Here is a 57009-nt window from a genome sequence, read left to right as displayed (position 1 = left end):
CCATCAGCGGCTCGAACTTGCTGTCCTCCTGCACGACCAGCATGCGTTTCTTGATCGCGCGGATGGAATCGAGATCGGCGGAGATACAGCGACGATTGTGCTCGCAATCCATCCATTGGCCGTCGCGGTCGATGAGTTGTCCGGCGATCACGCCCGCAGCACCCCGGTCGCCCATCGCATGCATGTCGTCAGCTGATAGCGCACCGCACTTGACGAGGTGGCTGTCGTCCTCGATGCCGCCGACGGAATAGAGCGCGAGCGCACAGTCGGAGATGGTGGCGAGCTGCTCCTTGATGACAGGCTCGCCACGCAATTCCTCGGCAAGCCGCTCGGAGGACAGCACCAGAGGCGCGTAAAAGTTTATGCCTTCCGCATTGAGGCGACGGGCGATTTCCGTGGTGCACTGGTCAGGGCGATAGGAATAGGGAGCGCCGAGGTTCCCGCAAAGCTGGACGACCGTGACGCCGCGCAAATCCGCAAAAGGCATGACGTCAGCGATGTGATATACGGTGCGGCCCCAGGCAACACCGATACGGTCGCCCTTGTTAATGAGTTCAAGAAAGACGGAAGCCGCGACAACAGGCATTTCGGCGGCCGGGTCCATCGCCTGCCGATCTTCCGGCACGAGCCAACAGCTCGTCAGCCCCGTCGCATCCTCCAGCTCGCGCGCAAGCACATCGCTTGAGAACAGTTCGGTCGACGTGGTGATCGTGACGATGCCCATCTCGCGCGCCTTGCGCAGATACATGGCGATCGATGCGCGGGAGATTTCCAGCCGCTGGGCAACTTCGTCCTGGCGCAATCCATGCGCATAATAGAGCCAGGCGGCTTTGTGGATAATCTGCTCGTTGGCGCGAATGGGCATTGGTGGTCTTTCACAAGAGATGATCTGACATAATTCATCAATGCTGACAAAAGTCAACGCACCTTGCCAGCCATCGGCATCTTACCCGCCAACGCGGCCGCCTGCCCACTGAAAGAACGATCGGCAGCGGCCTGTTCCATGCGCAGGCCAGCGCATCTCAAGACAGCGCATCCGAACCGCACCGGATGTACCTCACATGCCGCAGGGCATGCTCTGCCGCGACGACAGCGGCCGCGGATCGGACTGGGCAACGGCTTCGCCCATCAGCGAAAGGCGATCGCGCGCCAGTTGACGGTTGCAAACGTAATCCATATGTGAACATACTATTTATATAAGAGCTGCTTGATGCCGAAGGTCTCGGAAACAGCAGGCAGCTTGCGATTGCCGACCTTCTGCACAGGTGCTGATCATGGACGACTTCACTCCCACCGTCGGGGTTTCCTCGACACAGCCCACGGATATGCCGCAGGACCATGCTGCCTTGCCGGTTTGGAATGCGGAGAACTGGTTTTACGAGGACTGGCCCGTTGGCCAGCGCATCCGGTCCCTGCGGCGGACGATCTCGGAGAGCGACAGCCACCTGTTCAACACGCTGGTGGTCGACATCCATCCTTACGTGCAGGACCAGATGTTCGCCGAGCGGGAAGGCATCTTCGGCAAGCGTCTCGTTGCCGGCGCCTTCGTGTTCTCCGCCGGTCTCGGGCTCGTCGCCACCAACTGCGTCAACGCCTTTTCCTACGGCTACGACAAGCTGCGTTTCATCAAGCCGGTCTTCATCGGCGATACCATCTACACGATCCGCACCAACATGGACAAAACGCCCCGCTACCAGGAGCTCGGGCTTATTCGCGCTAGCTATCAGGTCTTCAAGGGTGAAGGCGAACTGGTGCTCTACTGCGAGCACCTGCAGACCGTGAAATACAAGAACCCCGCCGACTTCGTCGGCAAGACCGAGAAGTAATGCGCCGATGACCGTAGAAAACGAACTGCCGCTCTCAGGCCTTGTCGTCGTCGACATGAGCCAGTTTCTCTCGGGGCCCTATTGCTCGCTGCGCCTCATGGATCTCGGCGCACGTGTCATCAAGATCGAGCGCCCTGACGGCGGCGACCTGTCGCGCCGGCTCTATCTCAGCGACACCGAGATCGGCGGCGACTCGACGATCTTCCATGCTATCAACCGCGCCAAGGAAAGTCTGGCGATCAACCTCAAGAACGAGGCTGATCTTGCGGCCCTGAAGACGTTGCTCGCCAAGGCCGACGTCCTCATCCAGAATTTCCGTCCCGGCGTCATCCAGCGCCTCGGGCTCGACTACGAAGCGGTCAAGGCGATCAATCCGAAGATTGTCTATGCCTCGATCAGCGGCTACGGCGAGGAGGGGCCTTGGGTGAAGCGGCCGGGGCAGGACCTGCTCGCCCAATCACGCTCGGGCGTGATGTGGCTGAACGGCGACGAGGGGCAGGGGCCGGTGCCCTTTGGCCTGGCGATCGGCGACATGCTCGCCGGAGCAGCTGCCGCGCAAGGGATCCTCGCAGCGCTCGTTCGCCGCGGCATTTCCGGCAAGGGCAGCCTGATCGAAACCAGCCTGCTCGAAGCGCTCGTCGACTTCCAGTTCGAAGTGCTGACGACACATTTGAACGACGGCCGCCGGCTGCCGGCACGCTCCGGTTTCCGCAGCGCCCATGCGTACCTGTCGGCGCCTTACGGCGTCTATCCGGCCAAGGACGGCTATCTCGCCATCGCCATGACGCCGATCCCGAAGCTTGCCGACCTCCTGGAGATGCCCGAACTGGACACCTATCGCGATGATCCGGCCTCCTGGTTCTCCGAGCGTGACAAGATCAAGGCGCTGATTGCCAGGCGGATCGCCGAAAACAACATCGACCATTGGCTAAGCGTGCTTGAACCCGCCGACATCTGGTGCGCGCGTGTCCTCAACTGGAACGAGTTGCTCGAAAGCGACGGCTTCCGCGTCCTCGACATGCTGCAAACGGTCGTGCGTGAGGACGATGTCTCCATCCTGACCACGCGCTCGCCGCTCCGGGTCAATGGCAAGCGCGCCCAGGTGGATCGCGCCGCGCCACGCATCGGCGAGCACAGTGTTGCGATCCGCAAGGAGTTCGGCCTGTGAGCGTCACGTTGAAAGGCATGACCTGGAGCCACCCGCGCGGCCACGATCCGATGATCGCCTGTTCGCGGCTCTGGCAGGAGCGAACCGGTGTCACGGTCGAATGGGACAAGCGGTCGCTGCAGGATTTCGAAACCTATCCCGTCGAAGAGCTGGCGCGGGCCTATGACCTCATCGTCATTGACCATCCGCATGTCGGCCAGATCACCAAGGAAAAGTGCCTGACGCCGCTCGATATCGAAGGCCGTGAAGCGGAGCGCAAGGCGCTTGCCGATGCGAGTTTGGGACGTTCCTATCCGAGCTACAACTGGCAGGGCCGGCAATGGGCGTTTCCGATCGACGCGGCGACGCAAGTCCAGGCCTGGCGCCCGGACCAAGCTGAGCGCGCCGCGGACTGGTCTGAGATGCTGGTTTTGGCGCGCCAGGGAAAGGTCGCTCTGCCGATGCGCCCGCCGCATTCGCTGATGTGCTTCTACACGCTCTCAGCCAATCTCGGTCATGCCTGCCGTAGCGACGGGGCGGGGCAACTGATCGAGGCCGACGCAGGCATCGAAGCGTTCGAACGCCTGCGTGAGCTGACGGACCTGATCGACCCCAGGTGCTTCTCGATGGATCCGATCGCCGTGCTCGAGACGATGAGCGAGCCTCACTCGAAAATCGTCTGCGCGCCGCTGATCTACGGCTATGTCAGCTACGCGATGGCGGGTTTCCGGCCAACGCTGGTAAAGTTCGGCGATATCCCGGTGACCGGGCGCAATGGAGCTTCTGGTTCGGCGCTCGGCGGAACGGGGATCGCGGTCTCGGCGTTCTCCAGCGCGGTCGCCGCTGCGATCGATTTCGCCTATTTTGTCGCGAGCGGCGAAGTCCAGCGCGGTCCCTATGCCGCCGGTGGCGGACAGCCCGGCCATGCGGCCGCCTGGGACGATGACGGCGTCAATGCCGCAAGCTTGGACTTCTACCGCGCTACGCGAAAGACGCTGGAGACGGCCTGGGTTCGCCCAAGGCACGATGGCTACATGGCCTTCCAGCAGGTGGGCTCGGACAGGATCAATGACGGCCTTCTGCGCAAGGACGCCGCGCGCAAGGTTGTCGACGACCTCAATCGTCTGTTTGCGGAGAGCTTTGCCGCCGCCTGATCCTTGTCTCCGGGACGCCTTGGCGTCCCGGACTTTCCCCAAGCGTTTCCGCTTGAGAGCGGAGCTTTACGCGAGCTTCCAGATCCGGCGCGCATTGCCGGAGAGAAGCTTGCATTTTTCATCGGCGCTACAGCCCTTCAGAAGGGCATGGGTTGCTCCGACCCAGGTCGAAAGGTTGCCGCCGAGGGTGCAGACCGGCCAGTCACTTCCCCAGACCGCCCGGTCCCAGCCGAAGACGCCGATCGTGTGCTCGACATAGGGGCGCAGCGTCTCGACCTGCCAGGCCTCGTCCGCATAGGCGATGACGCCGGAGATCTTTGCCGTGACATTCGGGCGCCGGGCGATCTCGCTCATGTGCTCGCGCCAGGGGTGCTCGGCACCGGCACGAATGTCGGGGACGCCGCAATGGTCCAGGATGAATTGAAGGTCGGGCGCAAGATCGACAAGCGCGATCGCCGTCGGAATCTGGTGCGGCAGGACGCAGAGGTCGAAGGTGAAGCGGCGCCCATTCAACCTTCGAACGTTGTCGCGAAAGGTCTGCTGCTCGGACAGGTCGTCCGGCATCACATGCAGCACCCGGCGGAAACCCTTGACGAAGCCGTTCGTCTCCTGGCGTTCGAGATAGGCAGCAAAGCCATCCTCTTCGGGTCGGCAAGCGGCAATGGCGCCTTTGAGCAGGCTATCCGGCTCCTGCGCGAGCCGTTCGATCTCAGCCGTCTCCTGCTCGATCTCCGAAGGGTCGACATCCACCTCCATGTGCAGCGACGCCTCGATGCCAAGCCGACGGGCCTCGCGCGCGTAAGTCGTATAGAGAAAGTCCTGATCGAGTGCCGGCACGTCCGCAAGCCACGGATAGGCGAGCTTCGACCTGTCGATGAGGTGAAGATGGGTGTCGATGATCAAGGCGCCTCTCCTCCGAACGACGGCTCACATAAGAATGAACTGTTCAAATAAGAAGTAAGGCCATCACCAGCTGGCGTCAATCGGCTGCGGGCGCCACGTCCGAGCCAGCAAGCGTCGACAATTGCTCGGCGGTCTTCAGCAAAAGAGCGATCGTTTCGGTGATATCCGGCGCCGAGGGCGCATTGACCAGTGCGATATAGGGCACGGTGAGCGCCGCGATACCGCGGCCATCGGGGCCGAGGATCGGAGCCGAGAGATTATAAACGCCTGCCGTCTGCGCACTTGCCATCATTTCGTAGCCGCGCTCGCGGATCTGGTCGAGCCGCGCGTAGAATTCCGGTCCGCGCACCACCTCGTCTTTGCTCCTGGCATGTTCCGCGATCATCATTTCGCGCTCTTCCGATGAGCGGAAGGCAAGCAGGATGTGGCCCGACCCGGTATCGAACAGGCTGATATGCGATCCGACCCGGATCGAAATGCCCCAGTAATCCGGCGCCTCCTGCTGGGCAATGACCACGGCCGAGCCGCGATCGAACACTGCGAGGTGGTTTGCCTGCTTCGAACGCTGCGCCAGATCGCGCATCAAAGGCGTCGCATAGGAGGCAAGCCGGCGCACCGGTGCGTGCAGTTGCGAAAGCCCGAACAGCTTCAGCGTCAGCGAATAGCGGTCACCGTCGATGCGGGTGACATATCCCCGTCGCACCAGCCGGTCGAGCATCCGGTAGAACTCGTTCGGGCTTCGGTTCAGGCGCTTCGAAATCTCTGCCTGCGTCAGTCCACCGTCGACGCTGGCGAGCAACTCGAGAATGTCGAGTCCCTTATCGAGGGCGGGTGCGCGATAGCGATCAGACTCTTCGGTGTCCATGAAGCCTCCTTGGTGAATATTGATATCCATATACGCAGAAGAAGGCGCCGACAAAAGAAAGTTCTCCCTTGACGCCCTATAAATTTGTTGTTTGTATATGAATTAGTTTCTCACACATGAGAGCATCGCGCCAGGAAGAGGGCGTGAACCTGGGAGGAGTGGATATGGAAAGGCTGCTTGCCGGTGTCTCTGCCGGCGTTGTCATGCTTGCCTGTGCGATGGGGGCGGCCAGTGCCGCGGACCTGCCCGGCAAGTTCGAAGGCGTCACGATCGACGCCAAGCTGATCGGCGGACAGCAATACGAGAAGCTCTATGAGCGGATCGGCGAGTGGGAGAAGGCCACCGGCGCCAAGGTCAACATCCTGTCGAAGAAGAACCACTTCGAACTCGACAAGGAGATCAAGTCGGATATCGCGACCGGCGGCGTCAGCTGGTGCGTCGGCTCCAACCATTCCTCCTTTGCCCCGCAATACCCCGATATCTATACCGACCTGCTGGCGCTGCTGCCGCCGGAAGAGATCGCCAAGTTCGTGCCCGCGCTGATCGATGCCTCGACGCTCGAAGGCAAGCTGGTGATGCTGCCGCGCGCCCAGTTCGACGTGTCGGCGCTCTACTACCAGAAGAGCCTCTACCAGGACGAAGCGAAAAAGACCGCCTTCAAGGCGAAATACGGCTACGAGCTCGCACCGCCGGACACCTGGGCCCAGGTCAGCGACCAGGCCGAATTCTTCGCGGCACCGCCGAATTTCTACGGCACACAGTTCGCCGGCAAGGAAGAGGCCATCAACGGTCGCTTCTATGAAATGCTGGTCGCCGAAGGTGGCGAGTATCTCGACAAGGATGGTCGCCCGGCCTTCAATTCCGAAGCCGGCGTGCGGGCGCTCGACTGGTTCGTCAAGCTCTACAAGGACAAGGCGGTGCCGCCGGGCACCACCAACTACCTCTGGGACGACCTCGGCCAGGGCTTTGCCTCGGGCTCGATCGCCGTCAACCTCGATTGGCCTGGCTGGGCGAGCTTCTTCAACGATCCGAAGTCGTCCAAGGTCGCCGGCAATGTCGGCGTGAAGGTGCAGCCAGCCGGTTCTTCCGGCAAGCGCACGGGCTGGTCGGGCCATCACGGCTTCTCGGTGACGGAGGATTGCGCCAACAAGGAAGCAGCCGCATCACTCGTCTGGTGGCTGACCAACGAGGACAGCCAGAAGCTGGAATCGGCTGCCGGTCCGCTGCCAACCCGCACCGCCGTGTGGGAATACAACATCAAGGAAGCTGCCGGCGACGCCTACAAGACCGAGGTTCTGCAGGCTTTCCAGGAAGCCGCCAAGCATGCCTTCCCGGTTCCGAAGACCGCCGAGTGGATCGAGATCTCCAACGCCGTCTATCCGGAACTGCAGGCCGCCATCCTCGGCGACAAGACGTCGAAGGAAGCACTTGATGCCGCCGCCGAAAAGGCGACCGGAATTCTGGAAGACGCGGGCAAACTCTGAATGTGACCGAAGAGGCGGCGCCGATGCCTTGAGGGCGCCGGCGCCGCCTCGACCATTTCATGCAATCCTCAGGACTGCCCGATGAAGCTCAAGACATTGTCAGCACCGGCCCTGCTTCTGCTTCCGGCCTTTGTCGTGCTCGCGGCGGTGATCGTATTGCCGCTCATCTTTTCCTTCTATTCGAGCTTCACGCCGTTCCGCCTCACCAAGCCTGAGACGCTCTGTGTCTTCGTCGGTCTGCGCAACTACGCGACCGTTCTCGGCAACGCCGAGTTCTGGGTCGCCTTCGGCCGGACCGTACTGTTGCTGACGGTGGCCCTGAACGCCGAGATGCTGCTCGGTCTCGGCCTGGCGCTGCTCGTCAACAAGGCGACCCATGGCCAGCGCCTGCTGCGCACGGCCATGATGTTCCCGATGATGTTCTCGCCGGTGCTGGTCGGCTTCCAGTTCAAGTTCCTGTTCAACGACAACATCGGCTTCGTCAACAATGCGCTGCAGTCGCTGGGGCTGACGAACCAGGCGATCCCGTGGCTGATCGACGGCAATCTGGCGCTGCTGTCGATCATCATCGCCGAAGTCTGGTCCTCGACCGCAGTGTTTGCGATCCTGATCCTTGCCGGCCTGCTCGCCATGCCGAAGGATCCGGTCGAAGCCGCCCATGTCGACGGCTGCACGCCCTGGCAGACCTTCCGCTATGTCACCTGGCCCTATCTCATGCCCTTTGCCTTCATCGCCATGACGATCCGTTCGCTGGACGTGGCGCGGGCCTATGACATCGTCAAGATCATGACCGATGGCGGCCCTGCCAAGCGCACCGAACTGCTTTGGACGCTCGTCGGCCGCACGGCTTACGCCGATGCCCGCATGGGGCTCGCCAACGCCATGGCCTATGTCGCCATCCTCTTGTCGATCGTCTTCACCGTCTATTTCTTCCGCAAGCTCGCCGCGGCGCGCCAGCAGATCGGAGCCGAGTGGTAATGGATATCAACGCCTCGCACCGCCTGCGCCGTCGCGTCCTGAAGGTCGCGCACTTGATCGGCCTGTTTCTCGCAATGGCCGTGATCTGCCTGCCAGGCCTCTGGATCGTGCTGTCGTCGCTGCGCCCGACCGTCGAGATCATGGCCAAGCCGCCGGTCTGGATCCCGGAGAGCGTATCGCTCGATGCCTATCGCGCCATGTTTTCGGGCGCGGGGCAGGGGGGTGTTCCCGTCTGGGACTATTTCCGCAATTCGCTGATCATCTCGGTGACATCGACGGTGATCGCGCTCGCGATCGGCATGGCCGGCGGCTATGCCTTTGCCCGCTACCGTTTCAAGGCGAAGTCGGCGATCTTCCTCGGCTTCATGCTGACGCGGGCGGTGCCCGGCATCGCCTTGTCGCTGCCGCTCTTCATGCTCTATGCCCGCACCGGCATCATCGACACCCACTTCTCGCTGATCCTGACCTATGTCGCGCTCAACGTGCCCTTCACCATCTGGCTGATCGACGGCTTTTTCCGCCAGGTGCCGAAGGATCTCGCGGAGGCCGCCCAGATCGACGGCTGCACACCTTGGCAGGCCTTCTGGCAAGTGGAGTTTCCGCTCGCCGGTCCCGGCATCGCATCCGCCGGTATCTTCGCGTTCCTCACGTCCTGGAACGAGTATGCGCTCGCCTCTCAGATCACCCGCTCGGTCAATTCCAAGACCCTGCCGGTCGGGCTTCTCGACTACACCGCCGAATTCACCATCGACTGGCGCGGCATGTGCGCGCTCGCCGTCGTGATGATCGTCCCGGCGCTGACCCTCACCTTCATCATTCAGAAGCACCTCGTTTCGGGCCTCACCTTCGGCGCGGTGAAAGGATAATCGTTCATGGCTCCTGTCACCCTCAGGAAACTGGTCAAGCGCTACGGCGCGCTCGAGGTCGTCCACGGCATCGACCTCGAAGTGAAAGATCGCGAGTTCATCGCGCTCGTCGGCCCGTCCGGCTGCGGCAAGTCGACGACACTGCGCATGATCGCCGGCCTCGAGGATGTCAGCGACGGCGCGATCGAGATCGGCGGCCGCAAGGTCAACGAGCTGCCGCCGCGAGCGCGCAACATCTCCATGGTCTTCCAGTCCTACGCGCTCTACCCGCATATGACGGTCGCCGAAAACATGGGCTTTTCGCTGAAGATCGCCGGGCGTAAGCCGGACGAAATCAAGGCCCGCGTCGACGAAGCAGCTGTTATCCTCGACCTCGGCCACCTGCTTGAGCGCCGGCCGTCGCAGCTTTCCGGCGGCCAGCGCCAGCGCGTCGCCATGGGCCGGGCGATCGTGCGCCAGCCGGATGTCTTCCTGTTCGACGAGCCGCTGTCGAACCTCGACGCGAAGCTGCGCACGCAGGTGCGCACGGAGATCAAGAAGCTGCATGCCCGCATGCAGGCGACGATGATCTACGTGACCCACGACCAGGTCGAGGCGATGACGCTGTCGGACCGCATCGTCATCATGCGCGATGGCCATATCGAGCAGGTCGGCACGCCGGAAGAGGTGTTCCAGCGGCCGGCCACCAAGTTCGTCGCCGGCTTCATCGGCTCGCCGCCGATGAACATGGACGAGGCGATCGTCGACAACGGCGCGCTGGTCCTTGCAAGCGGCGTCCGGCTGCCGATCCCGCCGCGGTTCGCAAGTGCGCTGCGTCCGGGCCAGAAGGTGACGTTCGGCCTCCGGCCCGACGATATCTATCCGAGCGGCCACGGCCTGCATGCCGGCGATCCGGCGGCCGTGCACGAGGTGGAGCTGCCGGTGTCGATCACCGAACCGCTCGGCAACGAGACGCTCGTCTTCATCCAGTTCAACGGCCGCGACTGGGTCTCGCGCATGCTCAACCCGCGCCCGCTTACGTCAGGCGAAAAGGTGCGCATGAGCTTCGATCTGTCGCGCGCCCATCTCTTCGACATCGATACCGGCAAGGCTCTGGAAGGCTGACATGGCAAGAATCGAGAAAATTGAACTGCGCATGGTCGATCTGCCGCCGAAGGTGAAGCGGACCGATGCGATCCAGAGCTTCGTGAGTCAGGAAACGCCCATCGTCACCATCACCGACAGCGATGGCGCGACCGGCACCGGCTACAGCTACACCATCGGCACCGGCGGCTCCTCCGTGATGCGGCTGCTTTCCGATCACCTCGTTCCGATCCTGATCGGCGAGGATGCCGATTGCATCGAGGCGATCTGGCACAAGATGGAGTTCGCAACCCACGCGACGACCATCGGCGCAATCACGGCGCTGGCGCTGGCCGCCGTCGATACCGCGCTTTGGGACCTGCGCGCCAGGAAGCAGAAGCTGCCGCTCTGGAAGCTTGCCGGCGGTGCCAAGGAGAGCTGCCCGCTCTACACCACCGAAGGCGGCTGGCTGCATATCGACAAGGAGGCGCTGGTCGAGGACGCACTTGCCGCCAAGGCGAAGGGCTTTTCCGGTTCGAAGGTGAAGATCGGCAAGCCGCATGGGTCGGAGGATTACGATCGCCTGTCGGCGATGCGCATGGCGCTCGGCGACGGCTTCGAGATCATGACCGATTGCAATCAAGGTTTCACCGTCGACGAGGCGATCCGCCGGGCGTCGCGGCTGAAGGAGCTCGATCTCGCCTGGATCGAGGAGCCGCTGCCGGCCGACGATCTCGATGGTCATATCCGGCTGACGCGCTCGACGCCGACGCCGATCGCGGTTGGTGAATCGATGTATTCGATCCGCCATTTCCGCGAATATATGCAGAAGGGCGGCTGCTCGATCGTGCAGGTCGATGTCGCCCGCATCGGTGGCATCACGCCCTGGCTGAAGGTCGCGCATGCGGCGGAAGCGTTCGATATCCCGGTCTGCCCGCATTTCCTGATGGAGCTGCATGTGAGCCTCGTCTGCGCCGTGCCCAACGGCAAATATGTCGAGTACATTCCGCAGCTCGACGACCTGACGACGATGGGGATGGAGATCCGGAGCGGTCGCGCGATCGCGCCGTGCGAGCCGGGCATCGGGATTTCCTGGGACTGGGACGCTGTCCGCGCCCGCTCGATCGGCGAATTCACCCGTGAGTTTCGTGGCTAGAGCAATTCCAGCAAAAATGCGGAGCGGTTTTGCGTTCGGAATTGCGGAATACCAATAAGACGGAGGGCCTCATGCAGCGAATGGGAATGGTGATCGGTCTCGAAGCCGAAAAGATTGCCGAATACAAGGCGTTGCACGCCGCCGTCTGGCCGGCAATCCTTGCACTGATTTCCGACTGCAACGTCACCAACTATTCGATCTTCCTCAAGGAGCCGGAAAACCTGCTGTTCGGCTACTGGGAGTATGTCGGCTCTGACTTCGCGGCGGATATGGCCAAGATGGCGGCGCATCCGAAGAACCAGGAATGGTGGTCGGTCTGCATGCCCTGCCAGAGACCGCTCGAAACGCGCAAGGAAGGCGAGTGGTGGGCGATGATGGAAGAAGTGTTTCATCACGACGGCAAGGTATCCCGTGATGACTGAGAGCTTCGATCCCGGTGCGCTGAGACAATGGTGGCCGAAGCCAAGCAAGCCACGGCCGATCGTTATCTTTGGCGCCGGCAGCATCGTCGGCGACGCGCATCTGCCGGCCTATCGCAAGGCGGGTTTCCCCGTTGCCGGGATTTATGATCCGGATCACGCCAAAGCGTCTCGCCTTGCCGAGACCTGGGGCATTCGCGCCTTCGAGACGGAGGCGGACGCGCTTGCGGTCGCCGATGCGATCTTCGACCTCGCGATCCCGCCCGCCGCCCATGCCGCAATCCTTGGCCGGTTGCCGGTGGGTGCTGCCGCATTGATCCAGAAGCCGATGGGGTCGGACCTCGACGCGGCGACCGCCATTCTTCAGATCTGCCGGACGCGCAAGCTCAAGGCGGCCGTCAACTTCCAGCTCCGTTTTGCGCCGATGATGCTGGCCCTCAAAGACGCCATCGTTAAGGGGCATCTCGGCGAGGTCGTCGACTTTGACGCCTGGCTGGCGCTTGCCACCCCCTGGGGCCTTTGGCCGTTCCTCAAAGGTCTGCCGCGCATCGAGATCGCCATGCACTCGATCCACTATCTCGACCTGCTCCGCGACCTGCTCGGCAATCCCTCAGGAGTCCATGCCAAGTCAATCGGCCATCCGAACCATGACGTCGCCCAGACGCGGACGTCTGCGATCCTCGATTATGGCGATCGCGTCCGCTGCGCGCTTTCGGTCAATCACGACCATGATTTCGGCCGCAAGTTCCAGGCCTGCGAGTTCCGAATTTCCGGCACCTCGGGTGCGGCCTATGTGAAGCTCGGCGTCAACCTCGACTATCCCAAGGGCGAGCCGGACGAGCTCTGGATCCGGCCGGCCGGTGGCAGCGACTGGGTGTCCGTGCCGCTCGAGGGCGCCTGGTTCCCCGATGCCTTCGTCAACCGCATGGCCAATCTGCAGCGTTTTGCTGCGGGCGAGGACCAAGAACTGATCGGCTCGGTGGAGGACGCCTGGCAGACGATGGCCCTGGTCGAGGCCGCCTATCAATCGAGTGCCGCGCCGGCAACGGCGATCGCGACCCTTCCGGGACAGTGACATGGCTGAACAGATCATCCACTTTGAAGACTACGTGTTGGGGCATGAGCGCCTGACGACCGGCCGCACGATTACAGAGACCGACTTCGTCGTTCATGCCGGCCACACCGGCGATTTCTTTCCGCACCACATGGACGCGGAGTTCGCCAAGACCCTGCCGGGCGGCCAGCGCATCGCCCACGGCACCATGGTCTTTTCGATCGGCGTCGGCCTCACCGCATCGCTGATCAATCCGGTTGCCTTTTCCTACGGCTATGATCGTCTGCGCTTCGTGCGTCCCGTTCATATCGGCGATACGATCCGCACCCGCGTGACCGTCGCTGCCAAGGAGGACGATCCGAAGCGGCCGAAGGCCGGACGCGTTGTCGAACGATGCGAAGTTATCAACCAGCGTGGCGAGGTCGTCCTCGCCGCCGACCATATCCTGGTCGTCGAACGCAAAGCATGAGGGATCGAGAATGACAGCGGATCTTAAAGGCAAGGTCGTCCTGATTACGGCTGCAGCCCAGGGCATCGGCCGCGCTTCGGCTTTGGCCTTTGCAAAGGCCGGCGCGAAAGTGCACGCGACGGATATCAACGCCGATGCGCTTGCGGCGCTCGCTGCGGAAGCGGACGTTGCGACGCACCGGCTGGACGTGCTCGATACGCAGGCCGTCGAAGCGCTCGTCGCGAAGATCGGCGCCATCGATATCCTCTTCAACTGCGCCGGCTTCGTTCATGCCGGGTCGATCCTGGAGATGAAGGATTCCGACCTCGAATTCGCCCTCGACCTTAACGTCAAGGCGATGATCCGCACCATCCGCGCGGTGCTGCCAGGCATGCTTGCGCGCAAGGACGGCGCGATCATCAACATGGCTTCGGTCGCTTCCAGCATCAAAGGCGTGCCGAACCGGTTTGCCTATGGCGTCACCAAGGCCGCCGTCATCGGCCTCACAAAGGCCGTTGCGGCCGACTATGTGTCAGAGGGCATTCGCTGCAACGCCATCTGCCCCGGCACCGTCGAAAGCCCGTCCTTGCAGGACCGCATGCGTGCCCAGGGCGACTATGAAACGGCGCGCGCGGCCTTCATCGCCCGCCAGCCGATGGGGCGCCTCGGCACGCCGGAAGAGATTGCGGACCTTGCCGTTCATCTCGCCGGTGCGACCTATACGACCGGCCAGGCCTATGCCATCGATGGCGGCTGGACCATCTGACAACCCACAAGCAGGAAGCAGACACATGAAACTTCTTCGTTATGGCCTCCCGGGCCAGGAAAAGCCGAGCGTCCTCGATGCAAATGGCACCTTGCGCGATCTCTCCGGCCACGTTGCCGATTTCTCGGGCGCCGCCCTCGACCCCGACAAGCTCTCGGAGCTCAAGGCACTCGATCTCGCCGGCCTGCCTGTTGTCGACGGCAACCAGCGGCTCGGCCCTTGCGTCGCCGGCACCGGCAAGTTCATTTGCATTGGCCTCAACTACTCCGACCACGCCGCCGAGACCGGCGCCACGGTCCCGCCGGAGCCGATCATCTTCATGAAGGCGACGTCGGCGATCGTCGGTCCGAACGACGATCTGATCATTCCGCGCGGCTCGACCAAGACCGACTGGGAAGTGGAACTCGGCGTCGTCATCGGCCGCAAGGCGAAGTACGTCACCGAGGCCGAAGCCCTCGACTATGTCGCCGGCTATTGCACCGTGCACGATGTCTCCGAGCGCGCCTTCCAGATCGAGCGCCAGGGCCAGTGGACCAAGGGCAAGTCCTGCGACACCTTCGGCCCCACCGGCCCCTGGCTCGTGACCAAGGATGAGATTGCCGATCCGCAGAACCTGCCGATGTGGCTGAAGGTCAATGGCGAGACGATGCAGAATGGTTCGTCGAAAACCATGGTCTATGGCGTCGCCTATCTCGTTTCCTACCTGTCGCAGTTCATGTCGCTGCAGCCGGGCGACATCATCTCCACCGGCACGCCGCCCGGCGTCGGCATGGGCATGAAGCCGCCGCGTTACCTCAAGGCCGGCGACGTCGTCGAACTCGGCATCGAGGGCCTCGGCAGCCAGAAGCAGTCCGTCCGCGCGGACGATTGATTACCGTCGACTGGAGTGACCATGACCCGCATCACTGATCTGCGCGTCTTCGACCTGCGCTTCCCGACCTCGCAGAGCCTTGACGGTTCCGATGCGATGAACCCGGACCCGGATTACTCCGCGGCCTATGTCATCCTCGACACGGACAGGCCCGGTGTTGCGGGCCATGGTCTTACCTTCACCATCGGCCGCGGCAACGACATCTGCTGCATGGCGATCAAAGCCATGCGGCATCTGATCGTCGGCCAGGATACCGCCGACATCCTCGCCCATCCCGGCCGCTTCTGGCGGCATCTGACGAGTGACAGCCAGTTGCGCTGGATCGGCCCAGAGAAAGGCGCGATGCATCTGGCGACCGGCGCCGTCGTCAACGCCGTCTGGGACCTGCTCGCCAAGGAGGCGGGCAAGCCTGTCTGGCGTCTGGTCGCTGACATGTCGCCGGAAGAGATCGCCGACATCGTCGACTATCGCTACATGACCGACGTGCTCACGCGCGACGAGGCCGTCGCCATCCTGCGCAAGGCAGAGCCCGGCAAGGCCGAGCGCATCGTAACGCTCCAGAAGGAGGGCTATGCCTGCTACACGACCTCGGCCGGCTGGCTCGGTTATGACGACGACAAGCTCCGGCGGCTCGCCCAGGAAGCGATCGACGAGGGCTTCAATCATATCAAGATGAAGGTCGGGCGCGATCTTGCCGACGATATCAGGCGGCTGACGATCGCACGCGAAGTGATCGGGCCCGACCGCTATCTGATGATCGACGCCAACCAGGTCTGGGAGGTCGGCGAGGCGATCGACTGGGTCAAACAGCTCGCCTTTGCCAAACCGTTCTTCATCGAGGAGCCGACGAGCCCCGACGATGTCGCCGGTCACCGGAAGATCCGCGAGGCGATCGGACCGGTGAAGGTCGCGACCGGCGAGATGTGCCAGAACCGCATCATGTTCAAACAGTTCATCGCCGAGGGTGCGATCGATATCGTCCAGATCGACTCGTGCCGCATGGGCGGCCTGAACGAGGTGCTTGCGGTGCTGCTCGTTGCTGCCAAATACGGGCTGCCGGTCTGGCCGCATGCCGGCGGCGTCGGCCTTTGCGAATATGTGCAGCATCTGTCGATGATCGACTATGTCGCCATCTCCGGCACGAAAGAGGGCCGCGTCATCGAATATGTCGACCATCTGCACGAGCACTTCTTCGATGCCTGCGTGATCGAGAACGCGGCCTATATGCCGCCGCAGCGGCCGGGCTTCTCGATCGAGATGAAGCCGCAGTCGATTGCCGACTACACGTTCCACGGCTGATCGATCCGAAGACATTTATAAGAGAATTCAGTATTCACAAACAGCCGGCGCGGTGCGAACCGCGCCGGCTTCGTTTGTTCTGTCACCTGCAAAGCGTGGCAAGCAATTGGTAATTGATGAACGGTGCGGCGATCTTCTGCGTGTTCAAAGTTCATTTCCCTTGACGGCACGGAATCATTCATGAATAGTTTATTCATTCGCATATGAATTCCGGAGGGGAGTCCGGAAAAAAGAGGAGGAATTGATGAAGACCTTGCTTCTGGCCGCCACAATGGCTGCCCTGTCCTTTTGTGGCGTCGCCCAAGCGCAGGAATACAGCCTGCGGTTCTCGACCTCGCAGGTGAATCCCAACGAGCCGATCGTCAAAGCGATGAAGACCTATGCCGAGCGTGTCGGCGAACGTTCGGGCGGCCGCATCGCCATCACGGTCATGACGGGTGATCAGCTGGGTGCGCAGAAAAAGGTCAACGAGATGGTCATGAGCGGTGCAAGCCTGCTCAGTGCCACGGATTATGGCCAGCTCGGCCAGTTCGTGCCGGATCTCTCCATTCTGGCCGGTCCCTATGTCTATCCGGACCTGGTCGCGACCGACCGCCTGTTCGCATCGGACCTTTACAAGGAACTTTCGGGCAAGCTCGAGGCCCAAGGCATCAAGATCATCATGCCGAACGGGCTTTTCGGCTACCGCCACATCATCGCCAACAAGCCGGTCCGCTCGCCGGCGGATCTCGCCGGCGTCACCATTCGCGTGCCCGCGTCGCCGATCATGATGGCGACCTTCGGCAATTACGGCGCACGCCCGACGGAACTGCCGTGGGGCGACGTCTACAACGCGCTTCAGACCGGCGTCGTCGATGCGGCCGAAGGCCCCTTCGGCTCGATCGCCGGCGCCAAGCTGAACGAGACGCGCAAGGTCATCTCCAAGACCGGTCACCAGATCATGTTTACCGCCTGGGTCGCCTCCAGCCAGTTCTTCAACGGCCTGCCGGAAGACCTGCAGAAGATCGTTCTTGAAGAAGGCCAGACGATCGCCAAGGAACTGACGGAGATGACGCTCGAAACGGACGACGCCTATGCCAAGCAGCTTGCTGCTTCCGGCGTCGAGATTGTCACCGATATCGACATCTCGGCCTTCATCGAAGCCTCGCGCGCGGCCTACGAGAAAGTGCCGAACATCACGCCTGGAATGTACGACCAGGTGCAGAAGGCGATGGCGCAGTAGCGGGCGACGGCGGGACGCGGCCATAAGGGTGCCGCGTCGCGATCGCGTCGGCCGCACTCAGCCAGGCGGCCGCGAAGGAAAGCCATCAGGCCGACGTGCGCGCCGGCCTTGTTCCGCCTTTCAAATGATTGGGGCCATCATGGAAATCTCACGCTCGTCCGAAGAGACCGTTCCTCTGTTCAGCCTGCAGCGCGCCGATGAAGCGATCGGTGTCGCTGCCCTCCTCGTCATCGTCTTCTCGATCCTCTGGGGCGTCGTCAGCCGCTACATCTTCCCGCAGCCGGCCGCCTGGACCTACGAACTGGCGATCATGGCCTTCGCCTATCTCGTCTTCTTTGGCGCCGTCGCCGGCGTCCGTCTCGGCACCCATGCGGCGATCGATGTCCTCGTCGCAGCATTGCCCGACAGCTGCCAGCGCGGGATCGCCTGGTTCAACTACCTGCTGCTCGCGCTGTTCTTCATCGTCATGACGGTGCTCTTCGGCTGGCAGGCCTGGACGTCGCGGCATGTGCACACGATCGCGATGGATCTGTCGCGCAGTCTTTCCTACGGGCCGCTGGCGCTGGCGTCGGCCGGCATGTTCGTCCAGCACCTGATCGTCGAGAGGCCGTGGACCGTCCGCCTGCACCGCAAAGTGGAATCGCTGATATGACCTTCTTTCATCTCGCCGGCCCCTCGCTCCTGGTCGTCGTCCTCTTCCTGTTGTCGACACCGATCACCTGGGCGATGGCGATCGGGGCGCTCGCCTTCTTCTTCATCAACATGGACATAATCCCGCTTGCCAACTTCGCCCAGGAGATGGCGGAAGGCAGCCAGTCCGTGTCTCTGCTGGCACTGCCGCTCTTCGTGCTCGCCGGTTGCATCATGAACGCCTCGGGCATCACCCGCCGGCTGCTGACGCTTGCCGATGTGCTGGTCGGCCACATGACCGGCGCGCTGGCGCAGATGTGCACCGTGCTCGGTACCTTGCTCGGCGGGCTGACGGCCTCTGCCAACGCCGATGCGGCGATGCTGGCAAAGACGCTTGGCGTCGAAATGACGGAAAGGGGCTACAGCCGCGCGTTTGCGGCGGTGATCACCTCGTCAGCCTCCATCATCACCAGCCTGATCCCGCCCTCGATTGGCCTCATCGTCTATGGCTTCCTGGCCGAGACCTCGATCGGCCGCCTGTTTGCAGCCGGCGTCGTTCCCGGCCTTGTGCTTGCGGCCGGCCTGATGGTCACCACCTATTTCATTGCGCGCAAGCGTGGCTACAAGCCGCTCCGCAAGGAGCGCGCCAGCCGGGCGGAGGCAAGCCGGGCGCTGGTCGACGGCCTCTGGGCGCTGTCGATCCCGGTCGTCATCTTTGCCGGCACGCGCTACGGCCTTTTCACCACCACCGAGGCCGGCGCGGTTGTCGTCGTCTACGTGCTGTTCGTCGCCGTCTTCGGCTACCGCGAATTCACCTTCCGGCAGATTCCTGAAGTGCTGGCCGAGGCGGTGCGCGATTCCTCGGTGGTCATGATCATGATCTGCGCGGCCGCCGCCTTCGGCTTCTATCTCGCCTGGGAGCAGGTGCCGCAGGCGATGTCGGGATGGCTCGGCGGCGCCACCGACAATCCGCTGTTGATGCTGCTTCTCATCAACGTGCTTTTGATCGTCATCGGCACGGCAATCGAAGGCTCGGCGGCACTGATCATCCTTACGCCGATGCTAATCCCGATCATCGACGGCGTCGGCATCGACCGCGTACATTTCGGCGTCGTCTTCATCACCAACCTGACGATTGCCGGCATCACGCCACCGGTCGGGGGCCTCATGTACATCTCGTCCATGGTGCTGAAGGTGCCGATGATGGCCTATGCGCGCGAGGTGCTGCCCTATCTCGCAATGATGATGGTTCTTCTCGTGGCGCTCAGCATGTTTCCGCAGTTGTCGCTGTGGCTGCCGAATCTCGTCTACGGAACGGTCGCGGTGCAATAGCGCGGTCAATCCGGCTCTGCGGCGCAGTTTGGCGTCGCAGCACACATCACGGTTTTGAATCGATCGGCTGCGATCGATTCAAAACTCTCGTTGGACGCGCTGTGCCTCCTCAGCCATCGTCCTCAGATGCTTAGTCAGCCCTACCACCTCTATGTCGAGAGAACGGATCCGCGCGAAAACATGGCTCGCTTTTATGCGATGTCGATCGAGCAGACGCTGTTTGGACAGGCATGCCTGACGCGGCGCTGGGGCAGGATCGGCGTCACGGGGCAGTCGATGGTCCATCACTTTGAAGATGAAATGGAAGCAGTCACGCTGTTCCTCGATGTCCTCAAGAGCAAGCGGAAGCGTGGATATCACCCGCCGGTCCGTTGCGTTTTGCGGTGAACCGTCGTGCCGGGTTCACGGTAGCGCCACCTTCCGTTTGTGGTCTGGAATTTTACCCTACCGAAATCGGCCCGACCGAGGGCAGCCGTCTCGATCGTGAGCACGAGGTCGTAGGCCTCGCCTCAGGTCCAGGTCGTCAGACGGCGGTCGGCAGTTGCCGCAGCGTCGCCGCGCTGCCGGTCGCAAACTCGCGAGCGTAACCGTCCTGCATGGCTCCCATTTCCCGCTGCACGCCAAAGACACCCGCTCTTCGACCCTTGCCCGCCATCCCAAAGGCAGCGCGCGGTGGCTGCGCGTCATCGTCGCGACGACTCCATATTGCCGCCTATTAATTTAGCCCGCGCACATATGAATCAGAACGAATATTCCAGTCCCCAATATCTTCGATTTACTCATTCTATTTTTCCCTTGCAGGTTCGTTCTCGTTCGTTTTTAATCAGCGCACTTTCGCCACGAAAGTCAGACGCGCCTGCTGAGGAGAGCCGACGCGTCCGGGGACAAACATTTTCGTCATAATGATGGGAGGAACCGCCATGAGAGTATTCCAGTGGACCCTTGCGGCCACATCCGCGCTTTCGATCGTTGCCGCCTCTGACGCCCTCGCCGCGACGGAGCTTTCCTGGTGGCACGCAATGACCGGCGCCAATAACGAAACAGTCGAAAGGCTCGCCAAGGAGTTCAACGGGAGCCAATCGGAGTACAAGATCGTTCCGGTGTTCAAAGGCACCTATGCCGAAACGCTGAACGCGGGCATTGCCGCCTTCCGCTCCAGGCAGGCGCCGGCCATCCTGCAGGTCTTCGATGCCGGTAGCGGCGTGATGCTGGGTGCCGAGGGGGCCGTGGTCCCCGTGGTGGACGTCCTTAAGAAGGGCGGCTACGAATTCAACAAGGATCAGTACCTGCCGGGCATCGTCGCCTACTATTCCAAGCCTGACGGCACGATGCTGTCCTTCCCGTTCAATTCGTCCTCGCCGATCCTCTATTACAACAAGGACGCCTTCTCGAAGGCCGGCCTCGATGCGGAGAAGCCCCCGGCGACCTGGCCCGAAGTCTTTGAGGCCGCCAAGAAGATCAAGGCAAGCGGCGCTGCCAATTGCGGTTTCACGTCCACCTGGCTGACCTGGATCCAGACCGAGAATTTTGCCGCCTGGAACAACGTGCCCTATGGCACGCATGAAAACGGGCTTGCCGGCCTGGACGTGGAACTGAAGATCGATGCACCGCTCTTCGTCGAACACTTCCAGTCGATCGCCGACCTCGCCAAGGACGGCACGTTCCGCTATGGCGGCCGCACGTCGGAAGCCAAGCAACTGTTCATGTCGGGCGAGTGCGCCATCTTGACGGAATCTTCCGGCGGCCTCGGCGACATCGTGAAGTCCGGCATCAACTACGGCGTCGGCCAGCTTCCCTACTACGACGGCAGCGGCCCGCAGAACACCATTCCCGGCGGCGCGAGCCTCTGGGTCTTCGCCGGCAAGGAAGACGCAGAATACAAGGGTGTTGCGGAGTTCTTCCATTTCCTCTCGAAAACGGAAACCCAGGCTCAGCTTCACCAGGTCTCGGGCTACCTGCCGGTGACGATCGCCGCCTATGAGGAAACGAAGAAATCCGGCTTCTATGAAAAGAATCCTGGCCGCGAAACCCCGATCAAGCAGATGATGGGCAAGGCGCCGACGGAAAACTCCAGGGGTGTCCGCCTCGTCAACCTGCCGCAGGTCCGCGATATCCTCAACGAGCAGTTCGAAGCCATGCTCGCCGGCCAGAAGGACGCAAAGGCCGCGCTCAGCGAGGGTGTCGAGAAAGCCAACGCGGCGATCGCCGCGGCGGTCGGCAACTAATCCCCCAACCAGCGGGCCCGTGCCGCGTCGCCGCGCGGGCCCCATCTTTCACGGAAGGGGAACGCCATGCAGTCCGTCGTCTTTCCCAACAAGGTCCTGCCGTATCTGCTGCTTGCGCCGCAGATCGTGCTGACCGTGGTGTTCTTCTTCTGGCCGGCAAGCCAGGCGCTCTACCAGTCGGTATTGCGCGAGGATCCATTCGGCCTGAAATCCGGCTTTGTCGGCCTCGCCAATTTCCGCGCCATCCTTTCCAATCCGGACTACTTGCATTCGCTTCAAGTTACGGTCGTCTTCAGCCTTGCAACCGCGCTTCTGTCGATGGCCATCGCCCTTTTGCTCGCGACTTCGGTCGACCGGGTCGTGCGCGGGCGAAATGTCTATCGAACGCTGCTGATCTGGCCCTATGCGGTTGCTCCCGCAGTCGCGGGCATGCTGTGGCTGTTCATGTTCAACCCGGCGATGGGGACCTTCGCCTATATCTTGCGCCGAAACGGCTTCACCTGGGATCCACTGCTGAACGGCGACCAGGCGATGTTGCTGGTTGTCGTCGCGGCAGCCTGGAAACAGATCAGCTACAACTTCCTCTTCTTCGTTGCCGGCCTGCAGGCGATCCCGAAATCGCTGATCGAGGCGGCCGCAATTGACGGGGCTCGCGGCACCAAGCGGTTCTGGACCATCGTCTTCCCGCTGCTCGCGCCGACGACCTTCTTCCTGCTTGTCGTCAACACCGTCTATGCGTTCTTCGATACCTTCGGGATCATTCACGCCGTGACCGGGGGCGGGCCCGCGAAAGCGACCGAGACGCTCGTCTACAAGGTCTACAATGACGGTTTCGTCAATCTCGACCTCGGCAGCTCGGCGGCCCAGTCCGTGATCCTGATGGCAATCGTCGTCGCGTTGACAGCCTTCCAGTTCCGCTTCGTCGAGAAGCGGGTCCACTATTCGTGAGACGCCGATGATCGAGAACCGTCCCATTTCGACCCTGATCAGCCACTTGGTGCTTGTGATCGGGATCATCATCGTCGCGCTGCCGATCTACTACACCTTCGTCGCGTCGACGCACACGTCCATCGAGATCGTGCGCCCGCCGATGTCTCTCACGGTCGGTGGCCATTTGGTGGAGAACTACAAGGAGGCTGTTGGTGGCGGCGTCGAGCGTGTTGTCGGCGTCAGCCTCGAGCGGCTGCTGTTCAACTCCACGGTGGTGGCGCTTGCGATTGCCGTCGGCAAGATCGTCATCTCGTTCCTGTCGGCCTTTGCGATCGTCTTCTTCCGCTTTCCGCTGAAGATGCTGTTCTTCTGGATGATCTTCATCACCCTTATGCTGCCGGTCGAAGTGCGCATCCTGCCGACCTACAAGGTGATCGTCGATCTCGGGCTGATCGACACCTATGCGGGCCTGACCCTGCCGCTGATGGCTTCGGCGACGGCGACGTTCCTTTTTCGCCAGTTTTTCCTGACAATACCGGGAGAGCTGGTGGAGGCCGCGCGCATCGACAACGCCGGTCCATTCCGCTTCATGCGGGACATCCTGCTGCCGCTCTCGGCGACGAACATCGCCGCGCTCTTCGTCATCCTCTTCATCTATGGCTGGACCCAGTATCTCTGGCCTCTGCTCGTCACCAACGACGCGAAGATGAACACGATCATCATCGGGCTCAGGCGGATGATCGATTTCACCGACGCCTCTACCCCCTGGAACTATGTCATGGTGACTGCGATCCTCGCGATCATCCCCCCTATCCTCGTCGTCGTGCTGATGCAGCGCTGGTTCGTCAAAGGCCTTGTGGAGACAGAAAAGTAATGGCTGAGATCACTCTGAAAGACGTCCGCAAGGCCTATGGCACAGTGGAGGCGATCAAAGGCGTCTCGCTCGGCATTGCCGACGGCGAGTTCGTCGTTCTGGTCGGCCCGTCCGGCTGCGGCAAGTCCACGCTGCTGCGGATGATCGCAGGGCTGGAGGGCATAACCGGTGGCGACATCCATATCGGCGGACGACGGGTCAACGATGTCGAACCGGCCGAGCGCGACATCGCGATGGTCTTCCAGAATTATGCGCTTTACCCACACATGACGGTGCGCCAGAACCTCGCCTATGGGCTGAAGAACCGCAACACCCCGGCCGCCGAGATCGATCGACGCATTATCACAGCTGCCAGGACGCTGGAGATCGAACCTTATCTCGAGCGCAAGCCCCGGCAGCTTTCCGGCGGCCAGCGCCAGCGCGTCGCCATGGGGCGGGCGATCGTGCGACAGCCGGCCGCCTTCCTTTTCGACGAGCCGCTTTCCAACCTGGATGCAAAGCTGCGCGGACAGATGCGCATTGAAATCAAGCGGCTCCAGCGTTCGCTTGGGACGACCAGCGTCTATGTCACACACGATCAGATGGAGGCGATGACGCTCGCCGATCGCCTGGTGGTCGTCAATGCGGGCCGGATCGAGCAGGTTGGCACGCCGATCGAGCTTTATGAGCGGCCCGCCACGACCTTCGTCGCTACGTTCATCGGCTCGCCGTCCATGAACCTGCTCAAAGGCACAGACATGACGGCCGGATGGTCTCTCGCGCCTGATGTGCCGCGACCGAGCGGCGAGTATACCCTCGGCGTGCGGCCGGAGGATCTTTCTCCGCTTCCTGCGGACGGCGCAACGTTGCCGTTCGAGGCTACGGTGCGCATCGACGGGATCGAACTGGTCGGGGCAGAAAGCCTGATGCATGGAAAGCTGGAAAACGGCACAGACCTGGTCTTCCGCGTCTCCGGCCGGGCCCGCCACGAAATCGCCGACACCGTGAAGGTGGGCGCGAAGGCCGACGCGCTCCATATCTTCGGCGCAGGCGGCGAGAGGCGCGGGAGAGGGTGGTAGAAGGGGTGCGAAACGTCAGTTGGTGATCTGAACCGTCACCTGACCATAGTCGGCTCGCTCAAGGGCCACCTTTCCAATCGCCAGCACGAGTTCGTTGCAATCGCCCCACACATGCAGTTCATCAGGTGGCTGGTCGGCAGTTGCAGCAACGTCACCTCGCTTCCGATCTCGAACCGGTGCACAAAGGCGCGTCCGAGCGATTTCATTGCGGCCCCGAGCAAATTGGATCGTCGGGCAAGTCTGCGCCACAGGTGTTCACAAATCGTCAATTACACCAACTGCCGGTTGAGCCAGTGGCGTCACCGTGGCTTGAAGTCGACGAGGAGTGATTTGAGCTCGACTTCGCGAACCCGCCGCGCCGCCTCGTCGGGGCTCACCCAGGCGAGCGCGCGCTCGCCTTTCTCCTTGTATTTCTCCGCCTGCTTCGTGACTTCGATCTGAAACACGTCAACGACACAGGGCACCACCTCACCATCATCCAGCATCTTCAGGTAGGTGTAGCTTCCGACCGGCTTCTTTCGAACCTTGCCGCGCACGCCAGCCTCCTGCAGCGCTTCGACTGCCGCGGCCTCATGCGGTTCCTTCTGTTTCATGGGCCACCCTTTCGGGATAAGCCATCGGCCACTGTCGCGCGAGGTCACAACGAGGATCTCGATTGCTGATTGATCGGGCGTGCGACGAAAGCAGAGGGCTGCATACTGCTGGCGAAACGCGCCCGAGAAGAGTTTCTCGGGGGAAGCCGCCAGCTTTTGCAGCAAGGTCTTCGGCCTGGGTGATTTCTGCGCCTTTGATTTCTCGATCGCCCTCAAGCTCCTCAACGCTCGGCGCCAGTCATGAGAAATGCTTCTAAGCCATCTGACCGCCGGACCGAAAGAGGAAACTACAAAGCATCGGGTGTTGTTTCATGCTTTGGCGGCGATGGCACTCAACTCTTCAAGGTCGAGGTCCCGCTCCAGCTCATGCAACGTCTCGTCATCGATTTCGCCGGCGCGATGAAGCCGGATGAGTTCGCGCCGGCCGGTGGCGACCGCCGCCAGGACGACGTCGAAATGGGCATGAAGGATGGGCGTATAGTGTTCGGTGCGCTCGGCATAGTCGACGATCGAGACCGCCCGCCGCCGATACCTCTCCAGCAACTGCGGATGTATGAGATTGCCCGCCGCGTCATAGGCGCGGCTCTCGATGGTCACGAGCTGAACCTGGGCCATGGCAGCTTCGGCCTGGCTCAAGGTGAGGCGTGCCATCTCCGATTGAGGCTCGACCAGCCGCGCCCATTCGATCACCCGCCCGAGCGTCGTGCCCTGGAGCAATACGGTTCCGAGGATCACGGCAAAGGATGTCACCAGGATGAAGTCGCGGCCCGGGAAGCCGTCAGGCACGCTCAGCGCAAGCGCAAGCGTCACCACGCCGCGAACGCCAGCCCAGGAAAGCACGGTCGCGCCGCGCGCTCCGATCGGCGTGTAGCGCCGAATTCCCAGGATGTTGCCGAACCGGATGACGAGATCGGATCCAAACACCCAGACAAAGCGCGCCAGCGAAAGCGCGAGAAGGATCGCAAGGATCGGCCATCCCATGGTTGCGGCGACGACATCGAAACCGCCGCCACGTTCGACGACGCCTCGAAGCGACAGGCCGATCAGGATGAAGACCGCGGCCTCCATCAGGAAAACAATGACCGTCCAGAACGAAGAGCCACGTATGCGGGTTGCAGCCGAAAGCACCGTGTGCTGGTGCCAGCTGGCGATGAGGCCGGTGGTGACGGTCGCAATCACACCCGAAACATGCAGGAATTCACCGAGCAGATAGGAAGTCCAGGAGAGCAGCGCCGTGGCCGCGATGATCAGATATTCGTCGCCGAGGCGACGCGCGAGCAGAACCCACGTCGTACCGATGGCAATGCCGACGGCAGCGCCGCCGATCGCCAAGAGGAAGAAATTGCCCACAGCCTCGCTCGCGCTGAAGGCGCCGGTGACGCCGGCGGTGATGGCAATACGGAACAACACCAGGCCGCTCGCGTCGTTCAGCAGGCTTTCGCCTTCGAGCAGGATCTGCAGCCGTCGTGGCAGCTGCACGCGCTGCAGCACAGCGCGGGCCGAAACCGCATCCGGTGGCGAGACGATCGCGCCGAGTGCGGCACAGGCCGCCAAAGGGAGCGATGGGAAGAGCAGGTGCGTCACCATTGCGACGACAACACAGGTGAAGAACACAGCCCCGATCGCGAGCGACGCAATGCCGATCAGGTGACGGCGCAGGCGGCCGACGGCGATCGTCCACGCTCCGTCCATCAGCAATGGCGGCAAAAAGATCACAAGAACCAATTCGGGATCGACCTCGATCGTCGGCAGGCTCGGGACGAAGGCAAGCAGGGCGCCGCCGGTCAGAAGAGCCACAGAGGGCGGCAGGCCGAGCCTGTGGGCGACATAGTTAAGCGCGATGATCGCCACGAACATGCCGATCACCAGCTCGAACAAATGTGTCGGTCCCACCAGCCCTAGCCTCCGTGCGATGTAACGATCGGCCCTAACACAGAACGCGTTTTTGCAGAAACGCAATTGCTGCCCTGCGTCTGGTGGGCGGGTGTGTCAGGTGGCTGGGAACACGAGTTGATCGGCCGCGCTTCGCGCCGGCCAGAAAAGAAAAAAGGGCCAGCGGAAAACCGCGGCCCATAAGGTGTGAAGGTCTAAAACCTCCAGAGGGGAACAGCTGCTGCGGCGGACTGGGAGGAGAGCCGCCATGTGCATCAGCTGTGTGCTTTATGCCTGATTTTTGACCATCTGGAAAACATTTATTGTGCAATGCAGCTATGCACATTTCGATGGGCACGCCGATTGAGGCACACCCAAGCTCAGCCCTGCCTGGTTTTGTCGGGGTGTCTCAACAAACAATCGGGACCGGCTGGAAACACCGGCCCCGATGAGATAGTTGCTACACTAACGGCCGGTGAGCTTGGCCGCCGGTTCATTCTAAGAGCACTTTCGCGATCGAAAAGCCGGCGCTCCGCGCGTTTCGGTTGTTCCCAGGCAATCCACCGGTTGTTCACAGGATCGGATCAGGCTAACGCCTTGGCGGCACACCGGTTTTGCCGAACTGTGACTAGAGTGGCGCCAGATGGACGAACGCCCAAGAACGGCAGGACAAGGGTTGTATTGCCCCCCGCAGTCCACGGTAGCCGCAACGGGCCGACCGCTCAGCTCAGCGATACCTGGCGGGTTTCTGCGTCGATCAGCAAGGCGGCCATCGCGGCGACAAACAGCAGGCCGGCAAACGTGCCGATCGCCAGCCCAAAACCTTTCGCCACCAAAAGTCCGATGAGCGACGGGGCAAGTAGGCCACCGAGCCTCGCCATCCCGCCCGCTGCCCCCATGCCTGTCGCGCGCGATGAGGTCGGATAAAGCTCCGGCGTGTAGGCGTAAAGCGCGCCCCAGGTTCCGAGCAGCGCAAAGCTCATGACGAGCAGAGCGGTTGCGATAAGCTAGGCGTCATGAGCGACGACGAAAAGCAGGCAACTGAAGGCGGACAGCAGGCAGAAGCCGACCAATGTTGGGCGGCGTCCCCACGCCTCAACGCCATAGGCGGCCAGGGCATAGCCTGGGATCTGCGCCAGAGCGATGAGGACGAGGAAGCCGTAGCCGCGCACGAAGCCGAACCCTTCACCTGCAAGCCGTGGCGGCATCCAGGTGAAGACACCATAATAGGAGACCGAGACGAGAAACCAGACCGCCAGGATCAGAAGGCTGCGCCGGCGCAGACCTGTCGAGAAGATGCCGGCGCTTGGCGAAGACGCGGGCTGAGCAATGGACACGGCCGTTTCGAGCACCGGGCGGCCATTGGCAGTGAGCATTTGATCGATGATGGCCTTCGCTTCGACGGCCTTGCCCGATCGCAGAAGATAGAGCGGCGATTCCGGCACGAGGAAACGAAGCCAGACGCCGAATGCCGCCGGTACGGCGGTCACAGCGAAAATGTAGCGCCACCCATCCGCGAGCTCGGCAAGAGCGACGAGCCATGCCGCCAAGGCCACGATCAACGTGCCGACGGCCCAGAAACCCTCGAGCATGACCAGCCACCGTCCGCGGCTGCGCGCAGGCAGGAACTCCGACATCATGGCATAGTCGACAGGAAGGGTGCCGCCGACGGCTGCGCCCGTTAAGAAGCGCAGGAGCAGCAGGATCCCGAAATTGGGAGCGAAGATCGACAACAGGCCGAAGACCGCATCGCAAGCGACCGTAACGATGAGCACCCGCCGGCGGCCGATCCGATCCGCCAATCTGCCGAAGCCGACAGCGCCGATCAGCATGCCCAGGAAAAACAGCGTGCCCGTCTGGAGCGCCTGCGGCACTGTCAGGCCGAACGTTCCGGCAATCGACGCCGCCGTGAAGCCGACGGCAAGAACCTGCATGGCATCGGCGGTCCAGACCAGGCCGAAAACGCCGATCAATCGCTGCTGATAGCGTCCCGTGCCCGCACGGTTCGAGCGCTTCCTGAATGGTAATTGTTGTCATGCCGTCCTGCCTTCAGGGTTCACGGCGCGGACACTACGTCGGACGACTGAATTTGAACACCGCAGAAATCTCTGGGCCGGACGGACGAGCCGCTTCGGAGGAGGCGAGGTTATCGCCAGGTAATCATGGCGCCGGAGGCGCGACGCGGTCGATTGACAGGCTGTCCAGCCCGCTTTGTATAGACTGGCCTGGCCACCCATCATCCATCTTGCCGCTCTGATACCGGCACTTTCGGCTTGCGTGCCATGCACACGCGTGCAAATATGCACGCGTGTGCAACGGAGCTAACCGATGAACGACTTCAAGCCGCGCTATTCGAATGACCTCGCGGGGCGAGCGTCGCTATGCAGAGACGTCATTCGCTCCGCCGGCGCTGTCGTGCTTAGTGGTTTCAGGCAAAGCAGACAGCGCGGCTTCTCGATGAAGGGGCCGCAGGATTTTCTGACGGAAACCGACGCGGCGTCCGAAGCCCACATCCGCCAGGCAATCGCCGAACATTTTCCGGGCGATGCATTTTGGGGAGAGGAGGGCGGCGGCTCGATCGCCGAGCGCGTATGGGTCGTGGATCCGGTAGATGGCACAGCAAACTTTGCCCGCGGAATCCCCCATTTCTGCATCTCGATCACCTATGTCGAGGAGGACAGGGCGGAGATCGGCGCGATCTACAATCCGGCCCAGGACGAGCTCTATTTTTGCCGACGGGGCGCCGGAGCAACGCTCAACGACAAGCCGATCAAGGTCTCGCCGACGGCAGCCTTCGATGCCGCTTCCGTTGAAATGGGATGGTCACGGCGGGTGCCCGACGAAACTTTTCTCGAAACGATGCGGCAGATGCTCGACAAGGGTGCCAATGTGCGTCGCGGCGCTTCGGGGGCCATGGCGCTCGCCTATGTCGCCGACGGGCGCTCGGACGCCTATGTCGAACTGCATATGAACGCCTGGGATTGCCTGGCCGGGCTCTTGCTTGTCGCTGAAGCCGGCGGCGTCGTGTGTCCGTTCATGGAGATCGGCAACCTTCGCGATGGTGGGCCTGTTCTTGCTTCGACCCCAGCGATCGCGCGCGGCGTGAGTGAAGCCTCGGGCATTCCGATCGAGGGCCGGGAACACGGCGCTAAGCTTCAGCTGGCATGAACGACCGTGAGACAAGCGGGCGGACGGCGCCTTCGCCGATGAAGAGGAATTTGTAATGGATGCACCGGTTTATCCGCGGCCCGCGATCAGCCTGATTGCCACCGGCCTCAGGCCCCACAACGCCGATCTCTATATCGGCGGCAGCGATGGCGCGCGTGATCTGGACCTGCTCAAGCGCCACGGCATTACCATAGTCGTCAACTGCGCGATCAATCTGGACATCAATCTCGTTCGTGAAGAGGAAATAGCCGTCAATGACGATCTGTGTGCGAGCGGCTATGCCGACATTCGCTACTACAAGCTCGGCATGATTGACGGAGACGGCAGTCCCGACACGATGATGCTCGGCGCCTATTACATTCTCGATGGCGCCCTGCGTCAGAGGATGCCGAAGCGCGCGACCTATCCTTTCACCGACGGCGGCAACGTCCTTGTCAACTGCCGCGGCGGCCGCAGCCGTTCCGTCTCCCTGGTCGCCCTTTTCCTGCACAAGCAGCAGCCGCATCTGTTTCCGACGCTCGACGCCGCCGTCAGCCATATCCGCGAGCACAGGGAGCTGCGGCCGGACGAGTGGTTCGAGACGCCAAAGCCGATGCTCTATGAAGCCGCGCACCGTGCTTCGGCCTGGATCGATCTCGTGGAAGCATCTCGCGCGGAGACCAGTACCGATGTCTGATTTTCCACGGATCGCCGTCATCGCCGATGCCCATTTTCATGATCTGGAGGGCGACTTCGCGTTTCCCGCCATCGAGATCGATGGCGAAAAGCTGGCCGTCAGGAGCTGGGCCGACACGCGTGAATCCACCCGTGTTTTCAACGAGAGCGCCAGGGCGCTGGACGAGGCGCTGGCGGAAGTATCCCGGCGCGGCATTCGCCACGTCGTTCTCCTCGGCGATTACACCGATGACGGGCAGAGGGTGGCGACCGAACGCACCCGCATCATCCTCAACCGACACGAACGTCTGCATGGGACGCGTTTTTATGCGCTTCCCGGTAACCACGACATCTTCGGCCCGAAGGGACGGCACCACACGAAACAGTTCCTCGATGCGAGCGGCGCCAGGGTCTTCGTCACCAGCGATGAGGAGAAAGCTGGCCACGGAACCTACGTTACGCCCGGCATGTATTGCGAAGGCTATCCGGCGGGGCTGACCCCCATGGCCGCTTTCGGCTATTTTCGAAGAGCCGACGATATTCACTGGGAAACGCCGTTTGGCCAGTCCGACAAGGTCGAGGACCGCCTTTACGCCGTCTCATCGCCCGATGGCCTCAATCGCTACACGCTGATGGACGCGTCCTATCTGGTCGAGCCGGAGCCTGGCCTATGGCTGATGATGATCGACGCCAACGTATTCGAGCCACGCGACGGCAAGTTCGAAATCGGTGACGAGGCAGCCTTCGTCGACAGCACCGCCGCCGGCTGGAACGCGCTCGTTCTTCTGAAGCCGTTCATCATCGACTGGATTGCCGACGTGTCGGCGCGGGCAGAAACCCTCGGCAAAACGCTTCTCGCGTTCTCGCATTATCCGGTGCTTGATCCCTTCGACGGAGCAACCGGAGCCGAAGGCGTGCTTTTCGGCGAGACAAATATTGCCCGCCGAACGCCGCGCGAAGCCGTTGCTCAAGCCCTTATCGGCGCGGACATGACCGTGCATTTCAGCGGTCATCTGCATGTCGAGGGTGTGACCCGTCGAGAATGGGGCGGCCGCTCTCTCACCAACATCGCCGTGCCGTCGCTTGTGGCCTTTCCGTCGGCCTTCAAGATCGTCGAGCCATCGATGACGGGCTCCTCCATCGAAACAGTCGAGCTGTCGTCCACAGCGATCGACCCGCGAGTCCTGTTTGCTTATCAGCGCGAAATGGTCCGGTCAGGCGAGGGGCGGGATCGCGCCTTCGACGCCTCTGACTACGGATCGTTCCTGAAGGCGCACAAGCGTGCCCTCGTCGAGCATCGATACTTCCCGAAGGAATGGCCGAAGGCCGTCGTCGACGCCGTCTCCGAACTTGCTGTGGAGGAGGTCTGCGAACTCTTGGCCGGTGCGGGCGCATTCGAGAGCGTACTTCGCACGATCTCGCCGGGCGCGCCGAAGGATGCGCCGTCGTTGGCGCGCCTCGACATGCTCGAAGTGATCGCCGATTGGTACTGCCTGCGCCAGGCGGCGGTGCTGGCGCTCGACAAGATCCCTGAGACGCGCCGCCGGCTCTATCGGGCGCTCGCAGAGCGCTTCGGTCGTCCTCCCGAGATGGGCTGGGACGGGTCGACATCAGGCTTCCTTTCAATCTTCTTCGGCGCCTTCGGTGCCTTCCTCAATCGCGCGGAGGCCGGCAGCCTTCGCATCGTCATCGAAGGCGCATCTGGCAAAGAGGAGGCCGCCTGATCATGGAGCAACACGCTTCCGTCCTGCTCCCCTCCGACGCTCCGCCGCAGACCTTCGTCGCGTTGAGGGAAACCTGCCGCATCGGTGCAAGCCGGCTGAAGGGCGGCCGTCTGGAGGTGGCGAAATTTGTGCTCTCCCATCCCTACGACGTCGCCTTTGCCAGCGCGCGGGAAGTGGCCAGTTGCAGCGGCGTCTCGACGACGACGGTTATGCGCTTCGTCGGCGATCTCGGCTTTGAAAGCTATGCGTCCTTTCAGCAGCTTTTCCGCACGGAGTTGCTGCGCGGCAGGAACAAGGCGGCTCCCGGTCGAGAACCATATCCGGCGGACCAGACCCTCGGTCACCGCACCTAGAGTATCCCGCTCAGGGTGAAATCACTTGAAGCGGCGTAAACTAGCGGCGGGCGGTCTTGCGCTCGACCATGGTGACGGGCACCACCTGAAGCCGGGTTTCCATTTCATCGGACTCAAGCGCCGTCAGAACGTGGTCCGTCAGCGCGGTGAAGGATTGAGCGACGGTGGTCAGTTCATAACTCTTCCAGCCCGCCTGCGGGATGTCGTCGAAGCCGACGACGGAAAGATCGGCCGGAACGCGCCGGTGCATTTCGGTGCGCGCCGCATCGAGAAAACCGAGCGCCAAGAGGTCGGTGACACAGAAAGCGCCGTCGATCGCCTCGTCCACGAGCAGTTCGCAACCGGCCTGATAACCGCTCTCGTAGCTCGTCGTGCCGCCCGACCAGGCCACCACCTCGATGCCGGCCGTTGCCATCTTCTGCTTGAATGCGGTGGTGCGGCGAACCTGCGCAGGCGTGTGGCTGCCGCTCGAAACGACCGCCACCTTCTTACATCGCGCCTCAATCAGGCGCAGCGCAGCAAGATCCGCACCGCGGGAATCGTCGCTCAGCACCATGCTGGTGTCGGTGCGATCAATTTTCTGGTTGATGAGGATCAGCCTGACTCCATTGGCGATGCACTGGTCGACGATCGATTCCGGCGGCTCGCCCGAGAGGACGATGATGGCCTGCGCCCGGAATTCGAAGAGAAGCTCGATCAGCGGCGCGATGTCCTTGCGCGCGTCTGCGGCATTGAGGAGCAGGCATTGCAAGCCGCGGCGCAGCAGACCGATGCTTAAGAGATCAAGCTGCTTGGCATGGAAGGGCGCGCTGAGATTGGCGCCGACGACGCCGATGAGGTTGGAGCGGTCGTTGTTGAGCCCCTGCGCCAGCCGGTTGACCCGGTAGCCGAGTTCCCGCGCGGCCTTCAGCACCTTGCGCCGCACCGTCTGAGAGACGCTCGCGCCGGGTGTAAAGGTTCTCGATACGGCAGAACGCGAAACGCCCGCGCGTTTTGCAACCTCTTCAGCCGTCACGAAGCCTCTTGCCATGCCTTTCCCCTGCAGAATCAGACAGTTTCCATCAGGGCCACAAAAGCCGACCCATTCCAACGAAAAAGTGCGAGCGAGCGCCCTCAGCCAACCCGAACAGCCGCCCTGAAACACCCCCGCGGATCGCTGCGAATTCTTGACAACCGAGAGTTCCGGAATATTGCGCCGAACCCACTGTGATCACGTGTTCGTAAACCGATATATCACCTATGAAAAAATATCAAATAAAACAATAAATTAGATCATTGCTCACGTGTGCATTTTTTTGTTGACAAGGAGACCTCCTCATTGGATCATGCATTCCATAGATGGCGCCAATTTGGAATGCTTGTTCCATCTATGTTCGTAGCGACGGCGGCACGGTTGAGGAGCCGGAGCCGACATTGACAGGCCATCGGCGCCTGCCTGCGAACGGGGAGGAGTGGATGCCCGTCAGACCCGATTGCACTGGGTCTGCGCGCGTTTTTTTGCCGATGTCAGCGCCATCCCGTAGCGCCTGATTTCTGTTTCCCCGTTGGCATTTCTGAACGTTGTGTCCGGCGTCAAGCGCCGCGGCACATTGCGCATGTTGGGTTCCAAGGGGAAGAGCATGGCCTTAGTGACAGAAACAGCCAAGGGATCCGCAGTGCCGGTCGAGGCAATGGCGCCGACGACATGGCAGCGCTGGCGCTATCGCATGAAGGTCGCCTCCCGGGAACCGACAACGCTGATCGGCGTTTTGACCGCCCTTTTGTTCACCTATCTCATCGTCGTGCCGATCATCTCGATCGTGCTCGACGCTGTCCGGGTCCAGTTCGGGCATGAGCGGCGGCTCGGTAAGGATTTCGGGGACCTTACGCTTTACTATCTCGACCGGGCGTTCCTGTCGCCGGTTTCGGTCGACCTCTTCTGGCGGCCGCTTCTCAACACATTGTCGGTGGCAATGGGGGCGATCAGCCTGTCGCTCCTGATCGGCACGGTGCTGGCCTGGCTGATCAGCCGAACCGACATGTTCGGGCGGCGCTGGTTCGCAACCGCGCTGATCGTGCCCTATATGCTGCCGGCCTGGACCTTCGCGCTCGCTTGGACCACACTTTTCAAGAACCGCACGGTCGGCGGCCAGCCGGGCTGGTTCGAGGCCATGGGGCTGACGCCGCCGGACTGGGTTGCCTATGGCCGCTTCCCGATCATCGTCATCCTGGCGTTGCACTATACCCCGTTCGTCATCCTGCTGTTCGGCTCGGCGCTTCGCCGCTTCGATTCCCAACTTGAGGACTCGGCCCGCATCCTTGGCGCGAAGCGTTACCAGGTGGCGCTGCAGATCATCCTGCCGCTGATGCGGCCGGCACTGCTGTCCTCGATGGTGCTGATCTTCGCCAAGTGCCTCGGCGAGTTTGGTGTGCCCTATGTGCTCGGGCTGCCGGTGAAGTTCGAGGTGCTCTCCACCTCGCTCTTCCGCAGCATCGCGTCGCGCCAGACCGGCGTTGCCGGTGTCGTTGCGGCCTCGATCATGCTGATCGGCATCATCACCCTGATGATCGACGCCCGACTTGTCCGCGAGGCCAGACGCTTCGTGACCGTCGGCTCCAAGGGTTCGATGAACCGCCAGAGCCGGCTCGGAAAATATCGCCTGCCGGCAACGGGCTTTGCCGCGTTGATCTTCCTTTTGAGCGTCGGGCTGCCGTTGCTCACCCTGTTCCTGTCCACCGTCATGAAGCTGCCAGCGCAATTCACGCTCGACAACTTCACGCTGGACTACTGGATCGGCCGTGATCTCCACACGGTGGCCCTGCAGACCGGGGTGCTGTTGAGCCCCGACCTCTGGGCAGCCGCCAAGAACACGCTTGTCATCGTCGGCCTCGCGTCGCTGACCTCCGGCATTCTCGGGCTGCTCGTCGGCTACGTCGTCATCCGCACACCGGTAAAGGCCCTGTCGGTCTATCTACGGCAGGTCACTTTCCTGCCCTATCTGGTGCCCGGCATCGCCTTTGCCGCCGCCTATCTCTCGCTCTTTGCCGTGCCGCGCGGACCGATGCCCGCGCTCTACGGCACGGTTACCATCCTCATCTTGGCGCTGATCGCCGACCAGATGCCCTATGCCTCGCGGGCCGGCATTTCCGCCATGACGCAGCTCGGCAAGGACCCCGAAGAAGCGGCCCAGATCGCCGGCGCGGGCTGGTTCCGGCGAATGATCTCGATCGTCATCCCGATCCAGAAGGGCTCGCTCGTCACCGGTGTGCTGCTGCCCTTCATCTCCGGCATCAAGGGGCTGAGCCTCTTCGTCATCCTCGCCGTGCCGAGCACCGATGTTCTGACCACCTATTCGCTCAGGCTCGTCGACTACCACTACACGCAAGCCGCCAACGCCGTCGTACTGATCATCGCGGCCATCGCCTATCTCGGAACGCTGGCAGCCCAGAAGCTGACCAAGACCAATCTCGCAGAAGGACTCGGAAGCTGATGCCCACCATCAATCTCAGCGGCGCCCAGAAGAACTACGGCGTCAATTCGGCTAACGCAGTTTCCAATCTCGACCTTGAAATCCGCGACGGCGAATTCATGTGCCTTCTCGGCCCCTCAGGCTGTGGCAAGACCACAACCCTCAGAATGATCGCCGGCCTTGAAAACCTCTCCGACGGTGAAATCCGCATCGGCGAGCGGGTGGTCGACTCGGTGAGGGCAGGGGTGTTCGTTCCGCCCGAAAAGCGCGAGATGGGGCTCGTCTTCCAAAGCTATGCGCTCTGGCCGCACCTGACGATCGAACGCAACACCGACTTCGGGCTGCGCCTGCGCAAGCTGCCGAAGGAGGAACGCGAGCAACGAGTCGAGAAGGTTATGCAGGCCCTCGACATCGCCAAGTATCGCGATCGCTACCCGTCGCAGCTTTCCGGCGGACAGCAGCAGCGCGTGGCGCTCGCTCGAATGCTTGCAGTCAATCCGGGCGTGCTCTTGCTCGACGAACCGCTTTCGAACCTCGACGCGCGGCTGCGCCTCGAAATGCGCGCCGAGCTCAAGCGCATCCACAAGGAGTTCAAGACGACGATCGTCTTTGTGACCCACGACCAGTGGGAGGCGATGACGCTGGCAACGACGATCGCGGTCATGGACGAGGGCACGCTGCAGCAGATGGGAACGCCGAACGATATCTACGACCGTCCGGCAAACCGTTTCGTTGCGGAGTTCGTCGGCAGCCCGCCGATCAACATCCTGACCGTCGGATCGCCGGCGGCCTCGGAGCTGTCACGCGCCGCCGAAGCCTTTCTCGGCGCGCGCCATCCGTCGCTGCGCGGCATCGGCTCGATCGGCATCCGGCCGGAGGCAATCGGCTACCTGGTCAATCGCGAGCATGTGCCAGCGGGGAGCTTTTCCGGCGAAATGACGGTGACCGGCGTTCTGCCGACCGGCGGCAGCTGGATCCTGGAGCTCAGGAACGACAGCGATACGCTCTTCCTGACGACCAGCGCCCTGCCGCACGTCGAGACCGGATCCAAGGTCTCTTTCTTTGCTCCACCCGAGGCGCTGCACGTCTTCGACAAGGACGGCCAGCGCATCACCGAGGCGGACGCGCTTTTGCGCAAGAACATGTTGAACTGAGGCGCTGCGGCGCCAAAGACATACCGAAACACGCTCTGAGGGAGGAACAGACGATGCATTTTCGGACAACTGACAGGAGACAACCTGCGATCAGGCGCACGCTGCTGGCAACGACCATCGTCGCAATCGCAGGACCGACGCTGGCGGAGGAGCCATTCGACCTGAATGCCCTGATCGAAGCGGCACGCAAGGAAGCGCCGATCACGGTCTATGACAGCACCGGCAAGATCGTCGAGATGGCCAAGGCCTTTGCCGAGAAATACGGCGTCGGCGCCGAGGGCTCCAAGGTCAAGGCGACCGCCCAGCTCGAGATGATCATCCGCGAAGCCCGCGCCAACAACATCCAGGGCGACGTCTCGATCATCAGCGACGCACCGGCTGCGATGGCGCAGCTCATTCCGCAAGGCTTTGCCGAGAGCTGGCTGCCGCCGGACCTCGCACCGAAGATCGCTGCCGAATACCAGGATCCGCTGACGGTGGTCACCAGCGCCAACGTCTGGGCCTACAACACAGAGCTTTTCGACAAGTGCCCGGTCACCAACATCTGGCAGCTGACCGAAGCCCAATGGAAGGGCAAGGTCGCGATGCAGGATCCGCTCGGCAAGGCGTCCTATGTCGACTGGTTCAACCAGATGGCCAAGCACGGCGACGACAAGGTGGCCGCAGCCTACAAGGACCTCTACGGCAAGGATCTCGAGACTGACGATGGCAGCGCCACGGCCGCCTGGGTGAAAGCGCTCGCCGCCAATGCGCCGCTCCTGACCGACGCCGATGCGGCCGCTGCCGATGCCGTCGGGGCGCCCGGCCAATCGCAGCCGTTCATGGGGCTGATGAGCTCGGCAAAGTTCCGCGACAATGCCGAAAAGGGCATGAAACTTGGCCTTTGCAAGGACCTGAAGCCATGGCTCGGCTGGATGTATCCGGGCGTCGGGCTGATCACCAAAGGCACCAACAGCCCCAACGCGTCGAAGCTCTTCATCCATTATGTGATGACGGCCGAAGGCATCGCGCCGCAAGCGGAGGACGGGAAGATGTCCACCAACAAGGATGTCTCGCTGCCTGCAGACGAGCCGTCAGGCATCGGCGCGGTCCTCGATCAGGTCATGCCCTACCAGATGGCGACCAGCCTCGACGACTGGGACGCACGCGAGACCTGGCAGGATCTCTGGCGGATCAGCTACCAGAAGTAAGCACGGGAACTGCTGAAACGGTCTCCCTGGGAGGGGAACCATGAAAAAAGGCAAGAGCAGGTATCTGGCATTGGGGGCGGCGTTTGCCGCCCTGACGACGGCCATCGCAATCGAGGCGCGCGCGGAAGAGGCGTTTAATCTCGACGCGCTCATCGAGGCCGCAAGAAAAGAAAAGCCGATCAATGTCTATGACAGCACCGGCAAGATCGTCGAGATGGCCGAGGCCTTCACAGCCAAGTACGGCGTCAAGGCGACGGGCGTTAAAGTCTCGGCCAACAGCCAGCTGGAAATGATCATCCGCGAGGCGCAGGCCGGCAACGTCCAGGGCGATGTCGCGCTGATCACCGACGCACCGGCAGCACTGGCGCAGCTGCTGCCGCAAGGCTTCGTCGAAAGCTACCTGCCCGGCGACATGAAGGACAAGATACCGGCCGCTTTCCAGAACCCGCTGGCGATTTCGACCAACGCCAATGTCTGGGCCTATAACACCGAGGCCTATGACAAATGCCCGGTGAGCAATATCTGGGAACTGACAGAAGCGAAGTGGAAGGGCAAGATCGCGCTGGTCGACCCCTTGACCAAGAGCATCTACACCGACTGGTTCAACCAGCTGGAAAAGCACGCCGACAGCGCGGTGAAGGAAGCCTACAAGGTCCACTTCGGCAAGGATCTCGAAACCGCTGAGAAGAGTGCTGCGGCTGCCTGGATCAAGGCACTCGCGCAGAACGGGCCGCTCGTGACTGATGGCGACGATCCGGTTGCCGAAGCGGTCGGCGCCGCCGGCCAGAAGGAGCCCTTCTTCGGGCTCTTGAGTTCGGCCAAGTTCCGCGACAACGAGGGCAAGGGCTATAAGCTCGGACTGTGCACCGAGCTGCAGCCGTGGGTCGGCTGGACCTATACCAAGCTCGGCCTGATCGCCTCGAAATCTGCGAGCCCCAATGCCGCAAAGCTCTTTATCCACTACGTGCTGACGGAAGAAGGCATCGCGCCGCAGATGAAGGACGGCAAGCTGCCGACCAATACCGACATCAAGATGCCTGAAGACGAGCCGGCGGGGATCATGGAAGTGGCGGACCGCCTGTTCCCCTACGATGCTGCCACCGGTCTCGACGATTTCGACCGGCGCGAGGAATGGCAGGATTTCTGGCGGGTAAATTACAGCAAATAGCAACCTCGGCCGGCGCGACCTCTCACGAGGAAAGGTCGCGCCGGCCGTTTCGGCATGAACGGAAAGAAAAGCATGAACAACGCCAATCCGGCGGTGGGCCTGCGGACCTCGGTTGACGAGGACGGGCTCAACCGCTCACGCCACCTGACGAGGATCGCCGAGGGTGCAGCCCGTGCCGCCGGGGCACCACTGCTTGCGGCCTTTCGCTCGGAGATGACAGTCGACTACAAGCGCGATCTGCACGACGTGGTGACGATCCACGACAGAAACGCCGAAGCCCTGATCCGCGACTTCATCTTTGAGAGCGAACCGAACTCGGCCATGCTCGGCGAGGAAGGCGGCCAGGTCGGGGAGGGTGAGATCCAGTGGTATGTCGACCCCATCGACGGCACGGCGAACTTCGCGCGGGGTCTCGCCTTCTGGTGCGTTTCGATCGCCGCGGTCGAACAGGGCGCCGTCGTGGCGGGAGTGGTCTACGACCCAGTCGCCGACCTGCTCTTTTCAAGCGATATCAGGCGCTCCTATCTCAACGGAAAGGTCATCGCCTCGAAGTCGGTGAGCGAGGAGAGCCGCGCAACCCTGATCACCGGCTATCCCGTTTCGCGCGACTTTCGCCTTGATGGCCGGGTTGTCGCGCTCAGCCGCTTCGGCGAACTGGTCGAAACCTTCTCGACCGTGCGCCGGCCCGGCAGCGCCGCTCTCAGCATCGCCCATGTGGCGGCAGGGTTCGTCGACGCGGCCGCCGGTTTCGGTGTCAACGCCTGGGACGTCGCCGCTGCCACGCTCATCCTGAAGAATGCCGGCGGTCGCTATCAGCCGCTGACGCTTGGCAAAGTGCCAGCCGATTCAGCCGATTACCTCTGCCCCGGCTACCTCGCCTATGGTGCCGGCGCCGATTATCCGACATTAAATCGCGTCGCCCAAGCCATCTCCGATGGCCGGACGGCCAGGACACCGACCCCATGACGCATAAGGACAGCGTGCACGACAGCCCGTCCGATGCGGTGACCGCCGGCAAGACCAGCAGAGAGCTTGCGAGGCTTAGCCTCATCTACGCCCAGCATCCGGCTTATGGCGTCGACATCTTCATCGCCGGCAAGGAAGGTGCAAGCGACCTTGAGCTCCTGCGCAGCAATGGCATCACCACCGTCGTCAATTGCGCGGTCAACCTGGATTTCAACTTCGTCTGCCAGCCGCAGCTTGTCTCCGACCATCGCAACAGCGTCCATGGTCCCGGCGAGATCCGCTATTACAAGATCGGGCTTATCGACGGCGATGGAAATCCGGACACCCAGATGCTCGCGGCGCACTACATCCTGCGGGCCGCGCTGGAGCAGATCCTGCCGGAGAAACCGTCCTATCCGCGGCGCGAGCGCGGCGGCATCCTCGTCAACTGCCGGGGCGGGCGCTCGCGCTCGGTCGTCGTCGTGTCGCTGTTTCTGCATCTGACGCTGCCGTCCGAATTTCCAACGCTGGAGGCCGCGATCGCCTTTGTTCGCGACAGGCGAGGCCTCCTCGAGGACGAATGGTACAAGGCACCCAAGCCTGTCTTGGCCGAGTCCGCCCGACGCGCGGCCGCATGGGCGCGCGCGATCGAAGCGGGTGAAACCTGATCCGGAAAGGCGCCACCCGGCTGAGAACGATTTGCGGGGCCTTGCAAAGTATTTTGCCGCGATCATCAAAGGTTGTATTGCCGCTTGAAATTGGCACGCAAGGATAGCTGAAACCCGTTGTCTTGTCCGCCTGCAGACAGCAAATGGCGCCGCCCTGCACCGAGGTTTGGGCGCCTTGCAGGCCTTTGCAAAGATTCTTGCACCAGCATCATTGACGGCAGTGAAGTTTGCAGAAACCATACGTCCAGCAAATGAAATTGCAGGGACGTCATGACGATACTCGATCGCATAAAGGCGCATTCCAGACGGCTGACCGAGGCCGACCAGAGACTGATCGCCACCATGCTGGAAAACAGGGCGGAAGCGGCGTTTTTGTCCGGCCCGCAGCTTTCGCAGCGGGCAACCGTCCATGAGGCGACCGCCACGCGGCTTGCGCAAAAGCTCGGTTACAAGGGCTTTCCGGACCTTCGCGCGCAGCTGCAGAGGGAAGTCCTGGACGATCAGGATGCCGCAAACCGGATGCGTCGCTCGGTCTCGAAGGTCGAGCACGGCGACTACCTGACGGATCTGATTGCGGCCGAGATCGCCGCACTCGAAACGCTTGCAAGATCGGTAGAGCAAGCGGAGATCGACAGGGCAGCGGATCTGATCTTTGCCGCACGTCGCGTCTACATCTTCGGACAGGGCCACGCGCAATCGGTCGCTGGCTTCCTGCAGCGCCGGCTCGATCGCTTCGGCATGACCACGATCCTATTGACCGGTCGCGGCCGGGACATTGCTGAACGTTTGGTCGGCATGGACGCCGGTGACCTGGTGGTGGCGCTGGCGTTTCGCAAGCAGCCGCAAAGCTATGGACCGCTGGTGCGACATGCGAACCGCGTCAGTGCGCAATCGATCCTCGTTTCCGATCTCGCCGGCCCGCTGATGGAGCCCGCCGCGGATCTGATGCTCTCGGCACCACGTGGGCGTTCGGGCAGCGAATTCCAGACACCGACGATCCCCTTTGCGATCGTCAATGCCATCGTCCTGACCATTGCCGGCCGCCACCAGGGGCAGGTGATCGGCAGGCTGGAGAAGCTGTCGGAGCTGTTCAACGACTTCGACTGAGGGGAATTATAAGGGAGGAGAAGAACATGTTGAAAAGACTGAGCAATGCCGCGCTTGCCGCGTGTTTCGTCCTGCCGTCGTTTGCGATGGCGTCCGATCTCGACGGCATGACGCCACAACAGTTGTTGCCGCTCGCGCAGAAGGAGGGGAGCGTCACCGTCTTTTCCTTGTCGAGCCGCATCGCCAAGATCGAGAAGGCCTTCGAGGATGCATATCCGGGCATCGACCTGATCGGCCTCGACATGAGCTCGACCAAGCAGATCGCTCGCCTCGAGGCCGAGCAGCAGGCCGGCGTCCACGCGGTCGACGTGCTCTATATCGCCGATACGCCCGTCGTCTTCACCAAGCTCCTGGAAGGGAAGCGGATCGTGAACTACGTGCCGCCGCGCGTGGCGAATGAATTGGAGGATCGCTACAAGGGGCCGCTTCTCACGCAGCGTCTTTCGACCAAGGTGCTGATGTACAACGAAAAGGCCTTTCCTGATGGTTCGCCCGTCACCAACCTGTGGCAACTCACGCAACCGGAATGGCAGGGCCGGGTGCTGATGGTCGACCCGAGCCAGCGCGGCGAGCTGCTCGACCTCTTGACCGAGATCGCGCTGCATCCGGACGAGATGGCCGCCGCCTACAGGGCGCATTTCGGCAAGGAGATCGAAGTGGATGCGGACCTTCAGGGCGCCGGCGAGCAATTCATCAGGAACCTGTTCGCCAATGATCTGATCCTCCTTCCCAACAGCGACGTGCTGAACAAGTCGATCGGCGACGTCAATGCCAAGAACCCGCCTGTCGGTTTCGGCACCTATTCCGACCGGCGTGACAACGAGAAGGAAGGCTGGGCGCTGCAGATCGCCAACAACGTCGAACCGGCCAACGGAATTCTCTTTCCGGCGGTGCTGACGGTCGCGGACAAGGCTCCCCATCCGGCGGCGGCGCGACTGCTGGTCGATTTCATGTTTGGCGACGACACGCCGAGCGGTGGCCCTGGCTTCGAACCCTTCAATGTTCCCGGTGATTACGCGACCCGCAAGACGATCGCCGACCATCCGGACTCGGTCAAACTCGGGGAGTTGAAAGCCTGGACCATCGACCCGGCCAAGACGGCAGCTGCACGCGGTCGCATCGCCGACCTGATCATCACGCTCCAATAACGAAAGCCGCAGGTCGGCAATGCATTGTCATGCCTGCCGACCTGCGCCGAGGCTCTCACATGACATCCATATCGATATCAGCGCCATCGGGCAGCCGGCTGCTCCGATCAGGCTTTCTCCTGCCGGCCATCCTGGTTGCCATCGTCGCCGTGCTCGTGGTGGCGCCGCTGCTGCGCATCCTTGTTACCACACTGACCCCAGACGGGATCGCCGCCTGGAAGGCGGTGCTCGTCAGCCCGTTGTCCGCCAATCTCTGGTGGCGGCCGCTCCTCAACACCATGATCCTCGGCTTCAGCGTCGGCGGCGGCTGTCTGCTGATCGGCGGCTTTCTTGCCTGGCTGGTGGTGATGACCGACGTCCCGGGGCGCCGCTTCCTCGGCCTGATGGCGACGCTTCCCTATATGATCCCGAGCTTCGCCGCAGCGCTCGCCTGGGGGACGCTGTTTCGCAATTCCCGGCTCGGCGGCTCGGCCGGTTTCTTTGAAACCGGCGGCCTTGGCATTCCCGATTGGCTGGCCTGGGGTCTTATCCCGACGGCGATTGTGCTGATCGCGCACTATTATTCGCTCGCCTACACGATCATCGCCGCAGCGCTCAGCTCGGTCGGCGCCGATCTCGTGGAGGCCGGGCAGATGGCCGGCGCCAAGCGCCCGCGCATCTTTTTCGGCATCATCCTGCCGGTCGTCACTCCGGCGCTGATCGCCGCCGCGTCCTTGACCTTTGCCGGCGCCGTCGCCAATTTCGCCGCACCCGCGCTGCTTGGCCTGCCGGTGCGCATGCAAACGCTCTCCACCCGCCTGTTCGGCATGATCGAGACGGGGCAGAACGAGCGCGGCTTTGTCCTGGCATTGCTGCTCATCGCCGTCTCGGCGCTGTTCCTCTGGCTCTCGGACCGTATCGTCTCGGGCCGCAAGGCCTTCGTCACCGTGACGGGCAAGGGCGGCCGGACCAAACGCTTCCCGCTCGGCGCCTGGCGCTGGCCGCTGTTTGTGGTCGCAGCCGTGATCGGACTCCTCACAACCGTCCTGCCGGTCCTCGTGCTTGCCGCGTCAAGCCTCGCGCCGCAGAGCGGAGCGCTGTTTTCCAACTGGACGCTGCATTTCTGGATCGGGGAGGGCGGCGGCGAGATCGCACAGGGTCAGGCGGGCATCTTCCGCAACCCGGTGCTGATCGAAGCCCTCTGGAACACCATCCGCCTCGGCCTGGTCGTCGCCTTCACGACGATGCTGCTCGGCCTGGCGCTTGCCTACACCATCGTGCAACGGCGCGGCAGTCTGCTTGCGACGGTGCTCAGCCAGCTTGCCTTCCTGCCGCTTCTGGTGCCGAGCATCGCCTTTGCCGCTGCCTATATCGCGCTCTTCGGGGCACCGATCGGACCGCTGCCCTCGCTCTACGGTACCTTCGCCTTGCTCGTGATCGCGGCATCCGCCCATAACCTGCCCTTTGCCGTGCAATCCGGCCGCTCCGTGCTCGGCCAGATATCCGCCGATATCGAGGAAAGCGCCCGGTTGACCGGTGCGGGACTGATCCGCCGTCTGTTCGCGATCATCTTCCCGCTGGCGATCCGCGGCCTGTTTGCCGGCGCGATCCTCGTTTTCGTGAAGATGGTGCGGGATCTTTCGCTGGTCGTGCTGCTGTTCACGGCCACCTCGCCGGTGCTCAGCATGGTCGCCTACCGCTATGCGGCCGAAGGCTTCATGCAGTTCGCCAACGCCATCACCCTCGTCATTCTCGTCGTCTGTCTGGCAGCCTCGCTCCTCGCCCACAGCCTGCAGAACCGCGTGCAGAAATGGAAAAGCCCATGAACGCCCTTGCAACCGGCGCCGCGGACGCCATCAACATCCGCAGTCTCGTCAAACGGTTCGGTGCCTTCACCGCCGTCAAGGATGTCAATCTCTCGGTGCCTGCCGGCTCCTTCCTGGTGCTCGTCGGTCCCTCGGGTTGCGGCAAGTCCACCCTCTTGCGCATGCTGGCGGGGCTTGAGGGTCCCAGCGAAGGGGAGATCGCCTTCGTCGGCCAGACTGTTTCGAGCGGAGCAGGGGGCGTGATCGCCGATGCCGGCCGGCGCAATGCAGGCCTTGTCTTCCAGAGCTATGCGCTCTGGCCGCACATGACGGTTGCCGGCAACATCGCCTGGCCGCTGAAGGTCGCCAAATGGCCGCGAGAGAAACGTGAAAAGCGTGTCCGGGAAGTGCTTTCGCTTCTCGGCATCGATGCGCTCGCCGAACGCTATCCCGCAGAGATCTCCGGCGGCCAGCAGCAGCGCGTGGCGATTGCCCGCACGATTGCGCCGGAACCGAGCATCCTGCTCTTCGACGAGCCGCTGTCGAACCTCGACGCCAAGCTGCGCATCGAAATGCGCAGCGAACTGATGCGTATCCACCGGGCAACCGGCGCCACGTCGGTCTATGTCACGCACGATCAGGTCGAGGCGATGACCATGGCGACCCATGTCGCGGTGCTCAACAACGGTCGCGTCGAGCAATTCGGCAAGCCCATCGACCTCCTGCGCAATCCGCAAACCACCTTCGTGGCGACATTTCTTGGTACGCCGCCGGCAAATCTGATAGGGGTCCGTCGCCTGGGCGACGGGCTGGTCTTCGGTGAGACCACGCTCGCGCCGGCCGCCCTTGCCGCCGGCCACGACGCGGTCCAGCTTCTCTATCGCGCAGAGGATGTCTGTGTCGGATCGGTTGCCGGAGCGCCTTCGCTTGTCGCTCGTTTCGCCGAAGCCGCGCCGATCGCCGGCCGCACGATGGTGACCGCCATGATCGGCGAGCTGCGCGTCACCGCGATGGCTGACGGTTATTTCACCGCCACACCGGGGGAACCCATCCCCCTTTCCTTCATTCGCACACCCGATGCGGTCTTTGCCGCCACCGGAGAAAGGATCCATCAATGAGGCTCATCCTCATGCGCCACGGCGAAACGGAGTGGAACGCCGAACAACGCCTCCAGGGCCAGGACAACTCTCTCCTGTCCGAGCGCGGTGTCGCGCAGGTGAGACGGTTCCGCCCCTATGCCAAGGCACTCAAGCCGGTTCGCATCATCGCGTCCGATCTCGGCCGGACCCGACAGACGGTCGCGCTCATCGGCCATCCGGACGCACCGACCGACGAGCGGTTTCGCGAGCTGGACATGGGCGAGTGGACCGGACGCCACAAGCCGGACCTGATCGCCGAGCGACCGGAGGAATATGCCGCCTGGCGCGCTGGAACCTTCACGCCGGAAAACGGTGAAACCTGGGGCGCCTTCCGGGGTCGGGTGGCGGAAGGCGTGCGCGACTGGATGTCCCGCACGGAAGGGGACCTGCTGATCGTCGCCCACGGCGGCGTCGTGCGGGCGGCCTGCCACGAGTTCCTGGATCTTCCTCCCTCGCGGGTCGTCCCCGTAACGCCGGGCACCGCAACCATCCTGCATTTCCCGCGACGCGACAGCACCGCCGCGCAGCTCGAAGGCTACAACATCGGCTCCGTCGCCCCCGACAATTCCGTCGCAGACTGACGCCCGCGGGCGGTGATGGAGATGAATTCCGGAAAAATGGTGATCCTGGAGACGTGTCGGGGAACGTCTCAGGGGCGCGACAGCCTTCAGCAGGCGACGACGAAAACGGTCCGTATGAGCGGGTGGGTGTCAAGCGCTACGGCAGCGCAGCGCTTGACGCCATTTGCAACGCCATCCGTTTTACCCACGCGCGCGCAGGATCATCGTATGATGTGCCGCGGGAATGGCTGGAAGGTTCACTGCTTGGGCATGACACCCTTGGTGAGGAGCCATCCCTCGAAGGTGCCCGGACACCCTTCGCTGGTCCATCTCCCTCGATAGGAGAAACCAGGGGCGGCACGCGCCGTGCCAACGAACCCGTCGTAGGCACTTCTGTCGGCTCCGCTCATTTTGTACGCTTTTCCGGGATGCTTCCTCTTCGCCTTTGAGAACTTCATCGTTCGCCCCTCACGCACTACAACCATGAAGCCGTAGCGTCTCACAATGCACGTTTCAGTCAAGGATTAGGCGGACGCGCAAATGGGTTAGGTTTCGCTCAAACGCCGGCCCCGTCAGCCTGGTGTATACCGCAAACAGGCTGGTGCCAGCATCTGAGCAGCCGCCGACCAAAGCCGGACATGGGAGACCCCTGGGTGGGCCCGGGATCCGCGCCCACCCAGGGGTCATGTGCATACCGTTAACTGGCGCCATGAATTAAAGGGTTGGCATGGTTGGCTGCGGGAAGAGGCGGAGGACTGTCTATCCAGCTGCAAAGAACTCGCCATGACCATCCTGAACCTGCTCCCGTTCGTACGCAGTGCCTCGGCGCTGCTGCATTGCCAGTCCGGCAATTTCGGCCTGCTGGCAGCGCTGATCACAATCCCGCTCATTGCTGCCGCCGGTGTCGCGATCGATTTCGCCGCCGCACTGAACGTCCGGCGGCACCGCCTGCGTCCTGATCCTCGACCCCAGCAGGTCCGACGCACTCAAGATCGTGAACTCAAATTCCGTGACCAATGAATGCGGATTCCAGGTGAACTCGTCGCATACGCAGCGTGCTTTCTACATGGAAAACCAGGGTAAGTTCTCAGCGTCGCACATTGCTGTCCACGGCGGCGCTGATCGCCAAGGTCTTGAACCTCTATGTGTCGGGAACGGCGTACTTCAAGAAACCGACGGCAGGAGGGGAGGTTTCGTCCCCAACGGTTTTGCCAGAGCAGGCGACGTCCGGCTGGTGGAATAGCGCTGGTTTCTCCGGGTGGCGCAATCGCCGCCCGCCCACGCGCCGAAAGTTCAAGACGATCGCCCCGATCGCAGATTGCGGAGAGTTCCGGCATCCTGCTCTTTTCGCATTGCCGATCATGACGAAGTTAGAAATGCTGGCCGGATAAAGAAACAGCACGCGTCCGCAGTGCGTGCGCGTGCCTAAGGGATGACGATGGCTGAACGACGATACGGCGAAGCGGCACCGAAAACCGAAGTCACGATTGCCGGCGCCGACTGGTATGGCCGGCAGATCGAGCGCGAGCGTCATCAGAACACGCTGTTTGTCGACCTCGACCTGACCGAGGCACAGACCGTCGGCGTGGTTTTCCACGAGTGCACCTTCCGACGGGCCCGCTTCAACGCCTCGTCGCATCAGGCAAGCGCCTTTGTGAATTGTACCTTCGTCGCCTGCAAGTTCTTCGATAGCCGCTTCTTGGAGTGCAAGTTCGTCGGCAGCATGTTCGATGCCTGCGACTTCGACCAGATGCAGGTTACGGGCGGTGACTGGTCCTTTACCGGCTTGCCCGGCGCTGCTCTCGGCCGTGCATCCTTCAAGGAAGCCCGCCTGCGGGAAGCGGATCTTACCGGCGCATCCTTGAAGGGCGGCTCGCTGAGGGACGTCGATCTTTCCGGCGCCTGGCTGCATGGGGCAGACTTCACGGCCTGCGATCTGCGGGGGAGCGACCTCAGCGCGATCGATCCGGAAAACGTCCGCCTCAAGGAGGCGATCATCACGATCGATCAGACCATCGTCATCGCTGAGGCCCTGGGTCTCGACGTACGGCGGAAATGACCGATTGGTCCCGCCGTTGACGGAGGTCAACGGCATCGATCAGGGCGACGATCCCATGAATTCATTGCGCTCGAGAGCCTATGAATAGCCTGCCGGCGCCAGCAGCACATAGGCTGGGAGCACGGAAACAGGCCTGTCGCGTTCGCATCAGGCAAAACGAAGCGCGGATCTTGCGCGCGCCTTGGCGGCCTCTTCTTCCCGGTTGCGCGGGGGCTGCGACGTCTCAAGGGCATCAATAAGCTCGCGGGCGCATGCCGCGATGGAATCGACGGCGTGCTCGAAGGCCGCCTCATTGCGCTTGGATGGTTTGGTCGCTCCGCTCAGCTTGCGCACGAATTGCAGCGCCGCGTCGCGGATCTCATCGTCGGTCGCTGGTGGTTCGAAGTTGAACAGCGGCTTTATGTTTCGGCACATGACGGGCTCCCGATCCTCTTCGCATTCGCCGTGAAGTCGAGATCTCAACATAGGTCGTCGCCCGCAGCAAGGAAGAGCAGCGGGCCTTGTCAGCTGCTCCTGCCGTTCGACGCGATGCGCGTACCGGCAGCGCGTCCGCCGCTCGGCACCACGACGATCTGCTTGACCTTGCCCTGTTTAAAAGCGGTGAGGAAACGCGGGTAATCCTTGAAGGCGACGCAGCCGTGCGATTCCGCCCGGCCGCCGCGCAGCAGGTAGCTGTGGGTGAGGAACCCGTCGCGACCGTGCTTGTTCTTGCCATCGATCGGCAACATGCGGATCGCCTCGACCCCGTGGAAGCGCGTTTCGCGCATCCTCAGATTATAGGTGTGCGGTGGGGTTGGTCCGGTCATTTTGACGTTCGCATAACGCGGATTGTCGGCCATTTTTCCGATGCCGGAATGCGCCTCAAGCACGGTGCCGTCGGGCATATAGACCTTTGCCGCGGTGATATCGTAAACGGCAACGCCATTTCCCGCCTTAGCGCCACCGCCGAACACATTGCGCAGCGCCTGGCCGAAACCGGTACCCGAGCTGCTCTTCGTCGGATCGTCCGGGCGCGCATAGGCGACCTTCTTCTGTTTCTGCGCTTCGCGCTCGTTGGCCGTGCCGGCCTCCTCGACCTTTGCTGCCGCAGCGTCCTCTGCCGGCTTTTCCGCCTCGACCTCTGGCTTCCGAGCTTGTTCATCACGCGGACGGATTTGCGGCAAGGGGCCGGAAGACGGCGTAGCCTCATAGTCCGGCAATGCAGCGGCCTCATCGTCGACGTCGGGCTCCGGCGATGCCGCAAGATCATCCTCGAGCGGTTCAGTCAGCACAGCCGAGAATGCAGCGCCCGTCGCTCCGCTCTGGGCAGGGGTGGCATAGGCAAGCTGGGTGAGAGGTTTGTCGGTCTCGCCACCAATCGGCGGTCCGAAGCGTTCCGGCGCAGGAACTTCGGCCCTTGCTGCGATCTGAAGCGACTTGGCAGCAGCGGTGTGTTTGAAACGGGTGACGAGCAGCTCGGGCGTCAGGCCGGCCTGCTTCGCCAGCGCGTCGAAGCGCGCCGCGCTCAGCTCGGCTTCTCCTGGAAGCACATAACTACGACCGGATTTTGCTTCGCTGGCAGAAAGGCTTGCGAAGACTGCGGGCTGCGACGCAGTGGCGACCAGCTTCTGCGCCGGGATAACCCGCGCATGCTTTTCCCACGGACGCTCCTTTGCCCGCTCCGTCAGGTATAGCTGCGGCTTGGGCAGCAGGTAACCGGAACCGTGCGTGTGGGAACTGCCCATCGCGAGCATGCCGACCATCGACCACGCAGCCGTGCCGGCAAGGGCGGTGCCGCAGCAAGTGATCAGCAATGGGCGCAACAGACGGTGCAAAAACTGTGAACGAGCGATCTTACTCAACAACGCAAAATCAAGCCAGCAAACCACGCAAAGACCTTCGGGCCGACGAGCGACCACCTCTGCGCGACTTCCGGATTGTCCCCTTCTTGACGACGGATTGAGAAAAGATGGACAAGTATGGTTAAATTTTGCTTTCCAACCGCGAAAACGTGCCAAAATCGCCGTTTTTTCGCCCTTTCAGCTCGCCGAGAATGATCCACAGTTGTCTGCTGCGACCCCGCAACCGCAATCGGTTGCATCGCAGGGAGCGGCAATACTGCCGTCTTCGCCGCATACTACGGTGACGATGCGGTTCTGCCGGCTCCAGTGCGCATACAATACCTTGGCAAACCTTGACAATCTTTGCCAAATTATGTCATTCTCAGCGATGGAAACGGAGGCTGATATGGCGACGATGAATGTATCCTTGCCCGACCCGATGAAGGATTGGGTGGAAGCGCAGACACGGACAGGTCGCTATGCGAACGCCAGCGACTATGTGCGCGATCTCATCCGCAGGGATCAGGAGCGGAACGACAAGATTGCCGTCATGCAGCGTTTTGTCGACGACGGACTGAAAAGTGGCCCTGGGAGCCGTTCCAAGGACGAGCTGTTTTCGGCGGCTCTCAATCGCGCCGGAACGCCGCGTGATCGTGGATAATGGGATTCATCCTGTCACGCGCAGCAGAAGAAGACATTATCGCCATCGCCGAACAAGGCATACGCCTTTTTGGGCCTGCGCAGGCTCGTCACTATCATGACGAGCTTTTCGGCATCTTCGCCCTCATTGCCGCAAACCCGCGCATGGCACGCGAACGCCACGAACTGTCTCCGCCAATGCGCATCCATCCCTTCAAGGCGCATCTCGTCGTCTACCGGATCGAGCCCGGCGACGACATTTTCATTGTCCGAGTTCGTCACGGACACGAAGATTGGGCCAGCAATATCTTTTAGCGCGCTATCGGCGCATTGAATTCGCGCTGGCTGGCAACTGGCGGATATTGCGACGAGCGGCTTTTCGTCCTGAGTTCCGTTGTGTTAGTTGCTTGTCGCCGCCTGTTTGCTCAACGCCGACGGGAGGCTGCGCCAAGCTCTGCAAACGCAGGCAGATCTCAATGCCACCCGGCAACCGTGCCCGCCCGACCGAGAGAAAGAACCCATGCCAGTCGTCGCCTCGTTCCTGTATCGGGATGGAAAACGCTTAGAGGAACTGCCAATTTCCTCAACGCCCAGACCCTTGGCCGACAACGAATTCGCATGGATCGGCCTGCACGCTCCGACCGCCGAAGAAATGGCGACACTGCAAAAGAGGTTCGGGCTTCATCAGCTCGCCGTCGAAGACGCGCTCAGCACGCAACAGCTGGCGAAGGTGGAGATCTACGGCGAGCAACTGTTCGTGATCGCCAAAACGGCGCATCTCGAAGGTGACAAGATCGCCTACGGTCAGACCGCGCTGTTCGTCGGGCGCCATCACATCATTTCCGTCCGGCAGGGCTCCGCCCGTGCCCACAGCGATCTGCGCGCGCAACTGGAGGCGTCGCCGCAATTGTTGCAGAAGGGGACCGATTATGTGCTGCACGCAATCATCGACTTCGTCGTCGACGGCTATCTGCCGATCGTTCAGACGATCGAAGACAAGGTGCTGGCGATGGAAAAGCACATGCTGGTCGCGTTTCTCGAACGGGAGGAAATCCGGCGCATCTTTCGCCTGAGACGACAGGTGATCCTGTTTCAACGCATTCTCGGGCCGATGTCGGAAGTTGCAAGCAAGCTCTCAAACCTGGACCTGCCGTGCATCGACGATCACGCCAAACCCTATTTCCGCGATGTGCTCGACCATGTAAGACGCGTCGAAGGCACCGTTGGTGGTCTGCGAGACGTCATCACCTCTGTCTTCGAGGCAAGCAATCTCTTGGAGCAGCAACGGCAGGGGACCATCACCCGGCAACTGGCAGCCTGGGCCGCCATTCTTGCGGTGCCGACGGCAATTGCCGGGATCTACGGAATGAACTTCGAGAACATGCCTGAGCTGAAAACGCACTACGGCTATTTCGCAGTTCTCGGTACCATCGCGATACTCTGCTCACTTCTGTTCTACCGGTTCAGGAAGGCTGGCTGGCTGTGAAGCTGCCGACGCCCGCCTCGTCACGGACACGCACCTGACGCCACCGGCTGCCAGTGCGGGCCAGCCAAAAAACACCGAGAGACGTGTTGACGGGACGCTGTGCGCCTCTGCTATCTAAAGCGGGAGAAGCAATCGTCGAGAGAACGTTATGGCGCCCGCTTTGAAACCTCCCGCATTGCCCTTGGGGCGCAGGCTTCGCCGCTTCCGCAGATTAAGGCAGATCAAGCAGGAAACGCTGGCGGCGGATCTCGGGGTCTCGCAGGGCCTTCTGTCCCGGTGGGAGGCCGGGCTGCACGAGCCCTCGGCTGAAACCCGGGCCCGGGTTGAAATGTTGCTTGCGCGGCATGAAAATGTCGGCATCGACGATACGCTCCGCCACCTCATCGAGCACGCGCCGTTTCCAGTCCATCTTGTCTGTGACGATACTCACGCGCTCCTTTCGGCATCGCCGGCGAGGCAAGCGCAGTGGCGCGTCTCTGCGGCATCTGTTCGTGGCGTCTCCTTGTGGCGATATGCAACACCGGAAATCATCGAGAGCGAGTTGCAGTTGCTGGAACTCGGCTGGTTCGACGAGGTCGCATCGGGGTCTGTTCAGTTTCCGACCAGTGGCAGTGACGATCCCGAGATGCCGATCCCTCCAGGTATTGTTCGATGGGAAAGAATCGGGATTTCCGGCGGACGCATCGGTCGGCTGGTCTCCGCCGTCGAAGCCTTGTGAAGCGCGAATATTTCATTCGTTGCCCAGGCAAGGACGCGCTTGCTAGCATCTCCGCGACCATCAGTTTTTCATGCACGCCGGACGGCAATTGACGGACGGACAGACCGCGGCCGCCATCCACCAAATCGGGTCAAGGATCACCGCCAAGAGTTCTTCCAACATGACAACGTCGCGCCGCGCCATTGCCTTCTCGCTTCTCATCCTTTGTGCAGCACTCTCGCTGGCCGGAACAAACCTCATATTGCCGGCCGTACCACAACTGCCTGAAGTCTTCGCCAGCAACGAAGCGACAGTGCAGCTGGTCCTTGCCGCCTATGTCTGCGGCAGCGGTTTCGGCCTGCTCCTGTTCGGGCGACTGGCAGATCATTTCGAGCGCAAAACCCTGCTGGTGTCCTCGCTCGCCGCCTTCGCCATCGCTTCGTTCGCTTGCGCTTTTGCGCCCAGCATAGCTGCGCTCATTGCGCTACGGTTCGTTCAGGGCGTGGCGTCGGCCGCGGCCCCGGTCTTCGGCCCCGGTCTTATCAGGCAGTTGTTCAGCGACCGCGCGGCGGTCCGTGCCGTCGGTTTCCTCGGCAGTGTGGAATCGCTGGTCCCCGCATTGGCGCCCATCTTGGGTGTGGCGCTGCTTGCGCATTTCGGATGGCGTTCTTCGTTCGAGCTGCTTGCCGCTCTGACGGCGATCGCCGCCATTCTCATCCTTCTGTTCGGGCTCCCTCGCGAGGAAAAGTCTGGCAAGGCTCGCGGCAACTACGCGCAATTGCTGAAGGATCGTATATTCATGCGCTATGCGCTGAGCCAGGCGATGACGCTTGGCGGGCTCCTCACTTTCGTCTTCGGCGCCCCAACCATCATCGTCGCGACCATGGGTGGTTCGCTCCATGACTTCATCATCATGCAGATCATCAACATTGCCGGCTTCATTGTCGCGGCCAATCTCACCGCGCGGATTGCTGAACGCTTTGGGGCTGAGCCGGTCATCCTGTTCGGTACCGCGATCGCGGCTCTCAGTGCGCTCGCTCTGCTCGTCTATGGCCTGCTTGGCGGCACGAACACCACGATGCTTCCCTTGCTCTTCACGCCCATGGCCATCGGACTGGGCTTGCGCGGCCCGATCGGCTTCTATCGCGGCATCGTTGCTTCCGGCGCCAACAATGCACGCGGCTCCGCACTGATCGTCTTTTTCATCTTCATGACGACGACGCTTGGAACCGTGATTGCTGCGCCGATCATCACCATCGGGCTGCCGGCGCTCGCAGCCGTGGTGAGCGTGATCCATTTCCTGTCAGTGGCACTATTGCTGCTGCTCCCGAGGATGCCCGAAATCGTGCCCGAAGCCGCGCAGTCGTGAGACCTGACAAGCGATTTCAAAGCACGCGGGACGTCACCGCGAGGCAGTCTCGCCTTCGAGACAGCAAACGCTTGCAGGAACAGAAACCATATCGCTCCAACCCCATTGTCCCGGTCCAAAAAGGCACCTGACCGGATCGATGCTGGCCCTCGGCTGCCTCTAGGGCAACTGCGTCGAGTTCTGGATCGGCTCGCTGTAATTTGGGTCAAGCGCAAGGTTGATCAGGTGAGCCAAACGAAATCCCGCATAGCGAAGTCGTTCCTGCGCTGTTGGCGCATGTAACCGGCGGTAATCCTGGTCAACTACAACCCGCTTCTGTTGTCCGCCCTCGACCAACTCTCGTTCCGTTTCCGAGTATTGGCAAACGTCCCCGATTTTCTTGCAGTACAGAACCTCCGGCTTCAACGTAATCGCGAACGACTCGCTTGCCCACAGCGCCGGATCAGTTCCAACAATCGTCTTTTCTTCAGTTAGTGTCGTGTTGACGAGCAATGTATCAACTGCGCGGTAAGTGATTGTTCGTTTGCCCCAACTGCTACGATAATCGTCGCGCTGCCGTACGCGTTCGAACATCCCGGCTTCAAGTAGGCACTTGTCCCAAACAGCATGGAGATCGCGGGGCGCCGGTAGGCCACCAGTGCCGCAATCGCCAACCACTCTTGCCTTGATCAAATTGCCGCCGCGATCGTCGGCAAACGAAATGTGAAGTGGTTGATGAACGTCTCCGATCCAATGACCGACGGCCATGAGGGCGAAAACTCTGTCTTCGTCTGGCTTCGACGTGTCTTTCAGAATGCCGAGATCTCGCCGAATGCCAGCAAATATACACGTGCCTGCGGTTGGGCAATTTGCGTCGGAGATCGACTGCGTCGCTCGATCTACGTTGATGAAGTGATCATCCTGGTGTCTACGGGGAAAGGCATCCTCTTCCAGGCAGCCGACATTGAAAGAGGTGTAGTGCCGCAGCTCCACGCCCTCCCTATTTTGTACGGTGATACCGCCTTGATTTACATGAAACAGACGCTTCAGTTCTTCCTTTGATGTGTCTGTCAGATTCCGATAGGCGAGGTCGCACACCGTCAGGTGGCCGTATTCACCCCACGCGAGAGCCTTCGTGGGTGGAAGGGAACAAATGACTGCCAAGATTGCGGGAATGAGAATTGTCGCGGCGTACCTCATTTTGGCCCCTTTCAGGTCTCATCGCTCAACTATAACACGAATTAGCTTGAACTAAAGCGAGGCCTCGCACTTCTTCAACTATAGAGAGTGGCGGTCGGGCGCCGTGTTTTATGTGCCGCTATTCTCTGCGATTGATGATGTCGAGGGTGCTGCAAATGAAGCGTTTTCGAGCAAGCTGATGAATAGCGTGGCGACCTCGGCTCAAGGGTGCTGTGCAACCTCGTTTCGCGGCGGACCTATGCGGCAGATGATTACTCCGTTTCGGCGTCCAAAGTGATCCGCGTACCGCTCCGGTTAGTTCCATAATTCAGCTTATGCGATCTTCGTGTGTAGCGACATTTTAGAAATGCGACATATAGGCCAGTTAGAGATGCGACAGTCGTCGCCTCTTGGGATGCTGGTCGAAGGTCAGCGTTGGGAAGCAAGATCAGCGACTTGCATCGTGGCCAAGGCCATCTGTGTTCGGAGTCGTCATGTCTTGTTTGATTGTCATGTCGCAGAAAGAATTGCATCGC

54 protein-coding genes and 1 pseudogene (1 of these 55 only partly in view) are annotated in these 57009 nt (G+C 61.9%); 45 read left to right on the top strand and 10 right to left on the bottom strand.

The features are described 5' to 3' along the window. A protein-coding gene (locus BBX50_RS12395) for a sugar-binding transcriptional regulator (RefSeq protein ID WP_065775634.1) crosses the window boundary here: on the bottom strand, nucleotides 1–865 show its 5' portion. 116 nt of this gene lie to the left of the window's left edge; only the first 865 of its 981 coding nucleotides appear in the window; the start codon lies at nucleotides 863–865; the stop codon falls past the left edge of the window. A 409-nt stretch (nucleotides 866–1274) separates the two neighbouring features. Here BBX50_RS12395 and BBX50_RS12390 point away from each other — a divergent pair, with 409 nt between their 5' ends. Genes BBX50_RS12390 through BBX50_RS12380 form a run of 3 tightly spaced genes read left to right on the top strand, consistent with a single transcriptional unit; the run spans nucleotide 1275 to nucleotide 4127 of the window. Then, nucleotides 1275–1826: a MaoC family dehydratase gene (locus tag BBX50_RS12390; RefSeq protein ID WP_065775672.1), complete on the top strand. Its 552-nt coding sequence runs from the start codon at nucleotides 1275–1277 to the stop codon at nucleotides 1824–1826. A 7-nt stretch (nucleotides 1827–1833) separates the two neighbouring features. Beyond that, the gene (locus BBX50_RS12385; RefSeq protein WP_065775633.1) at nucleotides 1834–2994 is read left to right on the top strand and encodes a CaiB/BaiF CoA-transferase family protein; all 1161 of its coding nucleotides are present in this window, start codon (nucleotides 1834–1836) and stop codon (nucleotides 2992–2994) included. Further along, nucleotides 2991–4127, top strand: a complete 1137-nt coding sequence (locus tag BBX50_RS12380) for an extracellular solute-binding protein (protein WP_065783743.1) — start codon at nucleotides 2991–2993, stop codon at nucleotides 4125–4127. Before BBX50_RS12385 ends, BBX50_RS12380 begins: the two co-directional genes overlap by 4 nt. Before the next feature lie 66 nt (nucleotides 4128–4193). On the opposite strand, the gene BBX50_RS12375 is transcribed toward BBX50_RS12380, so the two are convergent. Next, a complete protein-coding gene (locus BBX50_RS12375; protein WP_065775632.1) occupies nucleotides 4194–5030 on the bottom strand; it encodes an amidohydrolase in 837 nt (278 codons plus the stop codon). 76 nt (nucleotides 5031–5106) lie between these two features. Further along, entirely contained in the window at nucleotides 5107–5895 is a 789-nt protein-coding gene (locus BBX50_RS12370; protein ID WP_065775631.1) for an IclR family transcriptional regulator, read from the bottom strand. A gap of 164 nt (nucleotides 5896–6059) precedes the next feature. Between BBX50_RS12370 and BBX50_RS12365 the strand changes: the two genes are divergently transcribed. From BBX50_RS12365 to BBX50_RS12275, 19 genes are all read left to right on the top strand, one after another. Further along, entirely contained in the window at nucleotides 6060–7379 is a 1320-nt protein-coding gene (locus tag BBX50_RS12365; protein ID WP_065775630.1) for an extracellular solute-binding protein, read from the top strand. An 81-nt stretch (nucleotides 7380–7460) separates the two neighbouring features. After that, nucleotides 7461–8357: a sugar ABC transporter permease gene (locus tag BBX50_RS12360; protein WP_065775629.1), complete on the top strand. Its 897-nt coding sequence runs from the start codon at nucleotides 7461–7463 to the stop codon at nucleotides 8355–8357. Then, nucleotides 8357–9223, top strand: a complete 867-nt coding sequence (locus BBX50_RS12355; protein ID WP_065775628.1) for a carbohydrate ABC transporter permease — start codon at nucleotides 8357–8359, stop codon at nucleotides 9221–9223. The genes BBX50_RS12360 and BBX50_RS12355 overlap by 1 nt, the downstream gene beginning before the upstream one ends. Nucleotides 9224–9229: 6 nt before the next feature. Then, nucleotides 9230–10327, top strand: a complete 1098-nt coding sequence (ugpC, locus tag BBX50_RS12350) for a sn-glycerol-3-phosphate ABC transporter ATP-binding protein UgpC (RefSeq protein WP_065775627.1) — start codon at nucleotides 9230–9232, stop codon at nucleotides 10325–10327. A gap of 1 nt (nucleotide 10328) precedes the next feature. Continuing rightward, on the top strand, nucleotides 10329–11441 hold the full coding sequence (locus BBX50_RS12345; RefSeq protein ID WP_065775626.1) for a mandelate racemase/muconate lactonizing enzyme family protein: 1113 nt from the start codon (nucleotides 10329–10331) through the stop codon (nucleotides 11439–11441). 71 nt (nucleotides 11442–11512) lie between these two features. Then, nucleotides 11513–11863: an L-rhamnose mutarotase gene (locus tag BBX50_RS12340; protein WP_065775625.1), complete on the top strand. Its 351-nt coding sequence runs from the start codon at nucleotides 11513–11515 to the stop codon at nucleotides 11861–11863. Beyond that, a complete protein-coding gene (locus tag BBX50_RS12335) occupies nucleotides 11856–12935 on the top strand; it encodes a Gfo/Idh/MocA family oxidoreductase (protein ID WP_065775624.1) in 1080 nt (359 codons plus the stop codon). The genes BBX50_RS12340 and BBX50_RS12335 overlap by 8 nt, the downstream gene beginning before the upstream one ends. Nucleotide 12936: 1 nt before the next feature. Continuing rightward, a complete protein-coding gene (locus BBX50_RS12330) occupies nucleotides 12937–13383 on the top strand; it encodes a MaoC/PaaZ C-terminal domain-containing protein (protein WP_065775623.1) in 447 nt (148 codons plus the stop codon). Between the two features lie 10 nt (nucleotides 13384–13393). Then, entirely contained in the window at nucleotides 13394–14128 is a 735-nt protein-coding gene (locus BBX50_RS12325) for an SDR family oxidoreductase (RefSeq protein ID WP_065775622.1), read from the top strand. 25 nt (nucleotides 14129–14153) lie between these two features. Continuing rightward, on the top strand, nucleotides 14154–14999 hold the full coding sequence (locus tag BBX50_RS12320; RefSeq protein ID WP_065775621.1) for a fumarylacetoacetate hydrolase family protein: 846 nt from the start codon (nucleotides 14154–14156) through the stop codon (nucleotides 14997–14999). Between the two features lie 21 nt (nucleotides 15000–15020). Next, the gene (locus BBX50_RS12315; protein WP_065775620.1) at nucleotides 15021–16298 is read left to right on the top strand and encodes an L-fuconate dehydratase; all 1278 of its coding nucleotides are present in this window, start codon (nucleotides 15021–15023) and stop codon (nucleotides 16296–16298) included. 244 nt (nucleotides 16299–16542) lie between these two features. After that, nucleotides 16543–17520: a C4-dicarboxylate TRAP transporter substrate-binding protein gene (locus BBX50_RS12310; protein ID WP_065775619.1), complete on the top strand. Its 978-nt coding sequence runs from the start codon at nucleotides 16543–16545 to the stop codon at nucleotides 17518–17520. A gap of 139 nt (nucleotides 17521–17659) precedes the next feature. Continuing rightward, on the top strand, nucleotides 17660–18172 hold the full coding sequence (locus tag BBX50_RS12305) for a TRAP transporter small permease (protein ID WP_065775618.1): 513 nt from the start codon (nucleotides 17660–17662) through the stop codon (nucleotides 18170–18172). Next, entirely contained in the window at nucleotides 18169–19482 is a 1314-nt protein-coding gene (locus tag BBX50_RS12300; RefSeq protein ID WP_065775617.1) for a TRAP transporter large permease, read from the top strand. The genes BBX50_RS12305 and BBX50_RS12300 overlap by 4 nt, the downstream gene beginning before the upstream one ends. A 126-nt stretch (nucleotides 19483–19608) precedes the next feature. Then, the gene (locus BBX50_RS12295) at nucleotides 19609–19869 is read left to right on the top strand and encodes a WGR domain-containing protein (protein WP_065775616.1); all 261 of its coding nucleotides are present in this window, start codon (nucleotides 19609–19611) and stop codon (nucleotides 19867–19869) included. Between the two features lie 533 nt (nucleotides 19870–20402). Continuing rightward, nucleotides 20403–21707, top strand: coding sequence for a sn-glycerol-3-phosphate ABC transporter substrate-binding protein UgpB (gene ugpB, locus BBX50_RS12290; RefSeq protein WP_065775615.1), 1305 nt, complete (start codon nucleotides 20403–20405; stop codon nucleotides 21705–21707). A gap of 66 nt (nucleotides 21708–21773) precedes the next feature. Then, on the top strand, nucleotides 21774–22655 hold the full coding sequence (ugpA, locus tag BBX50_RS12285) for a sn-glycerol-3-phosphate ABC transporter permease UgpA (RefSeq protein ID WP_065775614.1): 882 nt from the start codon (nucleotides 21774–21776) through the stop codon (nucleotides 22653–22655). Between the two features lie 7 nt (nucleotides 22656–22662). Beyond that, nucleotides 22663–23511 carry a sn-glycerol-3-phosphate ABC transporter permease UgpE gene (ugpE, locus tag BBX50_RS12280; RefSeq protein WP_065775613.1) on the top strand — a complete coding sequence of 283 codons (849 nt, stop codon included), beginning with the start codon at nucleotides 22663–22665 and terminating at the stop codon, nucleotides 23509–23511. Next, nucleotides 23511–24569, top strand: a complete 1059-nt coding sequence (locus BBX50_RS12275) for a sn-glycerol-3-phosphate import ATP-binding protein UgpC (protein WP_065775612.1) — start codon at nucleotides 23511–23513, stop codon at nucleotides 24567–24569. Before ugpE ends, BBX50_RS12275 begins: the two co-directional genes overlap by 1 nt. A gap of 299 nt (nucleotides 24570–24868) precedes the next feature. Here the strand turns inward: BBX50_RS12275 and BBX50_RS12270 are convergent, their stop codons facing one another. The 3 genes and pseudogenes from BBX50_RS12270 to BBX50_RS12260 all read right to left on the bottom strand — a co-directional run bounded on the left by BBX50_RS12270 (nucleotide 24869) and on the right by BBX50_RS12260 (nucleotide 29071). Then, a complete protein-coding gene (locus BBX50_RS12270) occupies nucleotides 24869–25378 on the bottom strand; it encodes an NUDIX hydrolase (RefSeq protein WP_065775611.1) in 510 nt (169 codons plus the stop codon). Nucleotides 25379–25471: 93 nt separating this feature from the next. Beyond that, nucleotides 25472–27055 (bottom strand): Na+/H+ antiporter, encoded by a 1584-nt coding sequence (locus BBX50_RS12265; protein WP_065775610.1) that lies wholly within the window; start codon nucleotides 27053–27055, stop codon nucleotides 25472–25474. Between the two features lie 701 nt (nucleotides 27056–27756). Beyond that, nucleotides 27757–29071 (bottom strand): annotated as a pseudogene (locus BBX50_RS12260) (MFS transporter). Nucleotides 29072–29362: 291 nt separating this feature from the next. Between BBX50_RS12260 and BBX50_RS12255 the strand changes: the two are divergent. Genes BBX50_RS12255 through BBX50_RS12240 form a run of 4 tightly spaced genes read left to right on the top strand, consistent with a single transcriptional unit; the run spans nucleotide 29363 to nucleotide 32933 of the window. Next, the gene (locus BBX50_RS12255; RefSeq protein WP_065775609.1) at nucleotides 29363–30202 is read left to right on the top strand and encodes an inositol monophosphatase; all 840 of its coding nucleotides are present in this window, start codon (nucleotides 29363–29365) and stop codon (nucleotides 30200–30202) included. 55 nt (nucleotides 30203–30257) lie between these two features. Then, the gene (locus BBX50_RS12250; protein ID WP_065775608.1) at nucleotides 30258–30878 is read left to right on the top strand and encodes a dual specificity protein phosphatase; all 621 of its coding nucleotides are present in this window, start codon (nucleotides 30258–30260) and stop codon (nucleotides 30876–30878) included. Further along, a complete protein-coding gene (locus BBX50_RS12245) occupies nucleotides 30871–32580 on the top strand; it encodes a metallophosphoesterase (RefSeq protein WP_065775607.1) in 1710 nt (569 codons plus the stop codon). Before BBX50_RS12250 ends, BBX50_RS12245 begins: the two co-directional genes overlap by 8 nt. Before the next feature lie 2 nt (nucleotides 32581–32582). Then, the gene (locus BBX50_RS12240) at nucleotides 32583–32933 is read left to right on the top strand and encodes a MurR/RpiR family transcriptional regulator (protein WP_065775606.1); all 351 of its coding nucleotides are present in this window, start codon (nucleotides 32583–32585) and stop codon (nucleotides 32931–32933) included. 40 nt (nucleotides 32934–32973) lie between these two features. Here the strand turns inward: BBX50_RS12240 and BBX50_RS12235 are convergent, their stop codons facing one another. Continuing rightward, entirely contained in the window at nucleotides 32974–33963 is a 990-nt protein-coding gene (locus BBX50_RS12235) for a LacI family DNA-binding transcriptional regulator (protein WP_065775605.1), read from the bottom strand. 589 nt (nucleotides 33964–34552) lie between these two features. On the opposite strand from BBX50_RS12235, the gene BBX50_RS12230 reads away from it, so the two are divergent. The 14 genes from BBX50_RS12230 (at nucleotide 34553) to BBX50_RS12160 (ending at nucleotide 49304) form a co-directional block, all read left to right on the top strand. After that, a complete protein-coding gene (locus BBX50_RS12230) occupies nucleotides 34553–36403 on the top strand; it encodes an iron ABC transporter permease (protein WP_065775604.1) in 1851 nt (616 codons plus the stop codon). Then, entirely contained in the window at nucleotides 36403–37536 is a 1134-nt protein-coding gene (locus BBX50_RS12225) for an ABC transporter ATP-binding protein (protein WP_065775603.1), read from the top strand. The genes BBX50_RS12230 and BBX50_RS12225 overlap by 1 nt, the downstream gene beginning before the upstream one ends. Nucleotides 37537–37589: 53 nt before the next feature. Continuing rightward, entirely contained in the window at nucleotides 37590–38726 is a 1137-nt protein-coding gene (locus BBX50_RS12220; protein ID WP_065775602.1) for an ABC transporter substrate-binding protein, read from the top strand. A 40-nt stretch (nucleotides 38727–38766) separates the two neighbouring features. Next, nucleotides 38767–39894: an ABC transporter substrate-binding protein gene (locus tag BBX50_RS12215; protein ID WP_065775601.1), complete on the top strand. Its 1128-nt coding sequence runs from the start codon at nucleotides 38767–38769 to the stop codon at nucleotides 39892–39894. Between the two features lie 72 nt (nucleotides 39895–39966). Next, on the top strand, nucleotides 39967–40860 hold the full coding sequence (locus BBX50_RS12210) for an inositol monophosphatase (protein ID WP_065775670.1): 894 nt from the start codon (nucleotides 39967–39969) through the stop codon (nucleotides 40858–40860). Then, complete coding sequence (locus BBX50_RS12205; protein ID WP_065775600.1) at nucleotides 40857–41507, top strand: dual specificity protein phosphatase; 651 nt, start codon at nucleotides 40857–40859, stop codon at nucleotides 41505–41507. The genes BBX50_RS12210 and BBX50_RS12205 overlap by 4 nt, the downstream gene beginning before the upstream one ends. Nucleotides 41508–41777: 270 nt before the next feature. Continuing rightward, nucleotides 41778–42614, top strand: a complete 837-nt coding sequence (locus BBX50_RS12200) for a MurR/RpiR family transcriptional regulator (RefSeq protein WP_065775599.1) — start codon at nucleotides 41778–41780, stop codon at nucleotides 42612–42614. Nucleotides 42615–42640: 26 nt separating this feature from the next. Continuing rightward, nucleotides 42641–43762, top strand: a complete 1122-nt coding sequence (locus BBX50_RS12195) for an ABC transporter substrate-binding protein (protein WP_065775598.1) — start codon at nucleotides 42641–42643, stop codon at nucleotides 43760–43762. A 59-nt stretch (nucleotides 43763–43821) separates the two neighbouring features. After that, nucleotides 43822–45567 carry an iron ABC transporter permease gene (locus BBX50_RS12190; protein ID WP_065775597.1) on the top strand — a complete coding sequence of 582 codons (1746 nt, stop codon included), beginning with the start codon at nucleotides 43822–43824 and terminating at the stop codon, nucleotides 45565–45567. Further along, nucleotides 45564–46664: an ABC transporter ATP-binding protein gene (locus BBX50_RS12185; protein WP_065775596.1), complete on the top strand. Its 1101-nt coding sequence runs from the start codon at nucleotides 45564–45566 to the stop codon at nucleotides 46662–46664. The genes BBX50_RS12190 and BBX50_RS12185 overlap by 4 nt, the downstream gene beginning before the upstream one ends. Further along, a complete protein-coding gene (locus BBX50_RS12180; RefSeq protein ID WP_065775595.1) occupies nucleotides 46661–47266 on the top strand; it encodes a histidine phosphatase family protein in 606 nt (201 codons plus the stop codon). The genes BBX50_RS12185 and BBX50_RS12180 overlap by 4 nt, the downstream gene beginning before the upstream one ends. A 762-nt stretch (nucleotides 47267–48028) precedes the next feature. Continuing rightward, a complete protein-coding gene (locus BBX50_RS12170; RefSeq protein WP_065775593.1) occupies nucleotides 48029–48265 on the top strand; it encodes a hypothetical protein in 237 nt (78 codons plus the stop codon). Between the two features lie 80 nt (nucleotides 48266–48345). Further along, nucleotides 48346–48636, top strand: coding sequence for a hypothetical protein (locus BBX50_RS12165; RefSeq protein WP_065775592.1), 291 nt, complete (start codon nucleotides 48346–48348; stop codon nucleotides 48634–48636). Between the two features lie 47 nt (nucleotides 48637–48683). Further along, nucleotides 48684–49304, top strand: coding sequence for a pentapeptide repeat-containing protein (locus tag BBX50_RS12160; RefSeq protein ID WP_065775591.1), 621 nt, complete (start codon nucleotides 48684–48686; stop codon nucleotides 49302–49304). Nucleotides 49305–49451: 147 nt separating this feature from the next. Here BBX50_RS12160 and BBX50_RS12155 read toward each other — a convergent pair whose 3' ends face one another. Together BBX50_RS12155 and BBX50_RS12150 are read right to left on the bottom strand one after the other, a co-directional pair. Next, on the bottom strand, nucleotides 49452–49718 hold the full coding sequence (locus tag BBX50_RS12155) for a DUF2277 domain-containing protein (RefSeq protein ID WP_065775590.1): 267 nt from the start codon (nucleotides 49716–49718) through the stop codon (nucleotides 49452–49454). 89 nt (nucleotides 49719–49807) lie between these two features. Continuing rightward, nucleotides 49808–51301 (bottom strand): DUF2778 domain-containing protein, encoded by a 1494-nt coding sequence (locus BBX50_RS12150; RefSeq protein ID WP_244513144.1) that lies wholly within the window; start codon nucleotides 51299–51301, stop codon nucleotides 49808–49810. A 229-nt stretch (nucleotides 51302–51530) separates the two neighbouring features. Here BBX50_RS12150 and BBX50_RS12145 point away from each other — a divergent pair, with 229 nt between their 5' ends. From BBX50_RS12145 to BBX50_RS12125, 5 genes are all read left to right on the top strand, one after another. Beyond that, complete coding sequence (locus BBX50_RS12145) at nucleotides 51531–51785, top strand: type II toxin-antitoxin system ParD family antitoxin (protein ID WP_065775588.1); 255 nt, start codon at nucleotides 51531–51533, stop codon at nucleotides 51783–51785. Beyond that, nucleotides 51785–52078: a type II toxin-antitoxin system RelE/ParE family toxin gene (locus BBX50_RS12140; RefSeq protein WP_065775587.1), complete on the top strand. Its 294-nt coding sequence runs from the start codon at nucleotides 51785–51787 to the stop codon at nucleotides 52076–52078. Before BBX50_RS12145 ends, BBX50_RS12140 begins: the two co-directional genes overlap by 1 nt. A gap of 205 nt (nucleotides 52079–52283) precedes the next feature. Continuing rightward, the gene (locus tag BBX50_RS12135) at nucleotides 52284–53249 is read left to right on the top strand and encodes a magnesium and cobalt transport protein CorA (protein ID WP_065775586.1); all 966 of its coding nucleotides are present in this window, start codon (nucleotides 52284–52286) and stop codon (nucleotides 53247–53249) included. A gap of 148 nt (nucleotides 53250–53397) precedes the next feature. Further along, entirely contained in the window at nucleotides 53398–53967 is a 570-nt protein-coding gene (locus tag BBX50_RS12130) for a helix-turn-helix transcriptional regulator (RefSeq protein WP_065775585.1), read from the top strand. A gap of 160 nt (nucleotides 53968–54127) precedes the next feature. Beyond that, the gene (locus BBX50_RS12125; protein WP_065775584.1) at nucleotides 54128–55315 is read left to right on the top strand and encodes an MFS transporter; all 1188 of its coding nucleotides are present in this window, start codon (nucleotides 54128–54130) and stop codon (nucleotides 55313–55315) included. Between the two features lie 159 nt (nucleotides 55316–55474). Here BBX50_RS12125 and BBX50_RS12120 read toward each other — a convergent pair whose 3' ends face one another. Then, complete coding sequence (locus BBX50_RS12120; RefSeq protein WP_065775583.1) at nucleotides 55475–56494, bottom strand: S1/P1 nuclease; 1020 nt, start codon at nucleotides 56492–56494, stop codon at nucleotides 55475–55477. Between the last annotated feature and the right edge of the window lie 515 nt (nucleotides 56495–57009).

Origin of the sequence: Ensifer sp. LC11, from assembly GCF_001695835.1 — a bacterium.
Lineage (GTDB): Bacteria > Pseudomonadota > Alphaproteobacteria > Rhizobiales > Rhizobiaceae > Ensifer.
Note: the sequence above shows the minus strand (reverse complement) of the source record. Positions and strands in the feature narration are given on the sequence as shown.

Bases quoted from the DNA above. Each gene is read 5' to 3' on its own strand.
- BBX50_RS12320 (WP_065775621.1), top strand. From the start codon at position 14,154: ATGAAACTTCTTCGTTATGGCCTCCCGGGCCAGGAAAAGCCGAGCGTC.
- BBX50_RS12345 (WP_065775626.1), top strand. From the start codon at position 10,329: ATGGCAAGAATCGAGAAAATTGAACTGCGCATGGTCGATCTGCCGCCG.
- BBX50_RS12385 (WP_065775633.1), top strand. From the start codon at position 1,834: ATGACCGTAGAAAACGAACTGCCGCTCTCAGGCCTTGTCGTCGTCGAC.
- ugpA (WP_065775614.1), top strand. From the start codon at position 21,774: ATGCAGTCCGTCGTCTTTCCCAACAAGGTCCTGCCGTATCTGCTGCTT.
- BBX50_RS12160 (WP_065775591.1), top strand. From the start codon at position 48,684: ATGGCTGAACGACGATACGGCGAAGCGGCACCGAAAACCGAAGTCACG.
- BBX50_RS12225 (WP_065775603.1), top strand. From the start codon at position 36,403: ATGCCCACCATCAATCTCAGCGGCGCCCAGAAGAACTACGGCGTCAAT.
- BBX50_RS12340 (WP_065775625.1), top strand. From the start codon at position 11,513: ATGCAGCGAATGGGAATGGTGATCGGTCTCGAAGCCGAAAAGATTGCC.
- BBX50_RS12170 (WP_065775593.1), top strand. From the start codon at position 48,029: ATGACCATCCTGAACCTGCTCCCGTTCGTACGCAGTGCCTCGGCGCTG.
- BBX50_RS12335 (WP_065775624.1), top strand. From the start codon at position 11,856: ATGACTGAGAGCTTCGATCCCGGTGCGCTGAGACAATGGTGGCCGAAG.
- BBX50_RS12210 (WP_065775670.1), top strand. From the start codon at position 39,967: ATGAACAACGCCAATCCGGCGGTGGGCCTGCGGACCTCGGTTGACGAG.
- BBX50_RS12200 (WP_065775599.1), top strand. From the start codon at position 41,778: ATGACGATACTCGATCGCATAAAGGCGCATTCCAGACGGCTGACCGAG.
- BBX50_RS12230 (WP_065775604.1), top strand. From the start codon at position 34,553: ATGGCCTTAGTGACAGAAACAGCCAAGGGATCCGCAGTGCCGGTCGAG.
- BBX50_RS12155 (WP_065775590.1), bottom strand. From the start codon at position 49,718: ATGTGCCGAAACATAAAGCCGCTGTTCAACTTCGAACCACCAGCGACC.
- BBX50_RS12245 (WP_065775607.1), top strand. From the start codon at position 30,871: ATGTCTGATTTTCCACGGATCGCCGTCATCGCCGATGCCCATTTTCAT.
- BBX50_RS12390 (WP_065775672.1), top strand. From the start codon at position 1,275: ATGGACGACTTCACTCCCACCGTCGGGGTTTCCTCGACACAGCCCACG.
- BBX50_RS12355 (WP_065775628.1), top strand. From the start codon at position 8,357: ATGGATATCAACGCCTCGCACCGCCTGCGCCGTCGCGTCCTGAAGGTC.
- BBX50_RS12220 (WP_065775602.1), top strand. From the start codon at position 37,590: ATGCATTTTCGGACAACTGACAGGAGACAACCTGCGATCAGGCGCACG.
- BBX50_RS12305 (WP_065775618.1), top strand. From the start codon at position 17,660: ATGGAAATCTCACGCTCGTCCGAAGAGACCGTTCCTCTGTTCAGCCTG.
- BBX50_RS12190 (WP_065775597.1), top strand. From the start codon at position 43,822: ATGACATCCATATCGATATCAGCGCCATCGGGCAGCCGGCTGCTCCGA.
- BBX50_RS12130 (WP_065775585.1), top strand. From the start codon at position 53,398: ATGGCGCCCGCTTTGAAACCTCCCGCATTGCCCTTGGGGCGCAGGCTT.
- BBX50_RS12275 (WP_065775612.1), top strand. From the start codon at position 23,511: ATGGCTGAGATCACTCTGAAAGACGTCCGCAAGGCCTATGGCACAGTG.
- BBX50_RS12205 (WP_065775600.1), top strand. From the start codon at position 40,857: ATGACGCATAAGGACAGCGTGCACGACAGCCCGTCCGATGCGGTGACC.
- BBX50_RS12240 (WP_065775606.1), top strand. From the start codon at position 32,583: ATGGAGCAACACGCTTCCGTCCTGCTCCCCTCCGACGCTCCGCCGCAG.
- BBX50_RS12255 (WP_065775609.1), top strand. From the start codon at position 29,363: ATGAACGACTTCAAGCCGCGCTATTCGAATGACCTCGCGGGGCGAGCG.
- ugpE (WP_065775613.1), top strand. From the start codon at position 22,663: ATGATCGAGAACCGTCCCATTTCGACCCTGATCAGCCACTTGGTGCTT.
- BBX50_RS12215 (WP_065775601.1), top strand. From the start codon at position 38,767: ATGAAAAAAGGCAAGAGCAGGTATCTGGCATTGGGGGCGGCGTTTGCC.
- BBX50_RS12330 (WP_065775623.1), top strand. From the start codon at position 12,937: ATGGCTGAACAGATCATCCACTTTGAAGACTACGTGTTGGGGCATGAG.
- BBX50_RS12365 (WP_065775630.1), top strand. From the start codon at position 6,060: ATGGAAAGGCTGCTTGCCGGTGTCTCTGCCGGCGTTGTCATGCTTGCC.
- BBX50_RS12310 (WP_065775619.1), top strand. From the start codon at position 16,543: ATGAAGACCTTGCTTCTGGCCGCCACAATGGCTGCCCTGTCCTTTTGT.
- BBX50_RS12300 (WP_065775617.1), top strand. From the start codon at position 18,169: ATGACCTTCTTTCATCTCGCCGGCCCCTCGCTCCTGGTCGTCGTCCTC.
- BBX50_RS12250 (WP_065775608.1), top strand. From the start codon at position 30,258: ATGGATGCACCGGTTTATCCGCGGCCCGCGATCAGCCTGATTGCCACC.
- BBX50_RS12370 (WP_065775631.1), bottom strand. From the start codon at position 5,895: ATGGACACCGAAGAGTCTGATCGCTATCGCGCACCCGCCCTCGATAAG.
- BBX50_RS12235 (WP_065775605.1), bottom strand. From the start codon at position 33,963: ATGGCAAGAGGCTTCGTGACGGCTGAAGAGGTTGCAAAACGCGCGGGC.
- BBX50_RS12325 (WP_065775622.1), top strand. From the start codon at position 13,394: ATGACAGCGGATCTTAAAGGCAAGGTCGTCCTGATTACGGCTGCAGCC.
- BBX50_RS12315 (WP_065775620.1), top strand. From the start codon at position 15,021: ATGACCCGCATCACTGATCTGCGCGTCTTCGACCTGCGCTTCCCGACC.
- BBX50_RS12140 (WP_065775587.1), top strand. From the start codon at position 51,785: ATGGGATTCATCCTGTCACGCGCAGCAGAAGAAGACATTATCGCCATC.
- ugpC (WP_065775627.1), top strand. From the start codon at position 9,230: ATGGCTCCTGTCACCCTCAGGAAACTGGTCAAGCGCTACGGCGCGCTC.
- BBX50_RS12195 (WP_065775598.1), top strand. From the start codon at position 42,641: ATGTTGAAAAGACTGAGCAATGCCGCGCTTGCCGCGTGTTTCGTCCTG.
- BBX50_RS12295 (WP_065775616.1), top strand. From the start codon at position 19,609: ATGCTTAGTCAGCCCTACCACCTCTATGTCGAGAGAACGGATCCGCGC.
- BBX50_RS12125 (WP_065775584.1), top strand. From the start codon at position 54,128: ATGACAACGTCGCGCCGCGCCATTGCCTTCTCGCTTCTCATCCTTTGT.
- BBX50_RS12120 (WP_065775583.1), bottom strand. From the start codon at position 56,494: ATGAGGTACGCCGCGACAATTCTCATTCCCGCAATCTTGGCAGTCATT.
- BBX50_RS12360 (WP_065775629.1), top strand. From the start codon at position 7,461: ATGAAGCTCAAGACATTGTCAGCACCGGCCCTGCTTCTGCTTCCGGCC.
- ugpB (WP_065775615.1), top strand. From the start codon at position 20,403: ATGAGAGTATTCCAGTGGACCCTTGCGGCCACATCCGCGCTTTCGATC.
- BBX50_RS12185 (WP_065775596.1), top strand. From the start codon at position 45,564: ATGAACGCCCTTGCAACCGGCGCCGCGGACGCCATCAACATCCGCAGT.
- BBX50_RS12180 (WP_065775595.1), top strand. From the start codon at position 46,661: ATGAGGCTCATCCTCATGCGCCACGGCGAAACGGAGTGGAACGCCGAA.
- BBX50_RS12145 (WP_065775588.1), top strand. From the start codon at position 51,531: ATGGCGACGATGAATGTATCCTTGCCCGACCCGATGAAGGATTGGGTG.
- BBX50_RS12135 (WP_065775586.1), top strand. From the start codon at position 52,284: ATGCCAGTCGTCGCCTCGTTCCTGTATCGGGATGGAAAACGCTTAGAG.